Source organism: Paracoccus shandongensis, from assembly GCF_017315735.1.
Lineage (GTDB): Bacteria > Pseudomonadota > Alphaproteobacteria > Rhodobacterales > Rhodobacteraceae > Paracoccus > Paracoccus shandongensis.
The window spans coordinates 55,853-110,323 of sequence record NZ_JAFLRK010000002.1; the positions used below are offsets into that span (position 1 = coordinate 55,853).

Annotated in this window: 56 protein-coding genes (2 of these 56 only partly in view); 24 read left to right on the plus strand and 32 right to left on the minus strand. The window is 68.7% G+C overall.

The window, feature by feature from the left end; genetic code table 11:
* The 8 genes from mutL to JX613_RS02740 form a co-directional block, all read right to left on the minus strand.
* On the minus strand, positions 1 to 343 hold the start of the coding sequence (mutL, locus tag JX613_RS02705; RefSeq protein WP_207099922.1) for a DNA mismatch repair endonuclease MutL. It extends 1,451 nt beyond the left edge of the window; 343 of the gene's 1,794 nt are visible here — the first part of the coding sequence; its start codon is at positions 341 to 343; the stop codon falls past the left edge of the window.
* A 133-nt stretch (positions 344 to 476) separates the two neighbouring features.
* A complete protein-coding gene (locus JX613_RS02710) occupies positions 477 to 1,808 on the minus strand; it encodes a M16 family metallopeptidase (protein ID WP_207099923.1) in 1,332 nt (443 codons plus the stop codon).
* A complete protein-coding gene (locus JX613_RS02715; RefSeq protein WP_207099924.1) occupies positions 1,805 to 3,190 on the minus strand; it encodes a M16 family metallopeptidase in 1,386 nt (461 codons plus the stop codon). Before JX613_RS02715 ends, JX613_RS02710 begins: the two co-directional genes overlap by 4 nt.
* A gap of 67 nt (positions 3,191 to 3,257) precedes the next feature.
* Positions 3,258 to 4,472 (minus strand): cytochrome P450, encoded by a 1,215-nt coding sequence (locus JX613_RS02720; RefSeq protein ID WP_207099925.1) that lies wholly within the window; start codon positions 4,470 to 4,472, stop codon positions 3,258 to 3,260.
* Positions 4,469 to 4,915 carry a DUF3035 domain-containing protein gene (locus JX613_RS02725; protein ID WP_336512257.1) on the minus strand — a complete coding sequence of 149 codons (447 nt, stop codon included), beginning with the start codon at positions 4,913 to 4,915 and terminating at the stop codon, positions 4,469 to 4,471. Before JX613_RS02725 ends, JX613_RS02720 begins: the two co-directional genes overlap by 4 nt.
* Before the next feature lie 103 nt (positions 4,916 to 5,018).
* A complete protein-coding gene (lspA, locus tag JX613_RS02730) occupies positions 5,019 to 5,543 on the minus strand; it encodes a signal peptidase II (protein ID WP_207100101.1) in 525 nt (174 codons plus the stop codon).
* Between the two features lie 113 nt (positions 5,544 to 5,656).
* Positions 5,657 to 7,246, minus strand: a complete 1,590-nt coding sequence (gene purH / locus JX613_RS02735) for a bifunctional phosphoribosylaminoimidazolecarboxamide formyltransferase/IMP cyclohydrolase (protein WP_207099927.1) — start codon at positions 7,244 to 7,246, stop codon at positions 5,657 to 5,659.
* Positions 7,247 to 7,431: 185 nt separating this feature from the next.
* Positions 7,432 to 8,694, minus strand: coding sequence for an RsmB/NOP family class I SAM-dependent RNA methyltransferase (locus tag JX613_RS02740; RefSeq protein ID WP_336512258.1), 1,263 nt, complete (start codon positions 8,692 to 8,694; stop codon positions 7,432 to 7,434).
* 65 nt (positions 8,695 to 8,759) lie between these two features.
* Between JX613_RS02740 and JX613_RS02745 the strand changes: the two genes are divergently transcribed.
* From JX613_RS02745 to JX613_RS02760, 4 genes are all read left to right on the plus strand, one after another.
* Entirely contained in the window at positions 8,760 to 8,951 is a 192-nt protein-coding gene (locus JX613_RS02745) for a DUF1674 domain-containing protein (protein ID WP_207099928.1), read from the plus strand.
* Positions 8,952 to 8,953: 2 nt separating this feature from the next.
* Positions 8,954 to 10,288: an amidase gene (locus tag JX613_RS02750; RefSeq protein ID WP_207099929.1), complete on the plus strand. Its 1,335-nt coding sequence runs from the start codon at positions 8,954 to 8,956 to the stop codon at positions 10,286 to 10,288.
* A gap of 167 nt (positions 10,289 to 10,455) precedes the next feature.
* Positions 10,456 to 11,664, plus strand: a complete 1,209-nt coding sequence (locus JX613_RS02755; protein ID WP_207099930.1) for an aminotransferase class I/II-fold pyridoxal phosphate-dependent enzyme — start codon at positions 10,456 to 10,458, stop codon at positions 11,662 to 11,664.
* Positions 11,665 to 11,670: 6 nt separating this feature from the next.
* Positions 11,671 to 14,259 carry a DNA translocase FtsK gene (locus tag JX613_RS02760; RefSeq protein ID WP_207099931.1) on the plus strand — a complete coding sequence of 863 codons (2,589 nt, stop codon included), beginning with the start codon at positions 11,671 to 11,673 and terminating at the stop codon, positions 14,257 to 14,259.
* A 69-nt stretch (positions 14,260 to 14,328) separates the two neighbouring features.
* On the opposite strand, the gene JX613_RS02765 is transcribed toward JX613_RS02760, so the two are convergent.
* On the minus strand, positions 14,329 to 15,216 hold the full coding sequence (locus JX613_RS02765) for a DUF2189 domain-containing protein (RefSeq protein WP_207099932.1): 888 nt from the start codon (positions 15,214 to 15,216) through the stop codon (positions 14,329 to 14,331).
* Between the two features lie 218 nt (positions 15,217 to 15,434).
* On the opposite strand from JX613_RS02765, the gene JX613_RS02770 reads away from it, so the two are divergent.
* Positions 15,435 to 16,106 carry a DUF2268 domain-containing putative Zn-dependent protease gene (locus JX613_RS02770; protein ID WP_207099933.1) on the plus strand — a complete coding sequence of 224 codons (672 nt, stop codon included), beginning with the start codon at positions 15,435 to 15,437 and terminating at the stop codon, positions 16,104 to 16,106.
* Here the strand turns inward: JX613_RS02770 and JX613_RS02775 are convergent.
* The 4 genes from JX613_RS02775 to trxA are packed head-to-tail and all read right to left on the minus strand — an operon-like array spanning position 16,095 to position 18,492.
* Positions 16,095 to 16,763, minus strand: a complete 669-nt coding sequence (locus JX613_RS02775; protein WP_207099934.1) for a rhomboid family intramembrane serine protease — start codon at positions 16,761 to 16,763, stop codon at positions 16,095 to 16,097. The genes JX613_RS02770 and JX613_RS02775 overlap by 12 nt on opposite strands.
* A complete protein-coding gene (locus tag JX613_RS02780) occupies positions 16,763 to 16,957 on the minus strand; it encodes a Trm112 family protein (protein ID WP_207099935.1) in 195 nt (64 codons plus the stop codon). Before JX613_RS02780 ends, JX613_RS02775 begins: the two co-directional genes overlap by 1 nt.
* Positions 16,954 to 17,580 carry an LON peptidase substrate-binding domain-containing protein gene (locus JX613_RS02785; RefSeq protein WP_207099936.1) on the minus strand — a complete coding sequence of 209 codons (627 nt, stop codon included), beginning with the start codon at positions 17,578 to 17,580 and terminating at the stop codon, positions 16,954 to 16,956. The genes JX613_RS02780 and JX613_RS02785 overlap by 4 nt, the downstream gene beginning before the upstream one ends.
* A 3-nt stretch (positions 17,581 to 17,583) precedes the next feature.
* The gene (gene trxA / locus JX613_RS02790; RefSeq protein ID WP_207100103.1) at positions 17,584 to 18,492 is read right to left on the minus strand and encodes a thioredoxin; all 909 of its coding nucleotides are present in this window, start codon (positions 18,490 to 18,492) and stop codon (positions 17,584 to 17,586) included.
* 369 nt (positions 18,493 to 18,861) lie between these two features.
* Here trxA and JX613_RS02795 point away from each other — a divergent pair, with 369 nt between their 5' ends.
* The gene (locus tag JX613_RS02795; protein WP_237168312.1) at positions 18,862 to 19,467 is read left to right on the plus strand and encodes a VPLPA-CTERM sorting domain-containing protein; all 606 of its coding nucleotides are present in this window, start codon (positions 18,862 to 18,864) and stop codon (positions 19,465 to 19,467) included.
* Positions 19,468 to 19,522: 55 nt separating this feature from the next.
* Here JX613_RS02795 and JX613_RS02800 read toward each other — a convergent pair whose 3' ends face one another.
* Positions 19,523 to 20,308, minus strand: a complete 786-nt coding sequence (locus JX613_RS02800) for an exodeoxyribonuclease III (RefSeq protein WP_207099938.1) — start codon at positions 20,306 to 20,308, stop codon at positions 19,523 to 19,525.
* Between the two features lie 151 nt (positions 20,309 to 20,459).
* Here JX613_RS02800 and JX613_RS02805 point away from each other — a divergent pair, with 151 nt between their 5' ends.
* Together JX613_RS02805 and JX613_RS02810 are read left to right on the plus strand one after the other, a co-directional pair.
* Positions 20,460 to 21,776, plus strand: a complete 1,317-nt coding sequence (locus JX613_RS02805) for an MFS transporter (RefSeq protein WP_207099939.1) — start codon at positions 20,460 to 20,462, stop codon at positions 21,774 to 21,776.
* 52 nt (positions 21,777 to 21,828) lie between these two features.
* Positions 21,829 to 22,803, plus strand: a complete 975-nt coding sequence (locus JX613_RS02810; protein ID WP_207099940.1) for a glutathione S-transferase family protein — start codon at positions 21,829 to 21,831, stop codon at positions 22,801 to 22,803.
* A 157-nt stretch (positions 22,804 to 22,960) separates the two neighbouring features.
* On the opposite strand, the gene JX613_RS02815 is transcribed toward JX613_RS02810, so the two are convergent.
* The 3 genes from JX613_RS02815 to JX613_RS02825 all read right to left on the minus strand — a co-directional run bounded on the left by JX613_RS02815 (position 22,961) and on the right by JX613_RS02825 (position 24,295).
* Entirely contained in the window at positions 22,961 to 23,386 is a 426-nt protein-coding gene (locus JX613_RS02815; protein WP_336512259.1) for a type II toxin-antitoxin system PemK/MazF family toxin, read from the minus strand.
* The gene (locus tag JX613_RS02820) at positions 23,284 to 23,502 is read right to left on the minus strand and encodes an antitoxin MazE family protein (RefSeq protein ID WP_207099942.1); all 219 of its coding nucleotides are present in this window, start codon (positions 23,500 to 23,502) and stop codon (positions 23,284 to 23,286) included. The genes JX613_RS02815 and JX613_RS02820 overlap by 103 nt, the downstream gene beginning before the upstream one ends.
* A gap of 106 nt (positions 23,503 to 23,608) precedes the next feature.
* Entirely contained in the window at positions 23,609 to 24,295 is a 687-nt protein-coding gene (locus JX613_RS02825; RefSeq protein WP_207099943.1) for a response regulator transcription factor, read from the minus strand.
* 134 nt (positions 24,296 to 24,429) lie between these two features.
* On the opposite strand from JX613_RS02825, the gene ribA reads away from it, so the two are divergent.
* Positions 24,430 to 25,488: a GTP cyclohydrolase II gene (ribA, locus tag JX613_RS02830; RefSeq protein WP_207099944.1), complete on the plus strand. Its 1,059-nt coding sequence runs from the start codon at positions 24,430 to 24,432 to the stop codon at positions 25,486 to 25,488.
* Positions 25,485 to 25,979, plus strand: coding sequence for a L,D-transpeptidase family protein (locus JX613_RS02835; RefSeq protein WP_207099945.1), 495 nt, complete (start codon positions 25,485 to 25,487; stop codon positions 25,977 to 25,979). The genes ribA and JX613_RS02835 overlap by 4 nt, the downstream gene beginning before the upstream one ends.
* 226 nt (positions 25,980 to 26,205) lie before the next feature.
* Here JX613_RS02835 and JX613_RS02840 read toward each other — a convergent pair whose 3' ends face one another.
* Both JX613_RS02840 and JX613_RS02845 read right to left on the minus strand, forming a co-directional pair.
* Positions 26,206 to 27,285: an alkane 1-monooxygenase gene (locus JX613_RS02840; protein WP_419538804.1), complete on the minus strand. Its 1,080-nt coding sequence runs from the start codon at positions 27,283 to 27,285 to the stop codon at positions 26,206 to 26,208.
* Between the two features lie 70 nt (positions 27,286 to 27,355).
* A complete protein-coding gene (locus tag JX613_RS02845) occupies positions 27,356 to 28,381 on the minus strand; it encodes an A/G-specific adenine glycosylase (RefSeq protein WP_237168314.1) in 1,026 nt (341 codons plus the stop codon).
* A gap of 85 nt (positions 28,382 to 28,466) precedes the next feature.
* Between JX613_RS02845 and JX613_RS02850 the strand changes: the two genes are divergently transcribed.
* The 3 genes from JX613_RS02850 to mscL all read left to right on the plus strand — a co-directional run bounded on the left by JX613_RS02850 (position 28,467) and on the right by mscL (position 30,225).
* Positions 28,467 to 29,018 (plus strand): DUF721 domain-containing protein, encoded by a 552-nt coding sequence (locus tag JX613_RS02850; RefSeq protein WP_207099947.1) that lies wholly within the window; start codon positions 28,467 to 28,469, stop codon positions 29,016 to 29,018.
* Positions 29,012 to 29,635 carry a DsbA family protein gene (locus tag JX613_RS02855; RefSeq protein WP_207099948.1) on the plus strand — a complete coding sequence of 208 codons (624 nt, stop codon included), beginning with the start codon at positions 29,012 to 29,014 and terminating at the stop codon, positions 29,633 to 29,635. Before JX613_RS02850 ends, JX613_RS02855 begins: the two co-directional genes overlap by 7 nt.
* A 131-nt stretch (positions 29,636 to 29,766) precedes the next feature.
* Positions 29,767 to 30,225 (plus strand): large conductance mechanosensitive channel protein MscL, encoded by a 459-nt coding sequence (gene mscL / locus JX613_RS02860; RefSeq protein WP_207099949.1) that lies wholly within the window; start codon positions 29,767 to 29,769, stop codon positions 30,223 to 30,225.
* Between the two features lie 35 nt (positions 30,226 to 30,260).
* Here mscL and ald read toward each other — a convergent pair whose 3' ends face one another.
* Positions 30,261 to 31,379 carry an alanine dehydrogenase gene (gene ald, locus JX613_RS02865; RefSeq protein ID WP_207099950.1) on the minus strand — a complete coding sequence of 373 codons (1,119 nt, stop codon included), beginning with the start codon at positions 31,377 to 31,379 and terminating at the stop codon, positions 30,261 to 30,263.
* A 131-nt stretch (positions 31,380 to 31,510) separates the two neighbouring features.
* Here ald and JX613_RS02870 point away from each other — a divergent pair, with 131 nt between their 5' ends.
* Together JX613_RS02870 and JX613_RS02875 are read left to right on the plus strand one after the other, a co-directional pair.
* Positions 31,511 to 31,972, plus strand: coding sequence for an Lrp/AsnC family transcriptional regulator (locus tag JX613_RS02870; RefSeq protein ID WP_207099951.1), 462 nt, complete (start codon positions 31,511 to 31,513; stop codon positions 31,970 to 31,972).
* 1 nt (position 31,973) lies between these two features.
* Positions 31,974 to 32,825, plus strand: coding sequence for an alpha/beta hydrolase (locus JX613_RS02875; RefSeq protein WP_207099952.1), 852 nt, complete (start codon positions 31,974 to 31,976; stop codon positions 32,823 to 32,825).
* 3 nt (positions 32,826 to 32,828) lie between these two features.
* Here the strand turns inward: JX613_RS02875 and JX613_RS02880 are convergent, their stop codons facing one another.
* Positions 32,829 to 33,134, minus strand: a complete 306-nt coding sequence (locus JX613_RS02880) for a hypothetical protein (RefSeq protein WP_207099953.1) — start codon at positions 33,132 to 33,134, stop codon at positions 32,829 to 32,831.
* Positions 33,135 to 33,389: 255 nt separating this feature from the next.
* Entirely contained in the window at positions 33,390 to 33,596 is a 207-nt protein-coding gene (gene rpsU / locus JX613_RS02885) for a 30S ribosomal protein S21 (RefSeq protein ID WP_126153662.1), read from the minus strand.
* 94 nt (positions 33,597 to 33,690) lie between these two features.
* On the opposite strand from rpsU, the gene JX613_RS02890 reads away from it, so the two are divergent.
* Both JX613_RS02890 and JX613_RS02895 read left to right on the plus strand, forming a co-directional pair.
* Positions 33,691 to 34,347: a COQ9 family protein gene (locus JX613_RS02890; RefSeq protein WP_207099954.1), complete on the plus strand. Its 657-nt coding sequence runs from the start codon at positions 33,691 to 33,693 to the stop codon at positions 34,345 to 34,347.
* A gap of 12 nt (positions 34,348 to 34,359) precedes the next feature.
* Positions 34,360 to 35,355, plus strand: a complete 996-nt coding sequence (locus JX613_RS02895; protein WP_207099955.1) for an NAD(P)H-quinone oxidoreductase — start codon at positions 34,360 to 34,362, stop codon at positions 35,353 to 35,355.
* 2 nt (positions 35,356 to 35,357) lie between these two features.
* Here the strand turns inward: JX613_RS02895 and JX613_RS02900 are convergent, their stop codons facing one another.
* Complete coding sequence (locus JX613_RS02900; protein WP_207099956.1) at positions 35,358 to 36,806, minus strand: CYTH and CHAD domain-containing protein; 1,449 nt, start codon at positions 36,804 to 36,806, stop codon at positions 35,358 to 35,360.
* Between the two features lies 1 nt (position 36,807).
* Entirely contained in the window at positions 36,808 to 37,443 is a 636-nt protein-coding gene (locus tag JX613_RS02905; RefSeq protein ID WP_207099957.1) for a ribonuclease T2 family protein, read from the minus strand.
* A gap of 184 nt (positions 37,444 to 37,627) precedes the next feature.
* Between JX613_RS02905 and JX613_RS02910 the strand changes: the two genes are divergently transcribed.
* A complete protein-coding gene (locus tag JX613_RS02910; RefSeq protein ID WP_207099958.1) occupies positions 37,628 to 38,383 on the plus strand; it encodes a DUF1013 domain-containing protein in 756 nt (251 codons plus the stop codon).
* A 71-nt stretch (positions 38,384 to 38,454) separates the two neighbouring features.
* Here JX613_RS02910 and JX613_RS02915 read toward each other — a convergent pair whose 3' ends face one another.
* The 4 genes from JX613_RS02915 to JX613_RS02930 all read right to left on the minus strand — a co-directional run bounded on the left by JX613_RS02915 (position 38,455) and on the right by JX613_RS02930 (position 41,922).
* The gene (locus tag JX613_RS02915) at positions 38,455 to 38,712 is read right to left on the minus strand and encodes a GlsB/YeaQ/YmgE family stress response membrane protein (protein WP_207099959.1); all 258 of its coding nucleotides are present in this window, start codon (positions 38,710 to 38,712) and stop codon (positions 38,455 to 38,457) included.
* A 105-nt stretch (positions 38,713 to 38,817) separates the two neighbouring features.
* The gene (locus JX613_RS02920) at positions 38,818 to 40,290 is read right to left on the minus strand and encodes an NAD-dependent succinate-semialdehyde dehydrogenase (protein ID WP_207099960.1); all 1,473 of its coding nucleotides are present in this window, start codon (positions 40,288 to 40,290) and stop codon (positions 38,818 to 38,820) included.
* 201 nt (positions 40,291 to 40,491) lie between these two features.
* A complete protein-coding gene (locus JX613_RS02925) occupies positions 40,492 to 41,481 on the minus strand; it encodes a P1 family peptidase (protein ID WP_207099961.1) in 990 nt (329 codons plus the stop codon).
* Between the two features lie 3 nt (positions 41,482 to 41,484).
* A complete protein-coding gene (locus JX613_RS02930; protein WP_207099962.1) occupies positions 41,485 to 41,922 on the minus strand; it encodes a two pore domain potassium channel family protein in 438 nt (145 codons plus the stop codon).
* 94 nt (positions 41,923 to 42,016) lie between these two features.
* Between JX613_RS02930 and smpB the strand changes: the two genes are divergently transcribed.
* Genes smpB through JX613_RS02945 form a run of 3 tightly spaced genes read left to right on the plus strand, consistent with a single transcriptional unit; the run spans position 42,017 to position 44,584 of the window.
* Positions 42,017 to 42,487 (plus strand): SsrA-binding protein SmpB, encoded by a 471-nt coding sequence (gene smpB / locus JX613_RS02935; protein ID WP_207099963.1) that lies wholly within the window; start codon positions 42,017 to 42,019, stop codon positions 42,485 to 42,487.
* Positions 42,488 to 42,547: 60 nt separating this feature from the next.
* Positions 42,548 to 43,402 carry a 3-mercaptopyruvate sulfurtransferase gene (sseA, locus tag JX613_RS02940; RefSeq protein WP_207099964.1) on the plus strand — a complete coding sequence of 285 codons (855 nt, stop codon included), beginning with the start codon at positions 42,548 to 42,550 and terminating at the stop codon, positions 43,400 to 43,402.
* The gene (locus JX613_RS02945) at positions 43,403 to 44,584 is read left to right on the plus strand and encodes an amino acid aminotransferase (RefSeq protein WP_207099965.1); all 1,182 of its coding nucleotides are present in this window, start codon (positions 43,403 to 43,405) and stop codon (positions 44,582 to 44,584) included.
* Positions 44,585 to 44,588: 4 nt separating this feature from the next.
* Here the strand turns inward: JX613_RS02945 and JX613_RS02950 are convergent, their stop codons facing one another.
* Positions 44,589 to 46,754: a ComEC/Rec2 family competence protein gene (locus JX613_RS02950; RefSeq protein WP_237168315.1), complete on the minus strand. Its 2,166-nt coding sequence runs from the start codon at positions 46,752 to 46,754 to the stop codon at positions 44,589 to 44,591.
* Between the two features lie 94 nt (positions 46,755 to 46,848).
* Between JX613_RS02950 and gltX the strand changes: the two genes are divergently transcribed.
* The 3 genes from gltX to JX613_RS02965 all read left to right on the plus strand — a co-directional run bounded on the left by gltX (position 46,849) and on the right by JX613_RS02965 (position 50,364).
* Positions 46,849 to 48,255, plus strand: a complete 1,407-nt coding sequence (gene gltX, locus JX613_RS02955; RefSeq protein WP_207099966.1) for a glutamate--tRNA ligase — start codon at positions 46,849 to 46,851, stop codon at positions 48,253 to 48,255.
* A gap of 77 nt (positions 48,256 to 48,332) precedes the next feature.
* Positions 48,333 to 49,625, plus strand: a complete 1,293-nt coding sequence (gene gltA, locus JX613_RS02960; RefSeq protein ID WP_207099967.1) for a citrate synthase — start codon at positions 48,333 to 48,335, stop codon at positions 49,623 to 49,625.
* A gap of 88 nt (positions 49,626 to 49,713) precedes the next feature.
* The gene (locus JX613_RS02965; RefSeq protein WP_207099968.1) at positions 49,714 to 50,364 is read left to right on the plus strand and encodes an SDR family NAD(P)-dependent oxidoreductase; all 651 of its coding nucleotides are present in this window, start codon (positions 49,714 to 49,716) and stop codon (positions 50,362 to 50,364) included.
* Between the two features lie 246 nt (positions 50,365 to 50,610).
* Here JX613_RS02965 and JX613_RS02970 read toward each other — a convergent pair whose 3' ends face one another.
* The 3 genes from JX613_RS02970 to recJ all read right to left on the minus strand — a co-directional run.
* Positions 50,611 to 52,446 carry a M24 family metallopeptidase gene (locus tag JX613_RS02970; protein ID WP_207099969.1) on the minus strand — a complete coding sequence of 612 codons (1,836 nt, stop codon included), beginning with the start codon at positions 52,444 to 52,446 and terminating at the stop codon, positions 50,611 to 50,613.
* Entirely contained in the window at positions 52,443 to 53,135 is a 693-nt protein-coding gene (locus tag JX613_RS02975) for a metal-dependent hydrolase (RefSeq protein ID WP_207099970.1), read from the minus strand. The genes JX613_RS02970 and JX613_RS02975 overlap by 4 nt, the downstream gene beginning before the upstream one ends.
* Positions 53,136 to 53,199: 64 nt before the next feature.
* Positions 53,200 to 54,471, minus strand: the 3' portion of a protein-coding gene (gene recJ / locus JX613_RS02980; protein ID WP_207099971.1) for a single-stranded-DNA-specific exonuclease RecJ. The gene runs 465 nt beyond the window's last position; the window shows 1,272 of its 1,737 coding nt (coding positions 466-1,737); the start codon falls outside the window, past its right edge; it ends in the stop codon at positions 53,200 to 53,202.

Here is a 54,471-nt window from a genome sequence, read left to right on the forward strand (position 1 = left end):
GCCCGACCGCGCCCAGCGACGGCAGCGCCTCGCCCCGAAAGCCGAAGGAGCGGATGGCCAGCAGGTCGGTGCCGTCGATCTTGCTGGTGGCGTGGCGCGAGAGCGCCAGCGGCAGGTCGTCGGGCATCATCCCGCAGCCGTCGTCGCAGACCCGGATCAGCCGCTTGCCGCCGTCCTCGATGGCGATGTCGATGCGCCTGGCCCCGGCGTCCAGCGCGTTTTCCACCAGTTCCTTGACGGCGGATGCCGGACGCTCCACCACCTCGCCCGCCGCGATGCGGTTGGCGGTGGCCTCGTCAAGCTGGCGGATGACGGGGCGGATATGGGGGGCGTGGGTGTTCATGGACCCAAATCTAGCAGGGGCGGGATAGGGTGGGAAGCAATTCCCTGGTTTCACCTTGGTCCAAATATCCCACAGGGGGTCCGGGGGACGTGAAGTCCCCCGGCCGTCGCGGGACGCAATCAGACCTGCGGAATCAGTTCACCGCCTCAACCTCGGCCCCGTCCGTCGCCGCGATCCCCTCGGGCCGCCCCACCAGCACGAAGCGCAGCTTGTCCGCGTCCAGCAGCCGCGCGGCCACGCGCTTCACATCCTCGGCCGTCACCGCCTCGACCTTGGCGTTGCGGGTGTTCACATAGTCGATGGGAAAGCCGATCAGCTGCATCCCGGCCAGGATCCCCGCGATCTTGCCGTTGCCGTCGAAGCGCAGGGGGTATTCGCCGGTCAGATAGGTCTTGGCGTCGGCCAGTTCCTTGTCGGTCACGCCCTGCGCCATCCGGTCCCATTCGGCACGGATCAGATCGACTGCCTGTCCCGTGGTGGCGTTCGACCCCGCCATCCCGCCTTGCCAGGTCTGGCCATAGATCCCCGTCGCCAGGGATGTGCCCACGCCATAGGTCAGCCCGCGCTTTTCGCGGATCTCCTCCATCAGCCGCGAACTGAAGCCGCCGCCGCCCAGGATGTGGTTGGCGACATAGGCCGCGAAGTAATCGGGATCGTCGATGGGCAGCCCCGGCCCGGCAAAGCTGACGACCGTCTGCGGGCTGTCCCAGTCGATCACCGTGACGCCGCCGGTCAGTTGCAGCTGCGCCGGTTCCGGCAGCGGCGCGGTGCCCTGTTCCGGCAGGCCCCCCAGCACCTTGTCCAGCAGCAGGCCCAGATCCTCGGGCGAGATGTCGCCTGCCGCGCCCACCACCACGCGGTCGCGGGCCAGCACGCGGTTCTTGGCCGCGACCAGATCGGGGCGGGTCAGCGCCGCCACTGATTCCAGCGTGCCGTTGATGGAGGTCGCATAGGGATGATCGCCCCAGGCCTGGCGCGACATTTCCTTGGCGGCGATGGCCTGGGGATCGGTCGCCTCGGACCGGATGATGGATGCGACCTGGGCGCGGACACGCTCCACCGCCGCATCGTCGAAGCGGGGCTGCGTCAGCGCCTCGGCCAGAAGGGCGGCGGCCTCGTCGCGGTTCTCGCTGAGCGCCCTCATCCCGACCGAGAGCGAATCGTCGCCCACGTCAAAGGAAAACTGCGCGCCCAGATCCTCGACCGCCTGGGCGAAGGCCACGGAATCACGGTCGCCCGCACCTTCCTCCAGCAACCCGGTCATCAGGTTGATGGCGCCGCGCTTGCCGGGCGCGTCCAGGCTGGCGCCGCCCTTGAAGTCGAATTCCACCGCGACAAAGGGGATCGTGTCGTCCTGGACCAGCCAGGCCTTGATGCCCCCGGGCGAGGTGACTTCCTGGATGTCGATGGCATGAGCCGGGACGGCCAGGGTTGCAAAGAACAGGGCGATGGCGGCGCGGATCATCCTTGCACCTCGGGGCTGGTGGATTCGGTCGGGGCGGGGGCTTCCTCGGCAGGCGCGGGCAGCAGCCAGCCGGTCACGGTGGCCTCGCTGCCCAGAACCTGCCGGGCGGCGGCCATCACGTCATCGGCGGTGATCGAGGCCAGGATGTCGGGCCAGTCGTTCACGTCCTGGACTGACAGCCCCGTCGCCAGCCCCTGCCCATAGTCATAGGCCCGGCCATGCGCCGAATCGAGTTCGTAAACCCGCGCGGCCTCGATCCGGGTCTTCACGCGGTCCAGATCGGCAGGATCGGGGCCCTTTTCCAGAAAGCCCGCCAGGACGCGGTCCAGTTCGGCCTCGGCTTCCTCGGGCGCCATGCCGTCGGCGGGGACGAGGGAAATCCCGAAGCTGGTCGGATCGACGGAAAAGCCGTCATAGCCCGCGTTCACCCACAGGGCCTTGCCCTTCAGCGCCAGTTCCCGCCCCAGGACCGAGGTCTGCATGGACCCGCCCAGAAGTTCCGCCAGCACCGTCAGGGCGGCTGCGTCCTTCTGGTCGCCGGGGTTGCGTTCGGGCGCGAGATAGCTGCGCGTCATCACCGGCTGGGGCACGCGGGGATCGGTCATCTCCATCCGGCGCGGCGACCGCTGGGCGGGTTCCTGCGGGCGGATGCGCGGCTCGGCCTCGCCCTTGGCGGGGATCGGGCCGTAATACTGCTCGGCCAGTTCGCGGGCGCGGTCGGGGGTCACGTCGCCCGCCAGGATCAGGATCGCCTCGTTCGGGGAATAATGATCGCCATACCAGGCCAGCGCGTCGTCGCGGGTCAGCCCCTCCATCTCGGCCCGCCAGCCGATCACCGGGCGGCCGTAGGGGTGGTTATAGAACAGCGTCGCGTTGCGTTCCTCGGCAAACAGCGACGCGGGGTCGCTGTCCACGCGCTGCGCCCGTTCCTCCAGCACGACCTGGCGTTCGGCCTGCCAGTCATCCTCGCCGATGCGCAGGTTGGCCATGCGGTCGGCCTCCATCTCCATCACCAGGGGCAGGCGGTCGGAGGCGATGCGCTGGAAATAGGCGGTGTAGTCATAGGAGGTGAAGGCATTGTCCATGCCGCCATTGGCGGTCACGGTCTTGGACAATTCGCCCGGTTCCAGTTTCTCGGTGCCCTTGAACATCAGGTGTTCCAGGTAATGGGCGATCCCCGACTTGCCGGGCTGTTCGTCGGCGGAACCGATCCTGTACCAGACCATCTGCACGACCACGGGGGCGCGGTGATCCTCGATCACCACGGTTTCCAGGCCGTTGGGCAGGGTGAAATGGGTGACGCCATTGGTATCAGGGCCGGGCGTCTGGGCCAGGCCGGGCGTGGCGCAGAGGGTCAGGGCCAGCAGGGTCGGGCGATGCATGGGGGGCAACCTCCTTGGTCTTGGGCGAAAGTGACCAAAGGCGGAGCTGCGTGCAACCTGTCACACGCTAATGTGTCGTGACACGGATGGGCAGGGACAGCGGGCCATGCGCCTGAAGGCCGGCTTTCCAGGTGGCGGGGCCTGCGGCTTCGATGCTGCGGGTCCGGGCCAGAAGGCGCGAGAACAGGATGTCCATGTTCAGCCGCGCCAGGTTGTTGCCCAGGCAGACATGCGGCCCCGCGCCGAAGGACAGGTGCAGGTTCGGCCTGCGCGCAACATCGAAGCGGTCGGGGTCCGGGAAGGCCTCGGGGTCGCGGTTGGCGCTGGCGTAAAGCAGGCCGAATTTCGTGCCGCGGGGCCAGCCCTGCCCGGCGATCGTCAGATCTTCGCTGGCATAGCGGTGGAAGAAGACCAGCGGCGGGGCGAAGCGGAACATCTCCTGCACCGCCGTGGGCATCAGGGCGGGGTCGGCGCGCAGCCGCGCCATCTGGTCGGGGTGCGCCAGCAGCGCGTGCAGCCCGCTGCCCATCACGTCGATGGTCGAGCCATGCCCGGCGTGCAGGATCTGCATGACGGTGGCGATCAGTTCGTCATGGGTCAAGAGGCCCGCATCCTCGGCCCCGATCATCGCGGACATCAGGTCGCCCTGGGGCCGGGCCTTGCGGGCGGCATGAAGGTCTTGCAGCGCGTCGTGGAACAGGATCACTGCCCGTTCGGCCTGCGCCTTGCGGGCGGGGGTGCGGCGGCTCACGTCGAAATAGCGGACGGTTTCTTCCGACCATTGCGTCATTTGCGGGGCAAGCGCGGGATCGGTGCCGATCAGGTGGCCGATGACCTGGCCCGGCAGGTGGGCCGCCAGATCCGCGATGAAGTCGAAGCGGCCCCGGGGGACCAGCCGGTCCAGCGCGGCATCGGCCCATCCGGTGACAAAGGGGCGCAGGCTTTCCAGGCGGCTTTTGGTGAAGAAGGGAAACACCGCGCGGCGCAGCCGGTCATGGTCCGGCCCGTCCAGTTCCAGCATCGAGGTCTGCACGAAGCGTTCGTGGAACGGCATGTCGTGGAAGTTCTCGGCCCGCTGCATCCGGCGCTGTTCGTCGGGGCCGAAGATCGCGGTGCCCCGCACCATCCGCCGGTCGGACGCGATGGCCTGCACGTCGGCGAACCGCGAGGCCAGCCGGAAGCCCTGCCACAAGGGCAAGCCGGGCGCCGCCCGCAGCCGCGCATAGGCGGGCCAGGGGTTTTCGCCGAAACCGGGCTGCGCGGGATCGAAATCCGCCGTCATTCCTCGCGCGGGGCGGGCGAGGTCTGGGTGATCGCGCCCGCGCGCTGCCAGCGTTGCTGTTCGGTCTGCGAATCAAGCGCCATCGGGCGGTAGGCGCGCTGATAGACGGTGGTGCCGAACAGCGCCTCCAGCGGGCGGCGCTTGTTGCGGGACCGCCAGTCGGCATCCGACTGCGCCAGCTTTTCGCGGATCGCCCGGTCGCTGCCGCGGCGCGTCGCATGGGCGACCAGCGCCCCGTCGGCTGCGGCAATGCCTTGATCGGCCAGGCTCGCCGGATTGCCGCCCAGGGCTGCCACGGCATCGGCATTCGGGTTCGGGTCGGTGATGTTGGCCCCGCCCGGCGTGGGGGTGGGCAGCAGCGCCAGATCCGGCGGCATGGACAGGGGCCGGGTCGGCAGGATGGCGAATTCGTCCGGGCTGTTCTGGCCGGTCTCGATATTCATCAGCTGGTTGCTGCCGCAGGCCGAAAGCCCAACAATGGCCGCAACCGCGACTCCCCTGACGAATGCCTGCATGTCCCTGTCCCTTCGGTTCTTGCGGCCCGTTCTAGCCGGATTTGCCCGCCCCGTCACGGGTCTTGTCGCGCCCCTTGCGGGCAGGCGTCGCGGCCTCTCTCTTCTGCGGGACCAGCACCAGCCCGATGGCCCCCGCGAAGATGGCGATGTCGGCCACGTTGAAGCTGTAGGGGTTCTGCCATCCGGGCAGCGACATGTTCAGGAAATCCGCCACCGCCCCGTAAAGCAGCCGGTCGATCACGTTGCCAAGCGCACCGCCGATCAGCAGCCCCGCCGCGACGCGGGCGAAACGCCCCGCATCGGACCGCCAGATCCAGATCCAGACCCAGGCCACGATGACCACCGCCACGGCGATCAGGATCCATTTCGTGACATCGGTGTCGGACGCCATCAGCCCGAAGTTCACCCCCTGGTTCCAGGCCATGCGCAGGTTCAGCCAGGGCGGCAGAACGTCGATTTCGCGCACGCGGTCCAGTTGCAGGACATGGACCACCCAGTATTTCAGCGCCTGGTCCAGCAGGAAGACCAGCCCCGCCACCCAGGCCACCATCCGCATGTTCGTGCGGGGCGGGGGCGCGGGTTTCTTCGGCGCGCGCGGACGACGCGTCTTGGGCGCCGGGTGCTGGGCCGGTGCCGGGGGCGGCGGGTCCAGGGGCAGTTCGTGCTGCATCAGTGCCGGAAATGCCGCTGGCCGGTGAAGACCATCGCCAGGCCCAGGCGGTTGGCCGCCGCGATCACCTCGTCGTCGCGCATGGATCCGCCGGGCTGGATGACGGCGCGGGCGCCGGCTTCGGCCAGGGCCTCGATCCCGTCGGCGAAGGGGAAGAAGGCGTCCGAGGCCACGACCGCGCCGACCGTCAGGGGTTGGGCAAGGCCAAGCGCCTCGGCCATGTCCTCGGACTTGCGGCGGCCGATGCGGGTGCTGTCCACGCGGCTCATCTGGCCCGCGCCGATGCCGACGGTCGCCATGTCGCGCGCATAGACGATGGCGTTGGATTTCACGTGCTTGGCGACGGTCCAGGCGAACAGCATGTCGTTCAGTTCAGCCTCGGACGGCTGGCGGTCGCTGACGACCTTCAGGTCCGAAAGCCCCACATGGCCGTTGTCGCGGCCCTGCACCAGGAAGCCGCCCGCGACCTGGCGGAAGGCCAGCCCGGCGGCTTGCGGATCGGGCAGGCCGCCCGTGGTCAGCAGGCGCAGGTTCTTCTTGGCGGCGAAGATGCGTTTTGCGTCCTCGTCCGCGTCGGGGGCGATGACGACCTCGGTGAAGATCTTTGCGATTTCTTCCGCAGTCGCGCCGTCCAGCGTCCGGTTCAGCGCGATGATGCCGCCAAAGGCCGAGGTGCGGTCGCAGTCGAAGGCGCGCTTGTAGGCCTCCAGCGCGGTCGCGCCCCGCGCTACGCCGCAGGGGTTGGCGTGCTTGATGATCGCGCAGGCCGGGCCCTGGGCCGGATCGAATTCCGCCACCAGCTCGAATGCCGCGTCGGTGTCGTTGATGTTGTTGTAGGAGAGTTCCTTGCCCTGCCACTGACGCGCCGTGGCGACGCCCGGGCGGTTGTCCCCGGTGACATAGAAGGCCGCCTGCTGGTGCGGGTTCTCGCCATAGCGCAGGGGCTGCGCCAGCGTGCCCGCAAAGGCGCGGCGGCGGGGCGTGTCCTCTCCGATCGCGCCCGCCAGCCAGGTGCTGACGGCGGCGTCATAGGCGGCGGTGCGCGCATAGGCGATCTGCGCCTGCCGCTGGCGGAAACCCAGCGTGGTGCGGTCGTCGTTGGCGTCCAGTTCCGCCAGCAGGGCGTCGTAATCCCCCACGTCCACGATCACGGTGACAAAGCCGTGGTTCTTGGCCGCGGCCCGGATCATCGCCGGGCCGCCGATGTCGATGTTCTCGATGCAGTCGTCGTAGCCCGCGCCTTTGGCCACGGTTTCCTCGAAGGGGTAAAGGTTCACGACCAGCAGGTCGATGGGGCCGATGCCATGGGCCTGCATCGCGGCCAGGTGTTCGGGGTTGTCGCGCAGCGCCAGCAGGCCGCCATGGACGACAGGGTGCAGCGTCTTGACGCGGCCGTCCATCATCTCGGGGAAGCCCGTCACATCGGCCACGTCCACCACCGTCAGCCCGGACTCGCGCAGCGATTTCGCGCTGCCGCCGGTGGAGAGAATCTCGATGCCCCGGGCGTCCAGCTTGCGGGCGAAGTCGATCAGCCCGGTCTTGTCGGAAACGGAAATCAGCGCGCGTCGGATCGGCACGGGACGGGACATGGGGGCCTCGCATCTGGTTTGCGGTGGCTTAGCGGCATGCGGGCCGAAGGTCCAGTGGCGAAGCCGGGGGCGCTTCGCCCCCCGGTCCCCCAGAGGATATTTAAGTGAAGAAGAAACGCAGCAATTTCTTCTTCACCCAAATATCCCGGGGTGAATTGGCCGCAGGCCAAGAGGGGCAGCGCCCCTCAGCCGCCCCCGCCCCGCTTGCGCAGCCGCGCCATGAAGAAGCCGTCCATGCCGCCCCGGTCCGGCCAATAGTCGGGGCGGGTGCGAAGGCCGCCTTCTGGGGTGATCCAGGCGGGATCGGTGCCGGGCAGGGCGGGCGTTTCCACCGTCAGGCCGGGATGGCGGGACAGGGCTGCGGCGACCTGCGCCTCGCCCTCGTCGGGCAGCAGCGAGCAGACGGCATAGACCATGCGCCCGCCCGGCGGGATCAGGGACAGGGCGTGGTCGATCAGGCGGGCCTGCAGGTCCACCAGCGCCGGAATGCCCGATCCGTCGCGCAGGAAGGGCAGGTCGGGGTGGCGGCGGATCGTGCCGGTGGCCGAACAGGGCGCGTCCAGCAGGATCGCATCCAGGGGGGCGTCGGGCCGCCAGTCCAGCGCGTCCGCCGCGACCAGATCGGCACTTAGGCCGCAGCGGTTCAGGTTCTCGGCCACGCGTTTCAGGCGGGCGGGGCTGATGTCCACGGCCGTCACCTGTGCGCCTGCCGCCGCCAGTTGCAGCGTCTTGCCGCCCGGGGCCGCGCAAAGGTCCGCGATTCGTTCGCCGGGGCGCGGATCCAGCAGGCGGGCGGGCAGGGCGGCGGCGGCGTCCTGGACCCACCAGTCGCCCCCCGCGAAGCCGGGCAGGGCGGAAACTTGCGCAGGGCCGTGGATGCGCAGGGATCCGGTGGGCAGCAGGTCCGCGCCTTCGATCAGGACACCCGGCTTCGGTGTCAGATCCAGCGGGGCGCCGGCCTGATGCGCGGACTCGATGGCCAGGGCTGCGTCCTCGCCATAGGCAATCGCAACGGGCTCTCGCAGCCAGGCGGGCATCGGCTGCGGGGGCAGGGCGGACCATCCCCCGTGGCCTGCCGCCTTACGCAGCACGGCGTTCACCATGCCCGCCGCCGCCTCGCCCTTCTTGCCCAGGCTGCGGGTCAGGTTGACCGCCGCATCGACGACGCCATGCGCCGCGCCGCCCAGCTCCAGCATCTCGACCACCGCCAGCCGCAGTACGTCAGCGACCTGCGGCGTGGGCTTGCGGGTGACATAAGTCCCGATCACCGCGTCGGCGCGCGACTGGTGGCGCAGCACGGCGGCCGCAAGCCGTCCGGCGCGGGCCTGGTCGGCGGGCGCCAGGCCCTTCAGCGCGCCCGTCTGGTCCGACAGGGACAGCCCGTCCCGCACGCCCGCCAGCAGGCGCAAGACCCCCGACCGCGCCATATCCACGCCCTGCTTTGCCAAATCGCTTTCCTTTGCCTATGTCTTGTCGGAAGACTGACCCATACGCCCTGTTGAAGGATGTTTCCATGAGCGAGCTTTCGCACGAAGACCGGGCCCCCCTGCCGCCCGAGGCGATCCGCGCCCTGGCCGAGGCTGCCGAACGCCGCAGGCAGGCCGCTGCCGCGCAGCCCCTGCCCAAGGAATATGGCGGCCGCGACGGGCCCGAACCTGTCCGCTTCGGCGATTACGAAAAGAACGGCCTCGCGGTGGATTTCTGAGCATGGACTGGCTGCGCGCCTCGGCCGCCCAGCAGGGGCGCGCGATCATGGCGGGCCTTCTGGATCCCATCGACCAGACCGAGGCCTATCTGGCCGCGATCAAGGCCCATCCCGACGCCCGGCGCATCTATGCCCGCGTGACCGCCGCGCGCGCCCGGTCCGAGGCGGTGGCCGCCCATGACCGCGCCAAGCTGGAACAACGCCGCGGGCTGCTGGACGGCGTGCCGATCAGCTGGAAGGACAACATCGACAGCGGCGGCACCGTGACCGAGGCCGGGTCCAGGCTGCTGGAAGGCCGGGTGCCGCGCAAGGATGCCATCGTGCTGGCCCGCGCCGCGCGCCAGGGCACGATCTGCCTGGGCAAGACCCACATGACGGAACTGGCCTTTTCCGGCCTGGGGCTGAACCCCCGGACGGCCACGCCGCCGAACGCCCTGGACCCCGACCTTGCGCCGGGCGGGTCTTCCTCGGGGGCGGCGGTCTCGGTGGCTTTGGGCCTGGCTGCGGCGGCGGTCGGGACGGATACGGGCGGCTCGATCCGGGTGCCCGCGGCCTGGAACGGCCTGGTGGGCTTCATGCCCACGCGCGATTCGCTGCCCGAAAAGGGCGTGGTGCCCTTGTGCCGCAAGTTCGACGTGGTGGGCCCCATCGCCCGCACGGTCGAGGATTGCGCCGAACTGTTCGCGCTGATGGCGGGAACGCGGGCCGCCGACCTGGCCGGCGCGGATATCGCCGGGCGCCGCCTGATGGTGCTGGACGGCCTGCCCTTCGAGGGGGCCGAGGAGGGCCCGGTCGCGGCCTTCGAGGATGCGGTGGACCGGCTGGCCCGGGCGGGGGCGCAGGTCACGCGCATCTCGTCGGACTGGGTGGCGAAGGCCATGCCGCTGTCGGCCGCGCTGTTTGCGCCCGAGGCCTATGGCATCTGGCGCGCCCAGATCGAGGATGCGCCGGAACTGATGTGGCAGCCGATCCTGGACCGCTTCCGCAGCGGGGCCGGTGTCAGCGCCCCCGATTACGTCGCCGCCTGGGAAAGCCTGGTGCGGATCCGGCGCAAGTGGATCAAGGAGGTGGCGTCCGGTCACGACGCGATCCTGCTGCCCACCGTGCCGATCCTGCCGCCCAATGCCGCGCGGCTGATGGCGGACGGGGACGAGTTCGTGCGCGCGAACCTGCTGACCCTGCGCAACACCCGCATCGGCAACCTGCTGGGCCTGCCGGTCTGCACGCTGCCCACCGGGCACCCTGCCTGCGGGATCTCGATCATGGGGCATGCGGGGCGGGACGGGCACCTGCTGCATGTCGCGGCGGGGGCCGAGGCGGCTTTGGCCGTGGCCTGATGGGGCAGGCAGGGGGCGCTCGCGCCCCCTTTTGGCCTGCGGCCAATTCACCCCCCGAGGATATTTGTGTGAAGAAGAAGCCGCCCGGCTTTCGCTGGACGCAAGGGCGCGATCACGCTAGTGTTTCCAGTGATAAACGGGGCCGAAGACCCTGAAAGCGAGGCAGAATGGCGATCCCCGAGCGGTTCTCGAACCTGCCGGACTATGCGTTCCCGCGTCTGCGGGCGCTGTTGTCCGGCATCGAGCCGGGCTTGAAAGACGGCGAAACCCCGACGGTGCTGACCATCGGCGAGCCGCGCCATGCCATACCCGATTTCGTGGCCGCCGTGATGGCCGCGAATATCGCCGGATTCGCGAAATACCCGCCGAACGACGGCACGCCGGGGCTGCTGTCGGCCATCGGTGCCTGGCTGCGGACGCGCTATGGCTTGGACGTGGCGCCCGACCGGATCATGGCGCTGAACGGCACGCGCGAGGGGCTGTTCAACGCGGCGCTGGCGCTGTGCCCGGAACGGAAGAACGGCGCACGTCCCGCGATCCTGATCCCGAATCCCTTCTATCAGGTCTATGCGGTCGCCGCCGCCGCCGTGCAGGCCGAGCCCGTCTTCGTGCCCGCCACGCCGGACACCGGCAACCTGCCCGATTATGCATCCCTGCCGCCTGCCGTGCTGGACCGCACGGCCATCGCCTATCTGTGTTCGCCCGCCAACCCGCAGGGGGCGATCGCGGATCGGGATTACCTGGAACAGCTGATCGCCCTGGCGGACCGGCACGATTTCCTGGTCTTCGCCGACGAATGCTATTCCGAGATCTGGCGCGACGCCCCCCCGCCCGGCGCCCTGGCCGTGGCAACCGACATGGGGCTGGCCGACCGGGTGGTGATCTTCAATTCGCTGTCCAAGCGGTCGAACCTGCCCGGCCTGCGGTCGGGCTTCGTGGCGGGCGCTGCCCACCATGTCGCGCTGATTCGCCGCCTGCGCGCCTATGCCGGGGCGCCCTTGTCGCTGCCCGCCCAGGCCGTCAGCGAGGCCGCCTGGCGGGACGAGGCGCATGTGGCCGCCAGCCGCGCGCTGTACCAGCAGAAATACGCCATCGCCGACCGCGTGCTGGGCAATGTGCCGGGCTACCGCCCCATCCCCGGCGGGTTCTTCCTGTGGCTGCCCGTCGCGGATGGCGAGGAGGCGGCCCGGACGCTGTGGGCGCAGGCGGGCGTGCAGGTGCTGCCGGGGGCCTATCTCTCGCGCGAGGTGGACGGGCATAATCCGGGCAAGGGCTTCATCCGGGTCGCCCTGGTGGCGGATGCGGAACAAACGGAACCGGCGCTGCAACGGCTGCGCGCGGTGCTGTATGATGGAACGAACGGCGGGAAGGGCTAGGGGACGATGGCAAGCTGGCAGGCAAAACACCGCGATCCGCTGTTCGACCAATCGACCCAGGCGGCGCTGGAACGGCGCGGCAAGGAATTGCTGGGCGCGGGCCTGATCGTCATCGGCATCGTGGTCGCCACCATGCTGGGCAGCTGGTCGGCCGAGGATCCCTCGTTCCTGTCCGCCACCGACGAGCCCGCGCAGAACATGCTGGGCAGCTTCGGGGCCTATGTCGCCTCGCCCTTGATGATGATCGCGGGATACGGATCCTGGATGCTGGTCGTCGCGGCCGTTGTCTGGGGCCTGCGCTTCATGCTGCACCGGGGCGAGGACCGCGTGATGCGCGGGCTGTTCACGCCCATCGCGGTGGCGCTGGCTTCGGTTTATTGCAGCACGCTGGTGCCGGGGGCCGGGTGGGAACAGACCTATGGCCTGGGCGGGCATTTCGGCGACATGCTCATGGGCGCGCTGCTGAACCTGCTGCCGATGAAGGCGCAGATCGGCATCCGCCTGGCCGGGCTGGTCGTCGCCCTGGGGACGCTGGCCATGACCGCCTTTGTCCTGGGCTTCGAGAAGGCCGAGTTGCGCGTCTTCTGGAGGCGCTTCGTGACCGGGCTGCTGACCGCCTTTGATCTGGCCGCGGTCGCCGCCGGACGGGGGGCTGTTGCCTCGGTCGCGCTGAGGGACCGGCTCGCCGCCCGGCGCGCGGGCAAGGCCGCGCCAGACGGGGCGCCCCGCGCGCCCACCATCGCGCGCCGCAAGCCCGCCGTTCCCGCCTTCGAGCTGGAGGAAGACCTGCCCGAGCCCGAGCTGATCGAGCGCGACGCCGATTACGACGGCGACGCCCCCTCGGCCGAGGAGGTCAGCGGGCGCATCAGCGACGCGATCCGCACCCTGTCCCCGGCCAAGCCCTCGGTCCTGGCCGTGGTGGCCGCGCGCCTGACACGGGAGGGCAACCGCGAGGAGGCTGCCGATCCGGTCCCGGCCGATCCCGCCGCCGCGCCCCGCGCCGCCGTGCCGCCGATGAAGAAGCCCGCCCCGGCCCGTCCGGTGCGCGACGGGGCTGCCCCGGACCTGACCTTCGAGGACGTGCTGAACACCTATGAACGCCCGCCGCTGGACCTGCTGACCGCGCCCTCGGCCGGCGACCAGGCGACCGTTTCCGAAGACGTGCTGATGGACAACGCCCGGATGCTGGAAGCGGTGCTGGACGATTACGGCGTCAAGGGCCAGATCACCGAGGTCCGTCCCGGCCCGGTCGTGACGCTTTACGAACTGGAACCCGCGCCGGGGCTGAAGGCCAGCCGCGTGATCGGCTTGTCCGACGACATCGCGCGGTCCATGTCGGCCTTGTCGGCGCGGGTTTCCACCGTGCCGGGCCGCACCGTGATCGGGATCGAACTGCCCAATGCCCGGCGCGAAAAGGTGCTGCTGCGGGAAATCCTGGCCTCCCGCGCCTTTGGCGACGGCACGCAGCCCTTGCCGCTGGCGCTTGGCAAGGACATCGGCGGCGATCCGGTCGTGGCGAACCTGGCCAAGATGCCCCACCTGCTGATCGCGGGGACCACCGGGTCGGGGAAATCGGTGGCGATCAACACCATGATCCTGTCGCTGCTGTACAAGCTGACGCCCGACGAATGCCGGCTGATCATGATCGACCCCAAGATGCTGGAACTGTCGGTCTATGACGGCATCCCGCATCTGCTGTCCCCGGTCGTCACCGACCCGAAAAAGGCCGTGGTCGCCCTGAAATGGGTCGTGGGCGAGATGGAGGAGCGGTACCGCCGCATGTCCAAGATGGGCGTGCGCAACATCGAGGGCTACAACACCCGCGTCCGCGAGGCGCTGTCGCGGAACGAGATGTTCAAGCGCACCGTCCAGACCGGCTTTGACGAGGACACCGGCGAGCCGATCTTCGAGACCGAGGAGTTCAAGCCCGAGACCTTCCCCTATATCGTCGTGATCGTGGACGAGATGGCCGACCTGATGATGGTCGCGGGGAAAGAGATCGAGGCCTGCATCCAGCGCCTGGCGCAGATGGCCCGCGCGTCCGGCATCCACCTGATCATGGCGACGCAGCGGCCTTCGGTCGATGTGATCACCGGCACGATCAAGGCGAACTTCCCCACCCGGATCTCCTTCCAGGTCACGTCCAAGATCGACAGCCGCACCATCCTGGGCGAGCAGGGGGCCGAGCAGCTGCTGGGCCAGGGCGACATGCTGTATATGGGCAACGGCGCCCGCATCACCCGCATCCACGGGCCGTTTGTCAGCGACGAGGAGGTCGAGGAGGTCGTAACGCACCTGAAATCCTTCGGCCCGCCGTCCTACAAGTCGGGCGTTGTCGAGGGGCCGGAAGACGAGGTGGCCTCGGACATCGACGCCGTGCTGGGCTTGGGCGGCGAAGGCGGGGACGATGCGCTTTACGACCAGGCGGTGATGATCGTCGCCAAGGACCGCAAGTGTTCCACCAGCTATATCCAGAGGAAGCTCGCCATCGGCTATAACAAGGCCGCGCGGCTGGTCGAGCAGATGGAGGAGCAGGGGGTGGTTTCGGCGGCGAACCACGTGGGCAAGCGGGAGGTGCTGGTGCCGGAGGTGTAGGGCGCAGAACGCCCCGCCCGAGGCGCCGGCACAGGCACCGGGCGTTTGCCGCGTTTGCGCCGAAGGTGCCTAGACTTCCAACTCGGTCGCACGATCAGACCAGGACACGGCCCTGCGGTAAAGATGCCAGGTCGCGTGGCCCAGGATGGGCAGCACCACGATCAGCCCGGCAAAGAACGGAATCATCCCCAGCATCAGCGACACCGCGACGATCAGCCCCCAAAGCGCGGCCGCGCCGGGGTTGCGGCGCACCACGGCCAGCGAGGTCGCCAAGGCCACCGGCACGCCCACCGGACGGTCGATCAGCATCGGGAACGACACCAGGCTGATGCACAGCACCACGGCTGCGAAAACGAAGCCGACGCCCATCCCGACAAGGATCATCGCCCATCCCGCGCTTGTGGTCAGGGTATCGCCGATAAAGGCGCGGATGCTGTCGTAAGGTTCCGGCCCCAGGCTGGCGGCCCAGATCGTATGCGCGGCAAACAGCCAGACGACGAAGATCACCACCAGAAGAACGGCCAGCGAAATCACCGGCCCCAGCACCTGGCCCGTCAGTGCGGACAGCGCCGCGCGCCAGTCCGCTTCCTCGCCCGCCTCGCGCCGCCGGCTCATCTCGTAAAGGCCGACCGCCGCGACCGGGCCGACCAGGGGAAAGCCCGAGACCAATGGGAAAAGCAGGTGCGGCTGCCCCGCATTGAAGGCCCAGACGGCAAGGACGAAGCCGATTACCGGATACAGCGCGACCGCCATGATCACGTCCGAACGAAGCGCGGCGAAGTCTTCGACCCCCTTGCGGATCGCTGCGCGGATATCGCCCAGGCCGATGCGGTTGACCACGGGCCGGGTCAGTTCGTGGCTGCCGATCCCCTCGACCGCCTCGCCAAGGCCGTGGCCCATGCGGGCCAAGCGTTGCGCGCTCCAGCTTAGCGGGTTTCCGATCGTCTTGTCGGGCATGGATTCATCCTCCCTGTCTGGAGGGTCCAGGGCCGGTCAGGGCGTCCGCCGGAGAACCCGGCACCGCCCGCGAACATGCCGGGCCGAACCATCCTCTGGCACCAGTCTAGCAGATGCAAGGGCAGGTTGCACTGCCCAATCCCGCCGCGCCTCGGCGTAGCCCTGCAAGGCCGCCCCTGCCGCTGGCACCCTCGCCCTCAAGGCGGTATATCCAGCCTATGACCGTCTGGAACATCCATCTTCTGAACGCCCGCCACGCCCTGACGCCTGTCCTGTCCGAGATCCGGCAGGCCAGCCGGGATGCCGTGGCGCGGACGTCAAGCCATACTGACCTACCCGATTTCGACCTTGTGATCCGCGCGCAGTCCGACCGTTCCGCCGATGGCGCGGTCCAGGGCCAGGCCCTCGCGCCCGGCGTGGTCGAGGTCGCGTTGACGCCCGACCGCTTCGATCCCCAGCATTTCACCCGCGCCCTGGTCCGCCAGATGGCGCATCTGGTCCGCTGGGAGGGGCCGGGCTATGGCCGCTCGCTGGGCGAGGCGCTGGTCAGCGAGGGGCTGGCGGGGCATTTTGTCCTGCAGGTGATGGGCGGGCAGCCTGATCCCATCGACACCGTCAGGCCCGCGCAAGGCACCCTGCGGCAGGCGATGAACGAATGGGCGCGGCGGGATTACGACCATCCCCGTTGGTTCAACGGCAAGGGCGACCTGCGCAGGGGAACCGGCAACAGCCTGGGCCATCGCATCCTGGCCGAGCATCTGGCCGAAAGGCCCGGCGACACCGCCGCAACCCTGGCGACCGCCCCGGCCGAGCCGTTCCGCCAGATCCTGCGCCGCCTTGCCTCGGCGGAAGGGCAGGCCGATCCCGAAGCCGCGCCCTCAGAAGGCTGAGGATCGCGGGCTGCCGGTCAGGGCCATGGCCGCGCCCATCACAAGGCCCGCCACGATGCCGCCCAGATGCGCTTCCCACGCGATCGAGGGCATCAGCACGGTCAACGCGACATTCAGCACCACCATCATCGCCACGCCGCGCCACAATTGTCCCAGGGGACGGCGGCGGCGCCAGCCGGTCACGGCGGCAAAGCCGATCAGCGCGCCCGCCAGCCCGAAGATCGCGCCCGATGCGCCGATCATCGGCCCGCCGTCGGGGCTCATCGCCGCGAACAGCAGGGCGGCGGCGACCTGCGTGGCGGCATAGACCAGCGCCATGCGGCGGGGGCCGATCAGCCGGTTCAGTTCCCGCGCCAGGGCGACCAGCGACAGCATGTTCATCCCCAGGTGCAGCAGCCCCCCGTGCAGAAAGCCGTAGGTCGCGAAGATCGTCACGAGATGGCCCGGAAAGATCCCGTGGCCCGCCCAGACGACCGGCGACCAGAAGCCCCCGAAGATCAGGGCCGCCTGCCTGACGATGGGATAGCCCAGAAGGTCGGCGGCCATGATCGCCGCCTGGATCCCGCAGCAGAGGACGATCACGGCCCTGACCCACAAGGGCAGGCGCGGCTGCAAGCCGTCCTGCATGGCCGCCAGGGGGTCGGTGTGGGCCACCATCAATCCGCCTTGATCTGCCGGGCCTCGGCCACCAGCATGATCGGGATCCCGGCGCGGATCGGAAAGGCCAGCCCCGCGGCCTTGGACACCAGTTCCTGCCGCGCGGCGTCATAGGACAAGGTGGCGTGGGTCACGGGGCAGACCAGGGCTTCCAGCATGTGGCGGTCGAAGCCGGGGTGGTCAGGGTGGCTCATTGCAGTCGCTCCTCGTTGTCGCCGCCATGCAGGGCGAATTCGATCAGCCCTTGCAGCAGTTCGCGCCGGTCTGAGAGCGTCGGGCTTTCCAGCAGCGCCTGCCGGTCGCCGGGCGAAAAGGGCAGGACCATGGACAGCGAATTGATCAGCGCCTCGTCCTGCGCCTCGGCGGCCGCGTCCCAGTCGGTGGACAGCTCATGCGCCTCCATGTAGCGGCGCAACAGGGGGAACAGCGTGTCGCGGTTCATGGCCGGATCCTCCTCGGCGCCCTTCAGGTCGCGCCCGAACGAGGACCAGTCCACCTCGCCCACCAGATAGGGGGTGAAGCCCTCCTTCACCTCGACCAGCCGGAAGCGCGAGATGGCCCGCAGCGAGATCATCTGCCGCCCGTCGTCCGTTTCCGAAAACGCCACAACCCGGCCCGCGCAGCCGATGGCGGCCAGGCCGTCCCCCTCGGGCTGGATCAGGCCGATCAGGCGGTGGTCGGTCTTCAGCGCGTCGTCCAGCATCTGCAGGTAGCGCGGCTCGAACACATGAAGCGGGATCCGCGCGCGCGGCATCAGCACCGCCCCGGTCAGGGGGAACAGGGCGATGCGCGCGGGCAGATCGAAGCGGAACAGCATGGATCAGGCGAAGATCAGGGACGACAGGCGGCGGCGGCCCTTCTGGACCAGCGGGTCGTTGGGCTTGAGGCTGTCGAAGATCGTCAGAAGCTGCGCCTTGGCCGCGCCCTCGTTCCAGTCGCGGTCGCGGCGGAAGCTGTCCAGCAGGATGTCGATGGCGTCTTCCACCCGGCCTGCGGCGTGCAGCGCCTGCGCGTATTCCAGCCGCGCCTGCTGGTCGGCGGGATCGGCCTCGACCCGCGCCTGAAGGGTGTCCAGGGGACCGGCCTTCGCGGCCTGGCGGGCCAGGTGCAACTGGGCGCGCGCGGCCTCGACCGGGGCGCTTGTGGCGGCGGGGGCGGGGATGGTGTCCAGCGCGGCCTGGGCCGCGTCGGGATCGCCCGCCGCCAGATGGGCGCGCACCACGCCCGCCCAAGCCTCGGTGCTGGAGGGGTCTTCCCCGGCAATGGCGGCAAAGGTTTCGGCGGCATCCGCGAAGGCGCCTTCCTCCAGCATCTGTTCGGCGGCGGCCAGCGCCTCGGCCAGCCCGCCGTCATCGCCCGACAGCGCCGCCAGCTTGTCCACGAACTGCTTGACCTGGCTTTGCGGGACCGCGCCCTGGAAGGCATCGACCGGCTGGCCCTGGAAGAAGGCGTAAACGGTGGGGATCGACTGCACGCGCAGTTGCGCGGCGATCATCTGGTTTTCGTCCACGTTGACCTTGGCCATGCGGACGCGGCCCTTGTGGCGGGCGACCTCGGCTTCCAGCTGGGGCCCGAGGGTCTTGCAGGGGCCGCACCAGGGCGCCCAGAAATCGACGATCACCGGCACCTGCATGGAGGCCTGCACGACCTCGGCCATGAAGGTCGCCTCGGTCACGTCCTTGATGAAGTCGGCGGGCTTCGGCGCCTCCGTCGCGCCATCGAAAAGCATGGTCATGGGATTCCCGGATGGTTCGGACTGATCTGTTGGCGACAATATGGGGCGTCCCGACCCCAAGGGGAAGGGCGGAATCGGCGCAGGGCGAATCAGTCGCCCGCCCGTCCCGGGTCCGCCGGGGCCGGCGGCCAAGGGCCGGCACATATTGCGGTGGCATCGGTTTCCGGCGGCACAACCCCGGGTGGACGCCCGCAAAATTAAAATGGTTAAAATCGTCTATTAACCTGTTTATCCTTCAATTTTGCATCTCATTTTATTGTTTGGACCGTTCGGCGCGGCTATTGTGTGAATTGCGCATTCCCGGTTCCCCTTGGTGCTTGCCGGACCCGAACCAGAGGCGCAGTCATGTTTAGGGAGTTGAAGATGTTCAAGACATTTACCGTGATTGCCGCACTGCTGGCCGGAGCCGTTCCTGCGGCTGCGGCGACGTTCGATTTCACGGATGCGCCCAATGCCGGGGCCAATGCCTGGCTGGTGGACGGGATCACCGCGACGGCGACCGCCGGTCAGTATCGCGACAAGCCCAATCCCGACACGATCCTGTGCTATGATTGCAAGACCGTGACGCGCAACAATGGCGGCCTGGGGGTTTATTCGCATTGGCTGGATTCCGGCGAGGTTGACGGCTCGATTTCCAACGACCTGCTGACCCTGACCTTCGGCCAGGAGGTCAGCTTCACCTCGGTAAGCTTCTCGTCCTGGTCGAAGTCGGATTCCTTCGACCTGTTCGTGGACGGCGTCCTGGTGGAACCCGAGGAGCGCAAAGCCGACGGCACTGGCTTCTATTCGCTGGCGGGCCTGGTGGGCAGCAGCATCAGCTTTGGCGCCGATGCCGGGTTGCTGGGCAGTTTCGACAGCTACCGCATCGCCTCGATCGACGTGGCGCCGGTTCCGCTGCCTGCGGCCGGTTTCCTGCTGCTGGGCGGCCTGGGCGGGCTGGCAGCCTTGCGCCGCCGCCAGAAAGCCTGATCCGACCGGCGGTCTTTCCGAAAACGGCCCGCGGCTTCCGGTCGCGGGCCTTTTGTCACAGGTCGAAGCTGGCCAGCACCGGCACATGGTCGCTGGGCCCGTCCCATCCACGGCAGGGGCGCAGGACGCGGCTGGCGTGACCGGCATTGGCGATGTCAGAGGTGGCCCAGATATGGTCCAGGCGGCGGCCCTTGTCGGCGGCGTGCCAGTCCTTGGCGCGATAGCTCCACCAGGAATAAAGCAGCCCGCTGGGGATGTCCTGGCGCGTCACGTCCACCCATTTGCCCGCGTCCTGGGCGGACAGCAGGTGATCGACCTCGACGGGGGTGTGGCTGACGATCTTCAGCATCTGCTTGTGGGACCACACGTCGTCTTCGCGGGGCGCGATGTTCAGGTCGCCGACCAGGATGGACTTTTCGGGCCGGTCGGCGTGGAACACGTCGCGCATCTCGGCCACAAAATCCAGCTTTTGCCCGAACTTGACGTTCTGTTCGCGGTCGGGGATGTCGCCGCCCGCGGGCACATACATGTTGTGGATCGTCACGCCGTTTTCCAGCCGCGCTGCCACATGGCGGGCATGGCCGAGGCTTGCGTAATCGCGGTCGCCCGCATCCGTGATCGGCAGGCGCGACAGGATCGCCACGCCGTTATAGCCCTTTTGCCCGCGCGCCACGATATGGGCATAGCCAAGCGCCCGGAACTGGTCCAGGGGGATCTTGTCCACCGGCGACTTGCATTCCTGCAGGCACAGCACGTCCGGCGCTTCCTCGCGCAGGAAGCGGGCGACCAGGCCTTCGCGCAGGCGGACCGAGTTGATGTTCCAGGTGGCGATGGTGAACATGGGCAGGCTCCTTTGGGCGGGCGGACCCTAGCGGGTGGGGCCGCCAGAGTCGAGTTGACGCAGGGGCAGGAAAATGTCTTGCAACATCAATCGCGGCTTGGTGATCGGGGAAAGCGGCGCTAAGCAATGCCATCCGGCACAGGGGGGCACGATGCAATTGACGGTGGACGAAGCTTTGGCGCGCGGCGGGGCCGGGCGGTTCCAGTGGCGGCTTCTGGGGATCTTCGGGCTGGTCTGGGCGGCGGACGCGATGCAGGTGATCGCGGTGGGCTTTGCTGCCCCATCCGTCGCCGCCACCTTCGGGATTGAGCGGGTGACGGCCTTCCAGATCGGCACAGTGTTCTTCGCGGGCATGTTCCTGGGGGCATTCGCCTTTGGCCGGATCGCGGACCGCATCGGGCGGCGCAACATCCTGGTGCTGACCGTGGGGATGGACGCGATCTTCGGGCTGGCGTCCGTCTTTGCGCAGGACTTCACGCTGCTTTTGGTGCTGCGCTTCCTGACCGGCGTGGCCGTGGGCGGCACGCTGCCCGTGGATTACGCCATGATGGCCGAGTTCCTGCCGCCCCGGAACCGGGGCCGCTGGCTGGTCTGGCTGGAGGGCTTCTGGGCCGTGGGCACCATTGTCGTGGCGCTGACGGCCTGGCTTGCTGTCGCGCAGGGGGCGGTGGCGCCCTGGCGCTGGATCTTCGCGGTCGCAGCCGTTCCGGCGCTGATCGGCATTTTCCTGCGCCTCTGGGTGCCGGAATCGCCCATGTACCTGATCCGCAAGGGCGACAAGGCCGGGGCCAAGGCCGTGATCGACCGGGTGCTGGTCACGAACGGGATGCAGCCGCTGCCTGCCGATGCCGAACTGGTCCCGGCATCGGTGCCGACGGGGGCGGAGGGCTCGATCTTCTCGGACCTGCTGCGGGCGCGGACGGTCGGCGTGCTGGCGGTGTGGTTCCTGGTGTCGCTGTCCTATTACGGCGTCTTCGTCTGGGTGCCGGGGCAACTGGCGACCGAGGGCTTCGGCTTCGTGCGCGGCTATGAATTCCTGGTGGTGCTGGCCCTGGCGCAGGTGCCGGGATACGCCCTGGCCGCCTGGGGGGTCGAGGCGGTGGGCCGGCGCGCGACGCTGCTGGGCTTCCTTTTGCTCAGCGCCGCCGGTTGCGCGCTGTTCACCGTGGCCAGCGGCACCGCCATGGTCGCGGGCGCGCTGATCCTGATGAGCTTTGCGTTGCTGGGCACCTGGGGCGCGCTTTACGCCTTCACGCCCGAGCTTTACCCGACCCACCTGCGCGGCACCGGCATGGGCACGGCCAGCGCCATGGCGCGTCTTGGCGGCATCCTCGCGCCCAGCCTGCTGGCCTTTGTCTTCGCCAAGGGCTTCGGCTTTGCCATCGGCGTCTTTGCCGCGCTGCTGCTGCTGGGGGCCTTGGCGCTGCTGCTGGTGAAAACGGAAACCCGCGATCAGGCCATCGCCTGAAACCCCAGGCCGGGGCGGCCCGTTGCCTTGTCGATCACAGGAGGACAGGGCAATGGGCCAGCTGGTCGAAGGCGTCTGGAAGGACGAATGGTATGACACCGGATCAAGCGGCGGCGAATTCGTCCGCGACACGGCGAAACACCGCAACTGGGTGACGCCCGACGGCAGCCCTGGCCCCACGGGCGAGGGCGGCTTCAAGGCGGAAAGCGGGCGATACCACCTGTATGTCAGTTACGCCTGCCCCTGGGCGCATCGGACGCTGATCTTCCGGGCGCTGAAGGGCCTGGCGGATCACATCGACATCTCGGTCGTGCATCCCGACATGCTGTGGAACGGCTGGGAATTCCGCACCGACTTCGACGGCGCGACCGGCGACCGGCTGTTCGGAGAGCCTTACCTGTACAAGCTCTACCTGCGCGCCGATCCCAAGGCCTCGGGGCGGGTGACGGTTCCGGTCCTGTGGGACCGCGACGGAGACCGGATCGTGTCGAACGAAAGCGGCGACATCATCCGCATGTTTAACTCGGCCTTCGACGGGCTGACGGGCAACACCGACGACTACTGGCCCGAAGACCTGCGCGATGGGATCGGGCATCTGAACGACCGCATCTATGACACGGTGAACAACGGCGTTTACAAGGCGGGCTTCGCCACGTCGCAAGAGGCTTATGACAAGGCCGTCCACCCGCTGTTTGATTCCTTGGACTGGATCGAGGGGATCCTGGCCGCCAACCGCTACCTTGCGGGCGACCGCCTGACCGGGGCCGACTGGCGGCTGTTCACCACCATCGCCCGCTTCGACGCGGTCTATCACACCCATTTCAAATGCAACCGCCGCCGGGTCGTCGATTACCCGAACCTCTGGGCATGGGCGCGCGAACTCTATCAAATGCCAGGCGTGGCCGACACGGTGCGGCCCGACCATTTCGTGCGGCATTACTACTTCAGCCACGACACCGTGAACCCGCACCGCATCATCCCCATCGGCCCGGATCTGGACTGGACCGCGCCGCATGGCCGGGGCTGAAAGGAAGCCCCGGCGCGGGAAAGCGCCGGGGCATCAGAGGGAGAGAGGGAGGAGAGTGTGGCCGCATCCGCCGGCCACTGGGCTTCGGGGGATGAACGCGGGGGCAGGGGGATGGGTTCCGAAGGATCAAAAGCCCCACCGGGCCGCAGGGCCATGGCTATCCCGCCACGCCCAGGAACAGCGCAAGCGCCCGGTTGACTTCGACCATGGCCGTGTCCTCAAGCTGGCCAAAGGCGTTGCCCAGCTTGTCCGTCCGAACCGTCATGGCCTTGTCGATCATCACCTGGGATGTCACCCGCAATCCGTTCCTGGCCGAGGGTTTCACCGTCAGCCGGATCAGCGGGGCGTCGGCCAGCGTGGAGGTGACCAGAAGAACGGTGGTGGTGGCTGTATCCGGGAAAAGGTCGGATTGGATCACAAGGGCAGGACGCGGCTTTCCGTGGTCACCCTGAAGGGCAACCGTCACCAGATCGCCGCGCTTCAATCCCAACCGTCCACATCGCCCATTGCAGCATCGATGAAATCGCCCAGATCCGTGTCGGCGCGGTCCGACCGGGCCACGACTGCTGCCTGGCGGCGGCACTCTGTCGCAAAGCCGGGGCGGCGGGTGTCGGGAACCCAGATCTGGACGGGGCGAAGGCCTGCCGCCCGCAAGGCATCGCGTCGTTTCTGCACGCGTTGGGAAATGGGGCTTGGCATGGCGGACCTCCTGTCTTGTTACATGTAACAAGACAGGAGGGTGGTTCAAGCGCCTTGCGAGACATGCGCTGTGCAAAAGGCCCGGCGCATCCGCCGGGCCTTTCGGTCACGCCACCAGCCGATACCCCCCCGACTCCGTCACCAGAAGCCGCGCGTTGCCGGGATCCGGCTCGATCTTCTGGCGCAGGCGATAGATGTGGGTTTCCAGCGTATGCGTGGTCACGCCCGCGTTGTATCCCCAGACCTCGTGCAGCAGCACGTCGCGGGCCACCACTCCGTCCTGCGCGCGATACAGGAACTTGAGGATGTTGGTTTCCTTCTCGGTCAGGCGGATCTTGCGGTCCTTCCCGTCGATCAGCATCTTCATCGCGGGCTTGAAGGTATAGGGCCCCAACTGGAAGATCGCGTCCTCGGATTGTTCATGGGTGCGCAGTTGCGCGCGCAGGCGGGCTAGCAGGACCGGGAACTTGAAGGGCTTGGTGATGTAATCGTTCGCGCCCGCGTCCAGGCCCAGGATGGTGTCGGCGTCGGTGTCGTGGCCGGTCAGCATGACGATGGGGCACTTGACGTTCAGCTTGCGCAGCTTCTTGCACAGTTCCCGCCCGTCGGTGTCGGGCAGGCCCACGTCCAGGATCACCAGATCGAAGATCGCGTTCTTGGCCGCGTCCACGGCCCCCGCGCCCGTGCCCGCCTCGGTCACGTCGAATTCGTCGGTGGCGATCAGCTGTTCGGCCAGGGCCTCGCGCAGGTCTTCCTCGTCATCCACCAGCAGGATCTTTTTCAGTCCGGGCATGTTGCCTCCCTTCGCTTGTTGCGCAAGAGGTGGGCAAGGCGTGTCGTCCCGTCCAGCATCATGTCGGTAATCTCACATGGAGTTGTCGGGAAGGGCGCTTATGTTTCAGATTGTTTCAACCCGCCGGACGCGTCATGCCCCTGATCCCCACCCTGGCCGAGACCGTGTCGCGCGCGCGCAGCGACCTGCGCATGGGCCTGCCGGTGATGATCGGCGCCCATCTGGTCGCGGCGGTGGAAACCCTGGCCCCCGCCCGGCTGGAGGCGATCCGCGCCCTTGGCCGCCCGGTGCTGGCCCTGACCGAGCGGCGGGCCGAGACGCTGAAGGCGCGGGCCTATGACGACGGCTTGGCCCGGGTGATCGTGCCCGGGGATGCGGACCACGCCTGGCTGCGGGCGCTGGCGGATCCGTCGGGCGACCTGATGACGCCGATGAAGGGGCCGCTGTTCACGGAACGCGACGGCGACGCCACGCCGCATCTGGCCGGGCTGGCGCTGGCGAAATCGGCGCAACTGCTGCCCGCCGTGCTGGTGGTCGCCGCCGACCCCTTGCCCGGGCTGACGCAGGTCGCGCCCGGCCCGCTGCTGGCGCAACTGGCGCATGAGGCCGCGCTGGCCCCGGTCGCCGCCGCCAACCTGCCGCTGGTTGCGGCGGAACGATCGCGCCTGCACATCTTCCGCCCCGACGATGGCGGGGCCGAGCATTACGCCATCGAGATCGGCGATCCGCCTCGCGACGCGCCCGTTCTGGCGCGGCTGCATTCGGCCTGTTTCACGGGCGACGTGCTGGGCAGCCTGAAATGCGACTGCGGGCCCCAGTTGCACGCCGCGCTGTCGGCCATGGGGCAGGCGGGGCAGGGGGTGCTTTTGTATCTGAACCAGGAAGGGCGCGGCATCGGGCTTGCCAACAAGATGCGCGCCTATGCCTTGCAGAACCAGGGGTTCGACACCGTGCAGGCCAACCACCGCCTGGGCTTCGAGGATGACGAGCGCGATTTCCGCATCGGCGCGGCCCTGCTGCGGCGGATGGGGTTTTCGTCCGCGCGGCTGATGACCAACAACCCGCGCAAGGTGGCGATGATGGAAAGCCACGGGATCGCGGTCACGGAACGCGTGCCCTTGGTCGTGGGCCGCAACCGCTTCAACGAGGGCTATCTGGACACCAAGGCCGAAAAGTCGGGGCATCTGCTGTGAGGGCGGGTGATCTGGTCCTGACCCCGCAGGGGGTGCGATTTCGCGGGCGGCTGTTTCCGTGCAGCATCGGCAAGCGCGGGGTGACGCGCGACAAGCGCGAAGGGGACGGGGCCACGCCCGCCGGGGTGATGCGGATCACCGGGCTGTGGTATCGGCCCGACCGGCTGGCGCGGCCTGCGGCATGGGCGCGGCCCATCGGGCCGGGCGACCTGTGGTGCGACGCGCCGGATCATCCGGGCTATAACCACCACGCCCGCGCGCCCCTGGCTGTCAGCCATGAAAGGCTGCGGCGGGCGGATCCGCTTTATGACCTGATCCTGACGACGGACTGGAACTGGCCCGATGCGGTGCCGGGGCGGGGATCGGCGATCTTCCTGCATCAATGGCGCAGGCCGGGTTATGGGACCGAGGGCTGCATTGCCTTTGCAAGGCGCGATCTGATCTGGATCGCCAGGCGGGCAGGGCCGGGGACGCGGGTGATCGTTCCCTGACATTTGCCCGGGCGGGATCAGGAAACGCACTGCGTTTCCCCCGCCCGTTGCACGAGGGTTCCACCAGAGACGGAGACGTAGGAACGCGGGAGGCCAGCGCCCGACCCGAGGGGGCGTGTAAGCGCCCGCCTGGGGGCGGGGCGGGCGCTGGCCGGGCCTTTGAGGCCCGGCGGTGCGGGTGGATATGTCGAGACGTGGCGAAGGCGATGGCCTTCGCCAGACAGCCCTACAGCGCATTCCGCGGCATCGGCAGCTCGCCCCGGTTATACGGTCCCCAATCCGTCACCTCGGGGTAAAACTGCCGCCGCCAGGCCCGCACGCGCGGGTTCATCCGCCGCCGCCACCAGGGCGGAACCATCGCCACGAAGGTCATCGCCGGATAGCCCAGGGGCAATTGCGGGGCCTCGTCCTTGCCATAGGTTTGCAGCAGCGGAAAGCGCCGGTCGGGCTTGTAATGGTGGTCCGAATGGCGCTGCAGGTTGATCAGCAGCCAGTTCGAGGCCGTGTGGCTGGCGTTCCAGCTGTGGCGCGGCAGGATATGTTCATACCGCCCCTCGCCCAGGTGCTTCCGGGTCAGCCCGTAATGTTCGACATAGTTCACGACCTCCAGCTGCCAGACCGCCACGAAAGCCTGGAAGATGAACAGCCCCAACCCCTGCACACCGCCAAGCGCCAGGGCTAGCCCGATCATCCCCCCCTGCAAGGCGGCATAACGCCAGAACGGGTTGCGCCGGTCCCAGGGGCTGCGGCCCGCCCGCGCCAGCAGCCGCGTTTCCGCCCGCCAGGCGCTGCGGAGACCGTCGCGCAGCACGCGTGCGAAGAACCGATAGAACCCCTCGTTATAGCGCGCCGACACCGCGTCGCGGGGGGTCGAAACCCAGGCGTGATGGACCAGCAGATGCTCGGTCCGGAAATGCGAATACAGAACCGAGGCCAGCAGCAGATCGCCCATCCAGCGTTCCACGGCGGTCTTCTGGTGCAAAAGCTCGTGCGCATAGACCATGCCGATGCTGCCCGACAGCACGCCCACGCCGAAGAACAAGCCCAGCTTTTCTAAGCCGGAAAGATGGCCGGAATGCGTGGCATACCAGATCGCCCCGAAGATCGCGGCGAATTGCAGCGGGAACCAGACCACCGTCACCGCGCGGTGCCAGAACAGCCGCGCCGTCTCGGTCTGCGGGTCGGGGTTTTCCTCGTTCAGGCCCAGCACGCCGTCCAGGGCCGTGGTCAGGTACCAGGCATAGGCAGGCAGCAGCATCCACCACAATCCGCCCCAAGCCGCCGCCAGGGCGACCAGAGGCAGCATGACCACGGACATCCAGAAGGGCGCGGCGGGGGGCAATCTGCTTGGGGTTGAATCGCTCATGCGCGCGATCTTACGCGGCGATGGCGGCGCGCGCCATATCCCAGACCTTGCGCATCAGGCCGGGCAGGGCGTCCCGGTCGATCTGCCGCAGGGGAACCAGATGGCCGCGTGCCGGTGCCGTGTCCAGATCGCCGACCATGACCTGCAAGGACAGGTTGAAATGGGTGAAGACATGGCGGACATGGCCGATCTCTCGCCAATCCGCCACCCCCGGCGGCGGCAGGTCGCACCCGTCCCAATGGGCCGAGGGGAAGGCCAGCGTGCCCCCCAGAAGGCCCTTGGCCGGGCGTTCCTCGAACACCACCGCGTCGCCATGGCGGGCGACCCAGGCAATGCCGGTGCGGTCGGGTTTTGCCGCCTTGGGGGCCTTGCGCGGCAGGCTGGCGGCGATGCCCTGGGCGCGGGCATCGCAATCGTGGATCAGCGGGCAGATGCCGCAGGCCGGGCTGCGCGGCGTGCAGATCGTGGCGCCCAGATCCATCATCGCCTGGGCGTAATCGCCGGGACGGGCCTGCGGCGTCAGCGTTTCGGCAAGCGCAACCAGGTCGGGCTTGGCGCCGGGCAGGGGCGTTTCCACCGCGAACAGCCGCGCCACCACGCGTTCCACGTTCCCGTCCACCACCGTTTCCGGCGCGTCGTAAGCAATCGCCGCAATCGCGGCCGAGGTATAGGCCCCGATCCCCGGCAATTCCCGCAGGCCTTCCCGAGTCGTCGGAAAGCCCCCGGCTGCGGCCACCGCGCGGGCGCAGGCCAGCAGGTTGCGGGCGCGGGCGTAATAGCCAAGCCCCGCCCATTCGGCCATCACCTGCGCATCCGGGGCCGCCGCCAGCGCCTCGACCGTCGGCCACAGCATCGTGAACCGCTCGAAATAGGCCTTCACCGCCGCGACGGTGGTTTGTTGCAGCATCACCTCGGACAGCCAGACGCGATAAGGGTCGGCCCCGCCGCCCCCCGGCGGCACGCGCCAGGGCAGGACGCGCGCATGGCGGTCGTACCAGTCCAGAAGCTGCAGGGCGATCACCCGGGTGTCACGCAATATTCAGTCCCTTGTTCCGATCCCGCGCTTTCCTCGGACGGCGGGGCTGATTAAGGATATGGGGGTGATACCCGGACAGGCAATGATGGCACGACCGCCCGACCACCCCCGCACCCCCATGGCCCGCCGCAGGCGCGGCTTCCAGCAGGCGGCGACGCTTCTGGCCGACCGGGTGCAGAAGGCCGCCGAGGGCCGGGGCTTCGCCGTGGCCCGCCTGCTGACCCATTGGCCGGAAATCGCCGGTCCCCAGCTTGCCGCCATGACGCGGCCCGTGCGCATCAGCCACACGCGCGGCGGCTTCGGCGCCACGCTGACCCTGCTGACCACCGGCCCCGTCGCCCCCCTGGTCGAGATGCAGCTGCCGCAGCTGCGCGACCGGGTGAACGCCTGCTATGGCTACAACGCCGTGCAGCGGATCGTGCTGACCCAGACGGCCGCCAGCGGATTTGCCGAAGGGCAGGCGGTGTTTTCCGCCGCCCCCGCCCGGCCTGTCGCCCCCGATCCGCAGATCCGCGACAAGGCCGACCAGATCGCCCAGCAGTTCCAGGATCCCGCCCTGGCCGAGGCCATGGCCCGGCTGGCGCTGAACATCGCAACCAAACGACACCGGAACCACCGAAAGGATTTTCCATGCTGATCCGTGCCGCCGCCGCCGCCGTGGCCTTTGCCCTTGCCGTTCCCGCCGCGATGGCCCAGGAGGCCGCGCCCGCCGCGCAGGCGGAAACCCTGCCCGACATCGCCCTGGGGTCGGACGACGCGCCGCTGACGGTGATCGAATACGCCAGCTTCACCTGCGGCCATTGCGCCAATTTCCATGCCGAGAACTGGCCGAAGCTGAAGGCCGAATATGTCGATACCGGCAAGGTGAAATTCATCCAGCGCGATGTCTATTTCGACCAGCCGGGCCTTTGGGCGGGCGTCCTGGCGCGCTGCGGCGGGGACGAGAAATTCTATGCCGTGTCCGACATGCTGTTCGACGAACAGAAGGACTGGCTGGCCGGCGGCACGGGCGAGGAGATCGCCGCGAACCTGCGCAAGATCGGCCTCAAGGCCGGCATGACGGAAGACCAGATGACCGCCTGCTGGGAAGACACCGCCAAGGCCGAACAGCTGATCGCGACCTTCCAGAAGAACGCCACCACCGACGGGATCGAGGCCACCCCCACCTTCATCATCGGCGGCGAAAAGGTCCAGAACCAGCCGTGGGAGGACATGAAGCAGATCCTCGACGGCAAGCTGGCCGAGGCCGACTGACGCCCCCATGGCCCGCCTGCCCGGACAGGCGGGCCATGATTCCCTTGGCCTTTCAGGAACTTGCTTTTTCGCAAGCCGCGACGCATTCTTGGCCTGCGCCGACCGGGCGCGTGTCACAAGGGATGCTGCCCATGATCAGAGAGTTCCGCGAGTTCATCGCCCGCGGCAATGTCATCGACCTTGCCGTCGGCATCATCATCGGCGCGGCCTTCACGGCGATCGTGAATTCGCTGGTGGCCGACCTCATCAACCCGATCCTGGGATTGCTGACCGGCGGCGTCGATTTCACCAACAAGTATTTCGTCCTGTCCGGCAATGTCCCCGAAGGCGCCAGCCTGGCCGCCGCCCGCGATTCGGGTGCCGCCGTCTTCGCCTATGGCGCCTTCGCGATGGCGGTGCTGAACTTCCTGATCATCGCCTGGGCGGTGTTCCTGCTGGTCAAGGCGGTGAACCGCCTGCAGCGCATGGCAACCGCTCCGAAGGAGGAACCCGCCGCAGCCGCCCCCACGCAAGAGGAACTGCTGGCCCAGATCCGCGACCTGCTGGCCGACCGCACCATCTGGGACGACCGGCCCCTGCCGCGGACCTGAGCGGCCCGGCGCGGGATTGCCCGCGCCAATCCCCCTTACCCCGCCAGCAGCTGGTCGGGCGTGATCGCCTCCAGCCCCAGGGCCTCGCCCACGGGGGGCGAGGTCAGGCGGCCCCGGTGCGTGGACAGCCCGGCCCGCAGATGCGGATCCTCCAGCACCGCCTGCCGCCAGCCCTTGCCCGCCAGCGCCAGCACAAAGGGCAGCGTCGCGTTGCCAAGCGCCTGCGTGGATGTCCGCGCCACCGCGCCCGGCATGTTCGCCACGCAGTAATGCACCACCCCGTCCACCTCGTAGATCGGATCCTGGTGGGTGGTCGGGCGCGAGGTCTCGAAGCAGCCGCCCTGGTCTATGGCCACGTCCACCAGCACCGCGCCGGGCTGCATGGTGGCAAGCTGGTCGCGTGACACCAGCTTGGGCGCGGCGGCACCGGGGATCAGCACCGCGCCGATCACCATGTCCGCCGTGCGGATCAGTTCGGCCGTGGCCGCCCCGCTGGAATATTGCGTGGTCAGCCGCCCCATGAAAATGTCGTCCAGCCAGGACAGCCGCGCCACCGACCGATCCGTCACCGTGACATTGGCCCCCATGCCCACGGCCACCCGCGCCGCCGCCGTGCCCACCACGCCGCCGCCGATGATGACCACGTTGGCGGGCCGCACGCCCGGCACCCCGCCCATCAGCACGCCGCGCCCGCCATTAGCCTTTTGCAGGGCCCAGGATCCGACCTGCGGGGCCAGCCTGCCCGCCACCTCGGACATCGGCGCCAGCAGCGGCAGCCCGCCGCGCGCGTCCGTCACCGTTTCATAGGCGATGGCGGTGACGCCCGATCCCAGCAGATCGCGCGTCTGGTCGGGATCGGGCGCCAGGTGCAGATAGGTGAACAGCACCTGCCCGTCGCGCAGCATCCGGCGTTCGGCGGCCTGCGGCTCCTTGACCTTCACGATCATGTCCGCCGCGTCGAAGACGGATTTCGCGTCCGGCGCGATGCTGGCCCCCGCCTGGACATAATCCTGGTCGGAGAAGCCCGAACCCAGGCCTGCGCCGGTTTCCACCAGCACGCCGTGGCCGCGCGCGACGGCCTCGGCCACGGCGGCGGGCGTCAGGCCCACGCGGAATTCCTGCGGCTTGATTTCCCTTGGACAACCGATCTTCATGGAACCCTCCCTTGTGTTTGGATCAGTGTGGCACCGGCCAGCCACAATGTGCTGCGAAGATCTTGCCGCCTGGCCATCCGACCCGGCAGAAACCGCTGGCGCCGTGCAGGGTTGTCGAAGAATATCCCGCCATGTCCGATCTTGATGCAACAGACCGCCGGATCCTCGCCCTGCTTCAGAAAGAGGGGCGAATCAGCAATGCCGAACTGGCGCTGCGGGTCCACCTGTCGCCCTCTGCCTGCCACCGCCGCGTCCAGCGGCTGGAGGAGACGGGCGTGATCCATGGCTATGTCGCGCTGCTGGACGCGCGCAAGCTGCGCCGCCAGACCACCGTCTTTGTGGAAATCACCCTGTCCGGCCAGGCCGACGAGGTGCTGGAAGCCTTTGAAAAGGGCGTGCGCGCCATTCCCGACGTGCTGGAATGCCACCTGATGGCCGGGACCGCCGATTACCTGCTGAAGATCGTGGTGGAAGACACCGACGACTTCGCCCGCATCCACCGCCAGCACCTGGCCCGCCTGCCGGGCGTGGCGCAGATGCATTCCTCCTTCGCGTTGCGCACGGTGTTCCGCACCACGGCGATCCCGGTGTGACATGGACCGCCGCCACCTGCTGAGCCTGCTGGCCGCAGGCGCCGCCGCCCCCGCCCTGGCGCAACCCCGCCGCGCCCCGGCGCCCGAGATCGTCCATCCCCGCGCCAGCCATTTCGCCTTCGGCCCCCCGGGCGACCAGTGGCGCATCCATGTGGGCCTGCCGGACGTGCCGCCCCCGCCGCAGGGCTATTCCGCGATCCTGTCGCTGGACGGGGCGACGACCTTCCCCCATCTGTGGACCCACCGCGAGGCCCGCGCGCCGCGGATGCCGGTGATCCTGTTCGGGATCGGCTACGAGGGCGCGAACCGCCGCTGGCGCGACCTGACCTCGCGCGCGATGGCGCCGGTGGTGCCGATCCCCTTTTACCGCGCCGCCGCCGCCGACCGCGAAACCGGCGGGCGCGCGGCGTTCCTGGCGATGATCGCCGACGACCTGCTGCCCGAACTGGCGCGCCGCCATCCGCTGGACCCCCGCGACAGGACGATCTATGGCCATTCGCTGGGCGGGCTGTTCGTGCTGCACGCGCTGTTCACCCGCCCGCACCTGTTCGCGCGATATGTCGCGGCCGACCCTTCGGTCTGGTGGAACGCGGGCGAATCGCAGCGCGAGGCCATGGCCTTCGCGGGCGGCGTGGCGGCGGCGGGCGGGGCGGTCGATCCGGGGATCCAGGTGATGATCGCGCAGGCCGGGCAGGCGCGGCAGGGCCATCCCCATGATCCGACCGCCCTGGTGGAGATCCTGTCGCGGGTCGGGGGGGTGGAGGTTCTGTATCGCCCCCATCCCCGGGAAAACCACGGCTCGCTGATGGGGCCGTCAACGGCGGATGCGCTGGACCTGCACCTGTGGCGCTAGCCGTCAGCCAGGGGCCCTGCCGCGCAGGGCCAGGCTCGCCCCATAGGCGGCGGCCAGCGACAGGAAGACCATCTCTCCGCCGTCCTCAAGGATGCCAAGCAGGCCTGCGGTGATCGAGGAAGGCGCAGACCGGGTATGCAGGAAGTCGATCGCGGCGGCGCAGAAGGCGGCGGCCCCCAGCAACAGCAGCAAGGGCACGACCTGCCGCCGGACGGGGCGGGCCGCCTTGATCCAGCCGTAAACCAGGGTTCCGGCAACCGCAACGCCTTCCAGCGCCATGAAGATCAGCTCGCCCATCCCGCGCGGCATGGGCTGGCCCGGGGCGACCTGGGACGCGAATCGTTCGTGCAGTTGCAGGCTGTCGTCCAGCAGGACGACCAGGGGCAGGATGGCAAAGCCCGGGAAGATCGCCTGCCCCTGCTGGCGGAACAGCCAGGCCGAAAGCCCCGCAAGGCCAAGCCATTTGGTATGGTTCAGCCTCAGGCAAGCGGCTTGCGGCCCGCAAAAGCAAACCCCCGCGGCGTGGCGCTGCGGGGGTTTGCGGATAACGCGGATCGCGTCGTCTTACAGAGCGCCTTCGCGCTGTGCCTTTTTACGGGCCAGCTTGCGGGCGCGGCGCACGGCCTCGGCCTGTTCCCGGGCTTTCTTGACCGACGGTTTCTCGAAATGTTGCTTGAGCTTCATTTCGCGGAACACGCCCTCGCGCTGAAGTTTCTTCTTCAGGGCACGAAGCGCCTGTTCGACGTTGTTGTCGCGAACGTTGACCTGCATGTGGTTGTCACCACCTTCCTAGGTTAGAGTTGCAAGATTGCAGGATGCGCCCCCCTATCAAAGCGGGGCGCGCTTGTCCAGACGGAGGCTGTTTATGACCCGAACCGACCGCGACGCGCTTCTTGACGCCGCCCTGACCCATGTTCCGTTCGAGGGGATGAACGACCGCGCCCTTCTGTCCGGGGCGCGCGACCTGGCCATGTCGCCCGACCTGGCGCGGGTGCATTTCCCGCAGGGCGGCGCGGGGCTGGCCGCCGCCTATCACCGCCGCGCGGACGCGATGCTGCGCGACAGCCTGGCCCAGACCCCGCCCGGCGGGCGTTTCCGCGACCGCGTGGCCGAGGCGATCTGGCGGCGGCTGATGCTGGTCGATGCCGAACTGGTGCGCGCGGGCGCGGCCACGCTGTCCTTGCCGCAGAACGCGGCGCTGGCCGCGCGGCTGGTCTGGGAAACGGCGGACGTGATCTGGACCGGGCTTGGCGACAGCTCGCGCGACGTGAACTGGTATTCCAAGCGCGCGACGCTTTCGGCGGTGATCAGCGCCACGGTGCTGTTCTGGCTGGGCGACACATCCCCCGACCACACGGACACCCGCGCCTTCATCGACCGCCGCATCGACGGCGTGATGCGATTCGAGCAGGTCAAATCGGCCTTGCGCAAGCTGCCCGGTGCGGAAAGGCTGGCGGGCATGGCCTTGGGCTGGATCCGCGCGCCCCGGCCGCGCGACCTGCCCGGCCGCACAAGACCCTGACCAGGAGAGACGATGTTTCCCGATTCCATGAACGCGGTCGAGATCGCCGATCCGGGCGACGCCACGATGCTGCGCCCGGCCCTGCGCCCGGTCCCGGTGCCGCGCCACGACCAGATCCTGATCCGCGTGGCCTATGCCGGGGTGAACCGCCCCGACGTGCTGCAACGCCAGGGCCTTTACGCGCCGCCGCCCGACGCATCCGACCTGCCGGGGCTGGAAGTCTCGGGCGAGATCGTGGGCATGGGCGTAGGCGTCACCCGCTGGCGCAAGGGGGAACAGGTCTGCGCCCTGGTGCCCGGCGGCGGTTACGCCGAATACGTGGCCTGCCACGGCGACCACGCGCTGCGCATCCCCCATGGCCTGTCCCTGCGCGAGGGCGCCTGCCTGCCGGAAACCGCTTTCACCGTCTGGTCCAATGTCGTGATGCGCGGCGGGCTGGCGGGTGGCGAACGCTTCCTGGTCCATGGCGGCACCTCGGGCATCGGCACCATGGCGATCCAGGTGGCCCGGGCCCTGGGCGCGCGCGTCTTCGCCACCGCAGGCAGCGCCGAGAAATGCGCGGCCATCGCGGCCCTTGGCGCGACGCCCATCAACTATCGGACCGAGGACTTCACAAAGGCCATGGCGGCCGAAGGGGGCGCGGACCTGATCCTCGACATGGTGGGGGGCAGCTATATCGCCAGGAACATCAAGGCCCTGGCGCCCGACGGGCGGCTGGTGATGATCGCCTTCCTGGAGGGGGCGAAGGTCGAACTGAACTTCGCGCCCATCATGGCCAGGCGCCTGACCGTCACCGGATCGACCCTGCGCCCGCAATCGGACGCCGCCAAGGCCGAGATCGCCGAGGCGCTGCGCAAGCGGCTGTGGCCGCTGGTCTCGGCCGGGTCGGTCCGGGTGATCATCGACAGCGAGTTCGCCCTGGCGGACGCGGCCCTTGCGCATCGGCGCATGGAAAGCAGCCAGCATATCGGCAAGATCGTCCTGAAGGTGGCGGACGAGGCGGCCTGAGGTCAGCTCCAGTATCGTTCCGCCCGCACCAGGGCGCGATGGGCGTTTTCGGCCGCGTCCAGCAGGGGCGCGCGGTCCACGGCGTCGGCCAGGTCCGCCGCCCCGCGCGCATCCGCCAGGCCCAGGCGGTCCAGCACCCCCGGCGCCGCGGCCAGGTCGTTCAGCGCGCCCAGGTGGTCCTGGAAATCCGCAAGCGCTGCGCCGAATCGCCTGCGGCCCTTCCGCCGGTCGCCCGCAAACAGCGGCGCGAAGAATTCGGCCGCATAGCGCAGCTTCTTGGCGTCCTTGCGCAAGTCGTGCCGGGCCTCGTCTGCAAGATGCGACAGGTCGCGCCCGCCCTTTTTCACCTTGCGCCGGAACCGCGACAACGCCGTGGCCGCGAAATCCTGCGCGCCGCTGTCGCGCACCGCCTGCGTGTCAGGGTCGGACAGCCAGCCGCCCCCGCCGGCCCATGCCGCCAGATCCAGCATCAGCGCCCGCGCGCGGTCCGATGCCAGCGTTTCGGCCAGCGCGTCATAGGCGGCCTCGCGGCCCGCGCGGATGCGGTCCTGCAAGGGTCCGGCGGGCGCGCGGGGCAGCAGCACGTCCAGGTCGCGCGCGTCCCCCAGGCTGCCCGCGAGCCAGCGCAGATCCTCGCGCAGGGCGGTGCCTGATGCGCCCAGCATGGGCCGGAAGATGGTCAGGGCCGACCGCAACCGGCGCAGCGCGACGCGGGCCTGGTGCAGGGGCTCGGGCCTGCGCGTGGCCAGCAGCAGATCCTCGTTCAGGCGGAACTGGCGCAGGCAGGACAGCGCGATCCGCTGGAAGGCCTGCGCCGCCGTCATGCCCCGGTCCAGCGCCACATCCTCGGCCTTGATCGCCACGGGCAGGGGGCCGGTCAGGCGATAGCCGCGTTCGGACTTGGTCAGCACGCCCAGCCTGACCGGGGCCACCGCGCCCAGGCGGCGCGCGACGGTGAACAGCGCGCCGGGCGGGCCCGAGACCAGCTCAAGCTCGCATTCGCAAAAGGGGCCTTGCCGGTCGGCTGCCGTGACGGTGCCCCGGTCGATCATGGCCTCGATCCGCGCGCCGCCTTCCTCCAGCATCCAGATCCGGCGCGTCACGGACAGGGCGAAGACCGGCGCAAGCGCGCTGGCCTTGCCGCCCAGGACGCGGGCGACCGGCGTGGCGTCGTCCAGGACGGGGGTGTCGTCCGTGACCGGCATCTCGTATTCGGGGCGGGCAAAGACCCCCGCCGTGCCCCGGTCGGCCCCCTTGACGGTCTGGATGCGCTTGCCCCTGGCCTCGCGGATGCGCAGGGACAGCCCCGCACGCGCCAGCGCGTGATCGGGCGTGTCGAAATAGACGGACCGCTGGGCGAGGGTCCTGGGCTTGCCGGGCAGCACGCCCGCCGCCTCGATGGCCCGGGCGGCGGCTTCGGTCAGGTGCAGCTTCAACTCGATCTCGTCCATGTCAGCGGATCCGTTCCATCAGCACCTGCGGGCGGGAACAATCGCGCCGGGCGTCGGGGGCGCAGGCGCGCGGTTCCAGGTCGCGGGTCAGGCAGATGCGCACCTCGGCCAGGGCTTCGGCCTTGCAGGTGACGGTGATGCCGTCGCGGGTCAGGTCCGGGTTGGCCTCGATGAAGGCGTCCTCGACCAAGGCGGGGGGCAGGGCGATGTCGCGCCCCAGGTCGTTGAAGGGGGCGGGGATGCGGACCGCCTCGGCCGCCTCGCGCAGCGCCGCGTAATAGCCCGCCGCAGACAGGCCCGAGCAGCGGCCGTGCTTGCGCCATTGGTAAAGCGCAAGTCCCGGGGCCATCAGATCCGCCATGGCCTGCGTGTCGCGCCGCGACGGGTCGCGTTCGGCGGTCTTGCAGTAATCCGGCCAGCCCCGTTCGTATTGCGGCCAAAGCCCGTGGACCGCGAAGTCCCGCCCGCTGCCGGGATTGCAGTCCGGTGCATCCCGCTTGTCGCCCGTCGCCCGGCACCAGCCGGGCTGCCAGCCCAGCGACAGGACATAGTAATCGAAATCGCCCGCGATGTCGTCGGGCAGGGCGGGCACGGGCCACAGCGCGGCCATCAGCGGGATCAGGGACAGGGCTTTCATGGCCGCACCATGCCGGGGGTGCGCCGCCGCGTCCACGGGCAAGATGCGAATCCTCTTTTCCCCGCCGGGCAAAATCGCTATATCACCCGTCAATTCCCCCCGAAAACGAGGAATGGCACCCCGCCAAAGCCGTTTTTCCGGCCTGAAACCTGCTGTTCGGGGCAGACATGCGAAGGAGATTGACATGAGCAAGCCGCTGATGGCCAAGGCGACCGCCGTCTGGCTGGTGGACAATACCACGCTGAGCTTCAAGCAGATCGGCGATTTCTGCGGGTTGCACGAACTGGAAGTGCAGGGCATCGCCGATGGCGACGTGGCGGCAGGGGTCAAGGGCTATGACCCCGTCGCCTCGCACCAGCTCGACCCCGAGGAGATCAGGAAGGGCGAGGCCAGCCCCAGCTATCGCCTGAAGCTGAAGCACAACCCCGCCGCCGAGGGCGAGGAAAAGCGCCGTGGGCCGCGCTATACGCCGCTGTCCAAGCGCCAGGACCGTCCGAACGCGATCCTGTGGCTGGTCAAGTTCCACCCCGAACTGCAGGACGCGCAGATCGCCAAGCTGGTCGGCACCACCAAGCCCACCATCGCGTCCATCCGCGAACGCACGCACTGGAACATCCAGAACATGCAGCCCATCGACCCGGTGGCGCTTGGCCTGTGCCGCCAGACCGAATTGGACGCTGCCGTCCAGAAGGCCGCCAAGAAAAGCGGTTCGGGCGAGGTGATGAGCGATGACGAACGCCGCAAGCTGGTCAGCACCGAAACATCCCTGGCGATGAGCGACGAGCCGCGCCTGCCGTCCGGGATCGCGGGGCTGGAAGGCTTCTCGCTGACGCGGGACGAGGACAAGGCGCCCGAGCCCGACCTGGACGCGGAAAGCTTCTTCAACCTGCCCGGCCGGGACGAGGACGAGGACGAGGACGGGGAAGACCGGGGCCGCTGATCCCGCCCGTCCCGAAATGAAAAAGGCCGGTGCGGATCGCCGCACCGGCCTTTTCGCTGTCTGGCAGGCCGTCAGGCGCGGCCACGTATCATGCGCACGATCCAGATCAGGATGCAGGCGCCGATCACGGCCACGATCAACTGGCCGATGATGCTGCCTTCCCCACTGGTGCCGATCAGCGCGTCGAAGATGAAGTTGCCGATCAGCGCGCCGACGATGCCCAGGATGATGTTCATCAACAGGCCCGTGTCGGTCTTCATGATCTTTTCCGCGATCCACCCCGCGATTGCCCCCAGGATGATCGACGCAATCCAGCCAAAACCTTCCATGCACTTCCCCTTTTTTCCAGATGGACCCGATTGCGGGGCCTTCGCCTGTCAATGCGCGGCGGCCCCGTTGCGTTCCCCCCAAGCGCCGGAAATTGCTGCGCTCTGTCAGATCGACAGGCAGATGTATTTCAGCTCAAGATAGTCCTCGATCCCGTGGCGGCTGCCCTCGCGGCCAAGGCCCGACTGCTTGACGCCGCCGAAGGGCGCCACCTCGGTGGAAATCAGGCCGGTGTTCACGCCGACGATGCCGTATTCCAGCGCCTCCTGCACGCGGGTTATGCGGCCGATGTCGCGGGCATAGAAATAGGATGCCAGCCCGAAGATCGTGTCATTGGCCTTTTGCACGACCTCCTCCTCGGTCTCGAAGCGGAACAGCGGGGCCAGGGGGCCGAAGGTTTCCTCGGTCGCGACCTTCATGCGGTCGGTGACGCCGGTGACGACCGTGGGCTTGAAGAACAGCCCCTCCATCCGCGTGCCGCCGGTGACGACCTGGCCGCCGCCGTCCAGAACGTCGCGGATATGTTCCTCGACCTTTTCCACGGCGTCCTGGTTGATCAGCGGGCCGGTGGTCACGCCGTCCTCCAGCCCGTCGCCCACGCGCAAGCCGTCCACGGCAGTTGCCAGCTTCTGCGCAAAGGCGTCATAAACCCCGGCCTGCACATAGATGCGGTTCGCGCAGACGCAGGTCTGGCCGTTGTTGCGGAACTTGGACGCCATCGCCCCTTCCACCGCCGCGTCCAGGTCGGCGTCGTCGAAGACGATGAAGGGCGCGTTGCCGCCAAGCTCCATCGAGCATTTCAGCACCTGGTCGGCGGCCTGGCGCAGCAGGATCCGGCCCACCTCGGTGCTGCCGGTGAAGGTCAGCTTGCGGACCAGGGGGTTTTCGCAGAATTCCTTGCCGATGTCGCTGGACCGCGACGAGGTGACGACCGACAGGATTCCCTTGGGCAGGCCCGCGCGTTCGCCCAGCACCGCCATGGCCAGCGCCGACAGCGGGGTTTCCGCCGCAGGCCGGGCAACGAAGCCGCAGCCCACGGCCAGCGCGGGCGCGGCCTTGCGGGCGATCATCGCGTTGGGAAAATTCCAGGGCGTGATGCTGCCCACCACGCCGATGGGCTGGCGGATCACGGTCAGGCGCTTGTCGGGAAGATGGCCGGGGATCGTCTCGCCATAGACGCGCTTGGCTTCCTCGCCGAACCATTCGATGAAGCTGGCGCCATAGGCGATCTCGCCCTTGGCCTCGGGGAAGGGCTTGCCCATTTCCGCGGTCAGGATGCGGGCGAGGTCGTCCTGGTTCGCCATCATCAGGTCGAACCAGCGGCGCATCACCCCCGCGCGGTCCTTGGCGGTGCGGGCGGCCCAGGCCTTCATCGCCCCGTGCGCCGCCTGAATGGCGCGGGCGGCGTCCGCGCGGCCCAGGTCGGCCACCTTGGCGATCACGTCGCCGCGCGCGGGGTTGATCACGTCGAAGGTCGCGCCGTCGCCTGTATCGACCCATTCGCCCGCCACGAAGGCGCGGGTTTCCAGAAGCGAAGGGTCGCGCAGCAGCGTCTTGAGGTCGGTGGAATGCTTGGTCATGGCTGGCTCCAATGGCGGTCGGGCCATGATCGCCCCCTGCGCCGCGCTTGTCAAAGCGCAGGCCATCGCGGCGGTCGGCGCAAAAAGTCGCGTGACCCATGCAACCGACGGCGCCCGGCTGCGTTGGACATGCATCGCTAAGCCTTCCCTCTTGGCGACCCTCTCTGATGGGGCGGTGTGCCGGTCGCGCACCGCCCTTTTTCATGGCAGCAGGTCGCGCCAGCAGGGCTGCCGGTCGCCCGGCGCGGGGGTCGCGGCATGGACGCCCCGGGCAATCGCCCGCGCCAGGGTCGCGGCTGCGGCATGTCCCAGCAGAAAGGGATCGGCCACCGGATCGGCCAGGGGCCTTGCGCCGGTCGAGACCGCAAAGACCAGGTCGCCATCCAGGGGCGTATGGCTGGGCACCAGCGCGCGGGCCATGCCGTCATGGGCGGCGATGGCCAGTCTTTGCAGCGCCGGTTTGTCCAGAACGGCGTCGGTGGCGACGATGGCGATGGTCGTGGCCTCTCCCATCCGCTTGGCGGGGGCCGGTTCATGGGCGGCCGGAAAGGTCGCGGGCAGGCCAAGCCCGCCGAACTCGGCCTCCAGTTCCCAGGGCGCGGCCCAGAACTGCCGCGTGCCGCCCACGGTCGCCTGCCCAAGCGCATTGACCACGACCAGGGCGCCCACGGTCAGCCCGTTTTCCAACCGGGCCGAGGCTGACCCAAGCCCGCCCTTGAGGTTTCCCGTCGTGGCCCCACACCCCGCGCCCGCCGTGCCCAGGGTGAAATCGGGGCTTGCCGCCTCAAGCGCCGCCCGCCCAAGCGCCGGATAAGGGTTGTCGCACCATGCCTTGTCCCCGCCGTTCAGCAGGTCGAAGACGATCGCCCCCGGCACGATCGGCACCCGCGCCGGACCCACCGCAAAGCCCCGCCCCGCGGCCCGCAGCCCCGCCATCACCCCGTCGCAGGCCGCAAGCCCGAAGGCCGATCCCCCCGACAGCACCAGCGCATCGACCGCGCCCACCAGTCTGTCGGGGGCCAGCAGGTCGGTTTCCCGCGTCCCCGGCGCGCCGCCCATGACATGAACCGCCGCCACGAAGGGCGCATCCGCCGTCAGCACCGTGACGCCGGATTTCAGGCGCGCGTCCGCGGCATTGCCCACGCGCAGCCCCGCGACATCGGTGATCCGGTTCAGCGGTCCCGGTTTCATGCGCTATCCCTTCGTGAACTCGATCTGGCGCACGCGGACATGGCGCAGCGATTCGACCATCAGCGCGGTCATCAGGCCGAAGCTCAGCAGCCCGTTGGCGGCGGCAAGACCCCCCAGGATGCGCCATTCCTCGGGCATCAGCACGTCGCCATAGCCCAGCGTGGTAAAGGTCACGAGGGTGAAATACATCGCCTCCTCGAAATCGGCGAAGATGCGCAGCAGGTGAAAGGCCCCGGCCCACAGCCAGACCGACATCGTCACCATCGCCAGCACCGCCAGGCTGGAGGCCAGCACGATCAGGATCAGCTTGGGCCTGTGGGGCGCCTGCACAAGCCACCCCTCCCACCGGGCAAAGGCCGTTTCCAAGAGCCAGATCCACAGGCCTGCGATGGCGATGCTGCCCAGCATCAAGGCGGATCCGAACGCGATCTGTCCCAGCATGGCGGCCTCCCTTGCTGCAAGGGCTAATCGTGCGCAGGTCCGCGCGCAACGCGCATCTTTACAGACCGCCGCGGCAGCCCTATCTGACAGGGCCATGGCCCAGGATCCCGACAAGAACTACAAGATCATCGCCGAGAACCGGCGGGCGCGCTTCGATTACTTCATCGAAAGCGACCTGGAGGTCGGCATCGTCCTGACCGGGTCCGAGGTGAAGTCGCTGCGCACGGGCCAGTCGAACATCGCCGAAAGCTATGCCTCGGTCGAGGATGGCGAATTGTGGCTGATCAACGGCTATATCGCCGCCTACAAGCAGGCCGGCGTCTTCGGGCACGAGGAGCGCCGCCGCCGCAAGCTCCTGGTTTCCCGCAAGGAACTGGCGCGGCTGTGGCAGGCCGTGGGGCGCGAGGGGATGACGCTGGTCCCGCTGGTGATGTATTTCAACCACCGCGGCATCGTGAAGCTGAAGCTGGGCGTGGCCAAGGGCAAGAAGAACCACGACAAGCGCGAAACCGACGCCAAGCGCGACTGGAACCGCCAGAAACAGCGGCTGCTGAAGCAGGGCTAAGCCATTGCAAGGGGGACCGGCCCCCTGTAGATCAGGCCCGCACCGGGACAGGAGGGGGCCATGCAGGACGATCCGAAAACGCTGGTCTCGACCGAATGGCTGGCCGCCCACCTGAACGATCCCGACCTGCGCATCCTGGATGCAAGCTGGCACATGCCCGCGTCGGGCCGCGACGCGCGGGCCGAATATGACGCCGCACACATTCCGGGCGCGCGGTTCTTCGACATCGACGCGATCAGCGACAAGCGATCCGCCCTGCCGCACATGGCCCCCCCGGTCGAGATGTTCATTTCCCGGATGCGCGCCATGGGCGTGGGCGACGGGCATCAGGTCGTGGTCTATGACAATTCCGACGTGCGCAGCGCCGCGCGGGTCTGGTGGACCTTCCGCCTGATGGGCAAGACCGACGTGGCCGTGCTGGACGGCGGCTTCGCCAAGTGGCAGGCCGAGGGCCGCCCCACCGAGGACATGCCCCCGATCCTGCGCGACCGCCACATCACCGTGCAGCGCCAGGCGGGCCTTGTGCGCGACGTGACGCAGGTGGCCTCGGCGAGCAAGCTGGGCGATTACCAGATCATCGACGCCCGCGCCCCCGAACGCTTTCGCGGCGAGGTGCCCGAGCCGCGTCCCGGCCTGCGGTCAGGCCACATTCCCGGCGCACGGAATGTCCCCTTTGGCCGGTTGCTGAACGCGGACGGCACGATGAAATCGCCCGACGCCCTGCGCGCGGAATTCGAATCCGCCGGGGTCGATCTGAAAAAGCCCGTGATCACAAGCTGCGGCAGCGGCATCACCGCCGCCGTGCTGTCGCTGGCGCTGGAACGGATCGGGCACCGCAACCACGCGCTTTACGACGGAAGCTGGACCGAATGGGGCAGCTTCCCGGACCTGCCCATCGCAACCGGAGACGCCTGAATGCTGTCGAACCTGAAACCCCAAGCCCCCGATTCGATCCTGAAGCTGATCGAGGAATTCAAGGCCGACACCCGCCAGGGCAAGATCGACCTGGGGGTCGGCGTCTACAAGGATCCGCAGGGGGTGACGCCGGTCATGCGGGCGGTCAAGGCGGCGGAACAGCGGATCTGGGAAACCCAGACGACCAAGGCCTATACGGGCCTTGCGGGCGAGCCCGAGTACCGCAACGCCATGGCGCGGATGGTTTTGCGCGATGTGCCCGCTGATCGGCTGGCCTCGCTGGCCACCGTTGGCGGCACCGGCGCGATCCGGCAGGCGCTGGAACTGGCGCGTTTGGCCAATCCGGGGGTGACGGTCTATGTGTCCAACCCGACCTGGCCCAACCACCTGTCGATCATGAAGTTCATGGGTGTGCCCTTTGTCGAATACCGTTACTTCGACGCGGCGACGCGCGGCGTCGATTTCGACGGGCTCAAGGCCGACATTGCCCGCGCGGGCAAGGGCGACATCGTGCTGCTGCATGGCTGCTGCCACAATCCGACCGGCGCGAACCTGACCATGGACCAGTGGGAGGAGGTCGCGGCGATCCTGGGGAAATCCGGCGCGATCCCGCTGATCGACCTGGCCTATCAGGGCTTCGGCGACGGGCTGGAGGAAGACGCGGCCGCCACCCGCATGATCGCGCAGCGCCTGCCCGAGGTGCTGATCGCGGCGTCGTGTTCGAAGAACTTCGGCATCTATCGCGAACGCACCGGCATCCTGTTCGCCTTGGCGGACAGCACCGCCGCACGCGATCTGGCGCAGGGGTCGATGGCCTTCCTGAACCGGCAGACCTATTCCTTCCCGCCCGATCACGGTGCGCGCATCGTCAGCACCATCCTGACCGACGACGCCCTGCGCGCCGACTGGGCGGCAGAGCTTGAGGAGGTTCGGGGCACCATGCTGGGCCTGCGGTCGCAACTGGCGTCCGAACTGCGCGATCTGTCGGGCAGCGACCGCTTCGACTTCATCGGCCAGCATCGCGGCATGTTCTCTCGGCTGGGGGCCACGCCGGAACAGGTCGCGACGCTGAAATCCGACGCGGCCATCTACATGGTGGGCGATTCGCGGCTGAACATCGCCGGGCTGAACCAGCACACCGTGCCGGTCTTGGCCCGCGCGATCATCGACGCCGGGATCTGACCCGTCAGCCCGGATTGCGGCGCAACGCGTTGACGCCGCGCAGCACGGGGCCGTTGTCGTCGAAATCGACGGCGATGGCCCCGGTCCGCCGCAACCGCCCCAGGTCCAGCATCACGCAGGGCCAGTCGCGTTTTTCGACCTTAGCCGCGACCACCACGATGCGCTGCGGCTGGCAGGCGGCGGGGGCGCGCGTCTCGGCCCCCTTGCCGGTGAAATGCCAGACCTGCCAGCCCCCCGGCAGCGCGGCCATCCGGTCGCGCTTGTCGCCCTGCCAAGCCGGGCGGGTGGCCGAATCTTCCTGCGTGGCCGTGTCGCCATCCTCTTGCAGCCATGTGCTGACGACAAAGGCCCCGCCGGACGGCTTGGACACGGCACGGCCCGCCATGGTCATCAGCCCCACCGCCTCGCCTTCGGGGGCCACCAGCAGCAGCGGGCGGCTGGCGGTCAGCCAGATCGCCCCGGATGCCCCCAGCATCGCCATGCCCGCCAGGAAACCCGCGCCCGGCAGGCTGACCCGCCGCGCGCCCACGCCCCCGCGCCAGCACAGCACCGCCAGCGTCGCGCCGAAGCACATCAGCGGAATCACCGGCCCCGGCGGCAGGGGCAGGGCCACCACCGCGCCGCCCAAGGTCGCGACATACTCCGCGACCCGCAGCATCCACCGGGTTCCCAAGCCCATCAACCACAGCGCCGGACCGGCCAAGCCCACAGGCGCCAGCAGCGCGCCGATCACGCCCGCGGGCATCACCAGGGCACCCATCACCGGCACGACCAGCAGGTTCGCGATCAGTCCGTATTGCGCCATCCTGTTGAAATGCGCGGCCGCCAGGGGCGAGGTCGCGATGGACGCCACCAGCGACGACACGATCAGCATCGCCACCGGCCGCAGCCAGAAGGGCAGGCGGGGCGAGACGCGCGACCAGGGACCGGCCGACAGGATCAGCGCGACGGTGGCGGCAAAGCTCATCTGGAAGCCGGGATGGGTCACGGCCTCGGGGGAATAGATCAGGATGATCGTCGCAGCCAGGGCGATGGTGCGCAGGGATATGGCGCGGCGATCGGCCATGATCGCCAGCAGCATCACGGCGACCATGACGAAGGCGCGTTCGGTCGCCACGCCGCCGCCCGACAGCCACAGATAGGCCGCCGACGCCAGCAGCGCGCCAAGGGCGGCGATCTTGTGGACAGCCTGCGGCAGCGGCGCGCCCAATCCTTGCGCCAGAACCAGCGCCATGCGCAAAGCGGTATAGACGAAGCCCGCCAGCATCGACATGTGCAGGCCGGAAATCGAGATGATGTGATACAGGTTCGAGGCCCGCATGACCTCGTTCGTGGCCTCCTCGATCCCGGATCGGTCGCCGGTCATCAGGGCCGATGCCACCGCGCCTTCCTGCCCGCCGATGCCGTCCTGGATCGCGCGGCTGATCGCCATGCGCGCGCGGTGCATGGCCCACAGCCCGCCCTCGGCCGGTTCCACGGTCAGGACCGGCGTGCGGGTGTAACCCACGGCGCCCAACCCCTCGAACCAGGCGAGCCAGCGGAAATCGAAGCTGCCGGGGGATGCCGGGGCAGGGGGCGGGCCAAGATGGCCGGTCAGCATCACCCGCTGGCCCAGGGGCGGCAGCGGGTCAGACTGGTCGATCAGCGACAGCCGGACCTTGGCGGGCGTGCGGTCGGGCGCGGTGTCGCGCAGGACCACGCGGTCCAGCGTCAGCCGGATCCGGTCGCGGGCAGAACGGTCGATCTCGACCAGACGCCCCTCGATGGGGCCATAGTATCGCCATTCCATCACCGGGGCGGCGACCATGGCCGACCGCAGCCCGATCAGGCCGAAGCCCGCGATGACCAGCAGGGCCGCCGTGGAACCGATCCGCAGCCCGTCGGCCAGGGGCCAGCCGATGCGGCCCCGTTCCGCCCAGGGCAGGGCCAGCCGCCCCGTGCCAAGCGCAAAAGCCGCCAGCAGCCCAAGCGCCCCCCAATGCCACCGGGCGGGGGCGAAAGGCAGCGCGAACCACAGCGCGATCCCGGCGGCCAGGCAGACCGGCACCCAGGGAAACAGCCCGGCGCGCAGCGTGGCGGCCATCCGGGCGGGCCGCGCCTCGGCATGGCGCGACGGCGCGCGCGTCCCGGAAAAGCCCGGCAATGCCGTGATGTCGCCTTGGGCGGCCATTCTTGTCCTTTCGCGCCGGCTTCTCTATTCCTGCGCCCGAACGATGGCATGGACAGCTTACCAAAGCGTTAATGCCCGACCCCGAGGAAACGCCATGTCCGACACGCCGCCCGCAGCCCAGGTTGTCACCCGCTTCGCCCCCTCGCCCACGGGATACCTGCATATCGGCGGGGCGCGCACGGCGCTGTTCAACTGGCTTTACGCGCGGGGCCGGGGCGGCAAATTCCTGCTGCGGATCGAGGACACCGACCGCGCCCGGTCCACCCCCGAGGCGACCGCCGCCATCCTGAAGGGCCTGACCTGGCTGGGCCTCGAATGGGACGGCGAGCCGATCAGCCAGTTCGCCCGCAAGGATCGCCATGCCGAGGTGGCGCGGCAGATGCTGGACAGCGGCGCGGCCTACAAGTGCTTTTCCACCCCCGAGGAAATCGCCGCATGGCGCGAGGCGAACCCGCGCCAGCCGTTCCAGAGCCCCTGGCGCGACGCGACGGACGGGCCCGATGCCCCCTATGCGATCCGCCTGCGCGCCCCGCGCGAGGGCGAGACGGTGATCGAGGATGCCGTGCAGGGCACGGTGCGGGTGGGCAACGACCAGCTGGACGACATGATCATCCTGCGCTCGGACGGGACGCCCACCTATATGCTGGCGGTGGTGGTGGACGACCGCGACATGGCCGTGACCCATGTGATCCGGGGCGACGACCACCTGACCAACACCTTCCGGCAGGTGCAGATCTTCGACGCGATGGGCTGGCCGCGCCCGGTCTTTGCCCATATCCCGCTGATCCATGGAGAGGATGGCAAGAAGCTGTCCAAGCGCCACGGCGCGGTGGGCCTGCACGAATTCGCGGCCATGGGCTATCCCCCGGCGGCGATGCGCAATTACTTGGCCCGCCTGGGCTGGAGCCATGGCGACGACGAGCTGTTCGACGACGCGCAGGCGCGGGACTGGTTCGACCTGAGCGGCATCAACCGCGCCCCCGCGCGGCTGGATTTCAAGAAGCTGGAGCATGTCAGCGGGCACCATATCGGCACCATGACGGATGCCGACCTGCTGGCCGCCCTGGACGATTTCCTGACGGAAACCGGCGCCGCCGCCCTGACGCAGCGTCAGAGGGACCGGCTGGCGCCGGTGCTGCCTGCCCTGAAGGAAAAGGCGAAAACCCTGCCGCAACTGCTGGACCAGGCGCGCTTCGCGCTGATCGAACGGCCAGTGGAATTGGACGAAAAAGCATCAAAGTCTCTGGACTTGGTATCCCGTGGTATGCTGTCCGCGTTGACTGCCGCAGTGCAGCATGTTAGCTGGACCCGAGACGAGCTGGAGCAGGCGGCCAAGCAGGTCGCCGAGGAGAACGGCGTGGGCTTGGGCAAACTGGCGGCGCCTTTGCGCGCGGCCCTGGCCGGCCGGACGGCGACCCCCAGCGTGTTCGACATGATGACGGCACTAGGCCGCGAGGAATCGCTGGCCCGGTTGCAAGACCAGACGGATTTGGCAGGCTGACCGCCTGCCGTTACATGCTAGGGTCGTCCCCCGTTCAATCGAAGGTCGGCCCGGCCCAGCCGGAAAGGACGCTTTGGATGGCCGACGCAACGACCGCCACACTCAAGATCAACGATGCCGAATACGAGCTGCCGATCCTTCGCCCCACCCAGGGGCCGGATGTGCTGGATATCCGCAAGCTCTATGGGCAGGCGGACGTGTTCACCTATGATCCCGGCTTCACCTCGACCGCAAGCTGCGATTCCACCATCACCTTCATCGACGGCGACAAGGGTGAATTGTGGTATCGCGGCTATCCCATCGAGCAGCTGGCCGCGCAGTCCCATTACCTGGAAGTCTGCTATCTGCTGCTGTACGGCGACCTGCCCACCGCCGCGCAGATGGAGGATTTCGAGCGTCGCGTGACCCGTCACACGATGGTGCATGAACAGATGCACAACTTCTTCCGGGGCTTCCGCCGCGACGCGCATCCCATGGCGACCATGGTGGGCGTGGTCGGCGCGATGTCGGCATTCTATCACGATTCGACCGACGTGAACGATCCCTGGCAGCGCGAGGTGGCGTCCATCCGGCTGATCGCCAAGCTGCCGACCATCGCGGCCATGGCCTATAAATATTCGATCGGCCAGCCCTTCGTTTATCCGCAGAACGAACTGGATTACGCCAGCAACTTCCTGCACATGTGCTTCTCGGTCCCGGCCGAGAAATACCATGTCGATCCGGCCCTGGCCCGCGCCATGGACCGCATCTTCACGCTGCACGCGGATCACGAGCAGAACGCCTCGACCTCGACCGTGCGCCTGGCGGGGTCGTCGGGGGCCAATCCCTTCGCCTGCATCGCGGCGGGGATCGCCTGCCTGTGGGGACCGGCCCATGGCGGCGCGAACCAGGCCTGCCTGGAGATGCTGCGCGAGATCGGCACCGTGGACCGCATCCCCGAATACATCGCGCGCGCCAAGGACAAGGACGATCCGTTCCGCCTGATGGGCTTTGGCCACCGGGTTTACAAGAACTTCGACCCGCGCGCGAAGATCATGAAGGAATCCGCCGACGAGGTTCTGGATCTGCTGGGGGTCGAGAACAACCCTACGTTGCAGGTCGCCAAGGAGCTGGAGAGGATCGCGCTGGAGGACGAGTATTTCGTTTCCAAGAAGCTGTATCCCAACGTCGATTTCTATTCGGGCATCATCCTGGAAGCGATGGGCTTCCCCACCTCGATGTTCACGCCGATCTTCGCGCTGTCGCGCACGGTGGGCTGGATCGCGCAGTGGAAGGAAATGATCGCCGATCCCCAGGCCAAGATCGGCCGCCCGCGCCAACTGTATGTGGGCGAGGCCAAGCGCGACTACCTCGCCGTCGCCGCGCGCTGATCGGTCGCAGCTTGCCAGAGGCCCCTTCGGGGGCCTCTTTGCATGGCGGGCCTTGCGAAGGCGCGGGTGGAGTGGCAAGGGGACGGCCATGACAGAGACACCGAAAATCGCGCTTGTGACCGGCGCATCCCGCGGCCTTGGCGCCGCCCTTGCCGAGGATCTGGCGGCGCGCGGCTATCACGTCCTGGCGGTGGCCCGGACGGTTGGCGGCCTTGAGGAACTGGACGACCGCATCCGCCGCGCCGGCGGCAGCGCGACGCTTGCGCCCATGGACGTGGCCGAGGCGCCCGCGATGCAGCAACTGGCCCAGGCCGTCCTGGCCCGCTGGGGCGGGCTGGATCTGTGGGCGCATCCGGCGATCCATGTCGCCCCCCTGGCGCCTGCGCCGCATGTCGATGGCAAGGACTGGGCGAAATCGGTGCTGGTCAACATGGACGTGACGCGCGGGCTGATCGCGCTGCTGGAACCGCTGCTGCGCGCGCGGTCCGGCACGGCGCTGTTCTTCGACGATCCCCGCGCGGGGCACAAGTTCTTCGGCGCCTATGGGGCCACCAAGGCAGGCCAGATCGCGCTTGCCCGCAGCTGGCAGGCCGAGGCTGCATCGGTCGGCCCGCGCGTGGTCATCGCCGAGCCTGCGCCGATGCCCACCGCCGTGCGCGCCCGGTTCTTCCCGGGCGAGGATCGGGCGGCGCTGACGCCCTGCAAGCTTGAGGCGGCGCGGATCCTGGACGCGCTGTGATTTGCGTCCCGCGAAGGCCGGGGGCGCTTCGCCCCCCGGACCCCCCGAGGCTATTTTCATGAAGAAGAATTGATGATGCGGTGAAGTGATCCCGGCGCGCCCTGGCCAACCCGATCATTGATCCTGTTTGACCTGTCTCATTCCCTGAACATCAATCCATAAAAGAACAAGGCCCATAGGGCCGCAACAAATGCTGCTATCAGACCCCGTAACCATGGGCGGCCAGCGGCCTTGTTTTCCAGGTATTCAATCAGCAGGCTCAGCATTTTTCCTATTGTGGGAAACATCCAGCGGCCTGGTCGCCTGATCCAGCCAGTTGCGTGTGTCTTCATCCAGATGCGGCGACAGGGCCTCGCGGACCCGGGCGTGATAGGCGTCCAGCCAGTCGACCTCGTCCCGCGACAGGGCCGCGATGTCGATCAGGCGGCGGTCGATGGGGCAGAGGGTCAGTGTCTCGAAGCCCAGCATGGTGCGGCCCGGTTCGGCGGGGGCCTCGGTGATCGCGACCAGGTTCTCGATGCGGATGCCGAAAGCGTTCTCGCGGTAATAGCCGGGTTCGTTCGACAGGATCATCCCGGCCTCCAGGGCCAGGGTGCTGGCGCGGCTGATGCGCGCGGGGCCTTCGTGCACGCAAAGCGCCGCGCCGACGCCGTGGCCGGTGCCGTGGTCGTAATCCAGGCCCTGCGTCCACAGGTATTGCCGCGCCAGCGCGTCCAGATGCGCGCCCGCGACCCCTTTTGGAAAGCGCGCCCGGCTGATGGCGATCATGCCGCGCAAGACCGCCGTATAGGGGCCCACGGCCTCGGGCAGAGGATCGCCCAGGGGCAGGGTGCGGGTGATATCGGTGGTTCCGTCGGGATATTGGCCGCCCGAATCGATCAGCAGCACCTCGCCCCGCGCCAGGCGGCGGTTGGTGGCGCGGGTGACGCGGTAATGGACGATGGCGCCGTTCGGCCCCGCCCCGCAGATCGTGTCGAAGCTGATGTCGGTGATGCCTGCGTCCCGCCGCAGGGATTCGAGTTTCTCGACCACGTCGATCTCGGTCAGGGTCGCCGGATCCTGGGCGTCCAGCCAGGCCAGCAGCCGCACCATGGCCACGCCGTCGCGCCCATGGGCCGCGCGCATTCCGTCCAGTTCGGCGGCGTTCTTGCGCGCCTTGGGAAGGATCGCGGGATCGGTCGCCCGCGCGATCTGGGTACCCGCGCTTTCCAGCAGGCGGAACGCGGCCTCGGGGGCCGAGGCGGGGTCGATGCGGACGGGGCCTTCCAGGTCCAGCAGGGCGGGGGCCAGCCCGTCGGGGTGCAGGATCGCGACCTCGTTCCCCAGGCGGGCACGCAGGGAGTCGTCGAACTTGGCAGGATCCGCGAACAGGGCCAGATGGCCGTCATCCGACAGCACCGCGAAGGACTGCACGATGGGGTTCTTGGGCACGTCGCTGCCCCGGATGTTCAGCAGCCACGAGATCGAATCGGGCAGCGTCAGCAGCGCCGCCGCCTGGCCTTCCTCGCGCAGAAGCGCCGCCAGCCGGGCGCGCTTGGCGGCCGAGGTCTCGCCCGCCACCGCATCGTCATGGGCACGCGCGCGGCCCACCGGCGGGGCGGGGCGGTCGGGCCAGACCAGGTCCAGCGGGTTGGGGTCCACGGCGATCAGCCCGATGCCGCTGTCGGCAAGCGCCTTTTCCAGCGTCTCAATTTCCTGGCGGGTGTGCAGCCAGGGATCGAAGCCCAGCCGTCCGCCCGCGGGCAAGGCATCCCGCAGCCAGTCCGAGGGCCTGGTGTCCGGCCAGGGCACCGGCGTGAAATGGTCCAGGTCCACCTGCGCCTTGACCTGCACCCGGTAACGGCCGTCGATGAACACCCCGGCCCGGTCGGGCGTCACGATGGCAAAGCCCGCGCTGCCGGTGAAGCCCGTCAGCCAGGCCAGCCGCGCATCGGCATCGGCCACGTATTCGCCCTGATGGGCGTCGGCGCGGGGCACGATGAAGCCGTCCAGCCCATCCGCCGCAAGCCGTGCGCGCAACTGCGCCAGCCGGGCAGGGTGGTCGGCGCCGCCAGCGGGATCGTCGAAGGACTGGAAGCTCACAGCGTAATCGCCTTCATGACCTGGGGTTCGATCACCTGCACGCCGGGCAACCCGTCGATCAGCACCTGCGCGGATTGTTCCAGCAGCGGGAAGGTCTTGTAATGACAAGGGATTACCGTCTTGAAGTCGAAATACGTCCTGGCCGCCCAGGCCGCGCGCTTCATATCCATGGTGAAATGCCCGCCCGCACACAGGATGCCGATGTCGGGCCGGTGGTATTCCCCCATCCAGCCCATGTCGGCCATGATGTCGGTATCGCCCGAGACATAGATCACATGCCCCTCGCCCGCGATCATGTAGCCCGATTCGTGGCCCGCATAGATCGGCCCGTCCGCCCCGGTCAGCGAGCTGGAATGGGACGCGTTCACCATCGTCACCTTCGCCCCGCCCAGATCGACGGTGCCGCCCTTGTTGAAACCGATCCCCTCGATATCGTGATGCGTGACCCAGCTGCTGACCAAGTCATAGATGCCCGCGACGGGGATCTTCAGCTCCTTGGCGATGGCCAGCGTGTCGCCGGAATGATCGCCATGGCCGTGGGTCAGCAGGACATGGGTCGCACCCCCGATGGCCTGGGCCCGGGCGTCCTCGGGGAAGACCGGGTTGCCGGAAATCCAGGGGTCGATCAGGATCACCGCATCCTCGATCTCCAGGCGAAAGCCGGAATGTCCAAGCCAGGTCAGTTTCATCGCGGTCCCCTTGTCCCTTGTGGCGCGCAGGTTAGCGGCGGGCCTTGGCGGTGACCAGAGGGGGTCAAACGGGGGCCGCGTCCTCCAGCCGCAGGCGCAGGCGTTCGCGCCCGCCCCAGGTGGACAGATCCAGCTTGCCCGCCAGATGGAAGCGCCGCCCCCGCGCGCCCAGCAGGGCAGGGCCAAGCGGGCCGGTCATTGCGCCCCAGGCCACGGCCTCCAGGGCCGGGCCACCCGCGCTGCGGAAGGACAGGCGCAGGTGGCTGTCGCCCATGGTGCTGGCGCTGTCGATCAGCTGGTCGGCAAAGGCGAAACGCGGCGCGGGGGCGGCCTGGCCGAAGGGGCCGGCGTCCTCCAGCTGGCGATAGATCTGCGGGGTGGCGCCCGCGCATTCCATCAGGCCGGAAATGCGCAGGTCTCGCGCCCCTGTCCGCTGCGCCAGATCGGCGGCCATCAGATCGGACAGGCGGGCCATGGCGGCGGGAATCATCGCTTCGGCCACGGTCAGCCCCGCGGCCATGGTGTGCCCGCCGCCCTTGATCAGCAGGCCTTCTTGGGCCAGGCGATGAATGGCGCGGCCCAGATCGACCCCGGGGACCGAGCGGGCGCTGCCCTTGCCGATCCCGCCCTCGACCCCGATCACGACCGAGGGAAGGTCGGTCGCCTCCTTCACCCGCGCGGCGACGATGCCCACGACGCCCGGATGCCAACCCTGGCCCGCCGCCCAGGACAGGCGGGCATCGCCCCGCGCCTCAACCTGGGCAATCGCCTCGTCACGAACGGCGGCCTCGATGGCGCGGCGGTCGCGGTTGAGCCCGTCCAGTTCCGCCGCCAGCCGCCCGGCCTCGCGCGGATCGCGGCAGGACAGGCACAACGCGCCCAGATCGGCGCGGCCCACGCGGCCGCCCGCGTTGATGCGCGGGCCCAGCAGGAAGCCCAGGTGAAAGGCGCCGGGCGGGCCGTCAAGGCGCGCCACGTCCGACAGCGCCACCAGGCCCGGGCGCTGCCTGCGCGCCATGACCGCCAGGCCCTGCCGCACGAAGGCGCGGTTGACGCCGACCAAGGGGGCCACGTCGGCCACGGTCGCCAGCGCCACCAGATCCAGCATCGCCATCAGGTCCGGTTCCGGCCGCCCCATGCCGCGCAACACGCGCCCCGCCTGCACCAGCGTCAGGAACACCACGCCAGCGGCACACAGGTGGCCCAGGGATCCATCCTCGTCCGCGCGGTTCGGGTTCACGACGGCCAGCGCAGGCGGCAGGGTTTCGCCGCCCAGGTGGTGATCCAGCACGATGATGTCGGTGCCCGCAGCGGCGGCCAGGGCGTCATGGCTCAG

Excerpts from the sequence above, each read along its gene's own strand:
- JX613_RS02710 (WP_207099923.1), bottom strand. The coding sequence starts at position 1,808 with ATGATCCGCGCCGCCATCGCCCTGTTCTTTGCAACCCTGGCCGTCCCG.
- JX613_RS02715 (WP_207099924.1), bottom strand. The coding sequence starts at position 3,190 with ATGCATCGCCCGACCCTGCTGGCCCTGACCCTCTGCGCCACGCCCGGC.
- JX613_RS02720 (WP_207099925.1), bottom strand. The coding sequence starts at position 4,472 with ATGACGGCGGATTTCGATCCCGCGCAGCCCGGTTTCGGCGAAAACCCC.
- JX613_RS02725 (WP_336512257.1), bottom strand. The coding sequence starts at position 4,915 with ATGAATATCGAGACCGGCCAGAACAGCCCGGACGAATTCGCCATCCTG.
- lspA (WP_207100101.1), bottom strand. The coding sequence starts at position 5,543 with ATGCGGATGGTGGCCTGGGTGGCGGGGCTGGTCTTCCTGCTGGACCAG.
- purH (WP_207099927.1), bottom strand. The coding sequence starts at position 7,246 with ATGTCCCGTCCCGTGCCGATCCGACGCGCGCTGATTTCCGTTTCCGAC.
- JX613_RS02745 (WP_207099928.1), top strand. The coding sequence starts at position 8,760 with ATGAGCGAGCTTTCGCACGAAGACCGGGCCCCCCTGCCGCCCGAGGCG.
- JX613_RS02750 (WP_207099929.1), top strand. The coding sequence starts at position 8,954 with ATGGACTGGCTGCGCGCCTCGGCCGCCCAGCAGGGGCGCGCGATCATG.
- JX613_RS02755 (WP_207099930.1), top strand. The coding sequence starts at position 10,456 with ATGGCGATCCCCGAGCGGTTCTCGAACCTGCCGGACTATGCGTTCCCG.
- JX613_RS02760 (WP_207099931.1), top strand. The coding sequence starts at position 11,671 with ATGGCAAGCTGGCAGGCAAAACACCGCGATCCGCTGTTCGACCAATCG.
- JX613_RS02765 (WP_207099932.1), bottom strand. The coding sequence starts at position 15,216 with ATGCCCGACAAGACGATCGGAAACCCGCTAAGCTGGAGCGCGCAACGC.
- JX613_RS02770 (WP_207099933.1), top strand. The coding sequence starts at position 15,435 with ATGACCGTCTGGAACATCCATCTTCTGAACGCCCGCCACGCCCTGACG.
- JX613_RS02775 (WP_207099934.1), bottom strand. The coding sequence starts at position 16,763 with ATGGTGGCCCACACCGACCCCCTGGCGGCCATGCAGGACGGCTTGCAG.
- JX613_RS02780 (WP_207099935.1), bottom strand. The coding sequence starts at position 16,957 with ATGAGCCACCCTGACCACCCCGGCTTCGACCGCCACATGCTGGAAGCC.
- JX613_RS02785 (WP_207099936.1), bottom strand. The coding sequence starts at position 17,580 with ATGCTGTTCCGCTTCGATCTGCCCGCGCGCATCGCCCTGTTCCCCCTG.
- trxA (WP_207100103.1), bottom strand. The coding sequence starts at position 18,492 with ATGCTTTTCGATGGCGCGACGGAGGCGCCGAAGCCCGCCGACTTCATC.
- JX613_RS02795 (WP_237168312.1), top strand. The coding sequence starts at position 18,862 with ATGTTCAAGACATTTACCGTGATTGCCGCACTGCTGGCCGGAGCCGTT.
- JX613_RS02800 (WP_207099938.1), bottom strand. The coding sequence starts at position 20,308 with ATGTTCACCATCGCCACCTGGAACATCAACTCGGTCCGCCTGCGCGAA.
- JX613_RS02805 (WP_207099939.1), top strand. The coding sequence starts at position 20,460 with ATGCAATTGACGGTGGACGAAGCTTTGGCGCGCGGCGGGGCCGGGCGG.
- JX613_RS02810 (WP_207099940.1), top strand. The coding sequence starts at position 21,829 with ATGGGCCAGCTGGTCGAAGGCGTCTGGAAGGACGAATGGTATGACACC.
- JX613_RS02820 (WP_207099942.1), bottom strand. The coding sequence starts at position 23,502 with ATGCCAAGCCCCATTTCCCAACGCGTGCAGAAACGACGCGATGCCTTG.
- JX613_RS02825 (WP_207099943.1), bottom strand. The coding sequence starts at position 24,295 with ATGCCCGGACTGAAAAAGATCCTGCTGGTGGATGACGAGGAAGACCTG.
- ribA (WP_207099944.1), top strand. The coding sequence starts at position 24,430 with ATGCCCCTGATCCCCACCCTGGCCGAGACCGTGTCGCGCGCGCGCAGC.
- JX613_RS02840 (WP_419538804.1), bottom strand. The coding sequence starts at position 27,285 with ATGCTGCCTCTGGTCGCCCTGGCGGCGGCTTGGGGCGGATTGTGGTGG.
- JX613_RS02850 (WP_207099947.1), top strand. The coding sequence starts at position 28,467 with ATGGCACGACCGCCCGACCACCCCCGCACCCCCATGGCCCGCCGCAGG.
- JX613_RS02855 (WP_207099948.1), top strand. The coding sequence starts at position 29,012 with ATGCTGATCCGTGCCGCCGCCGCCGCCGTGGCCTTTGCCCTTGCCGTT.
- mscL (WP_207099949.1), top strand. The coding sequence starts at position 29,767 with ATGATCAGAGAGTTCCGCGAGTTCATCGCCCGCGGCAATGTCATCGAC.
- ald (WP_207099950.1), bottom strand. The coding sequence starts at position 31,379 with ATGAAGATCGGTTGTCCAAGGGAAATCAAGCCGCAGGAATTCCGCGTG.
- JX613_RS02870 (WP_207099951.1), top strand. The coding sequence starts at position 31,511 with ATGTCCGATCTTGATGCAACAGACCGCCGGATCCTCGCCCTGCTTCAG.
- JX613_RS02875 (WP_207099952.1), top strand. The coding sequence starts at position 31,974 with ATGGACCGCCGCCACCTGCTGAGCCTGCTGGCCGCAGGCGCCGCCGCC.
- JX613_RS02880 (WP_207099953.1), bottom strand. The coding sequence starts at position 33,134 with ATGCCGCGCGGGATGGGCGAGCTGATCTTCATGGCGCTGGAAGGCGTT.
- rpsU (WP_126153662.1), bottom strand. The coding sequence starts at position 33,596 with ATGCAGGTCAACGTTCGCGACAACAACGTCGAACAGGCGCTTCGTGCC.
- JX613_RS02890 (WP_207099954.1), top strand. The coding sequence starts at position 33,691 with ATGACCCGAACCGACCGCGACGCGCTTCTTGACGCCGCCCTGACCCAT.
- JX613_RS02895 (WP_207099955.1), top strand. The coding sequence starts at position 34,360 with ATGTTTCCCGATTCCATGAACGCGGTCGAGATCGCCGATCCGGGCGAC.
- JX613_RS02900 (WP_207099956.1), bottom strand. The coding sequence starts at position 36,806 with ATGGACGAGATCGAGTTGAAGCTGCACCTGACCGAAGCCGCCGCCCGG.
- JX613_RS02905 (WP_207099957.1), bottom strand. The coding sequence starts at position 37,443 with ATGAAAGCCCTGTCCCTGATCCCGCTGATGGCCGCGCTGTGGCCCGTG.
- JX613_RS02910 (WP_207099958.1), top strand. The coding sequence starts at position 37,628 with ATGAGCAAGCCGCTGATGGCCAAGGCGACCGCCGTCTGGCTGGTGGAC.
- JX613_RS02915 (WP_207099959.1), bottom strand. The coding sequence starts at position 38,712 with ATGGAAGGTTTTGGCTGGATTGCGTCGATCATCCTGGGGGCAATCGCG.
- JX613_RS02920 (WP_207099960.1), bottom strand. The coding sequence starts at position 40,290 with ATGACCAAGCATTCCACCGACCTCAAGACGCTGCTGCGCGACCCTTCG.
- JX613_RS02925 (WP_207099961.1), bottom strand. The coding sequence starts at position 41,481 with ATGAAACCGGGACCGCTGAACCGGATCACCGATGTCGCGGGGCTGCGC.
- JX613_RS02930 (WP_207099962.1), bottom strand. The coding sequence starts at position 41,922 with ATGCTGGGACAGATCGCGTTCGGATCCGCCTTGATGCTGGGCAGCATC.
- smpB (WP_207099963.1), top strand. The coding sequence starts at position 42,017 with ATGGCCCAGGATCCCGACAAGAACTACAAGATCATCGCCGAGAACCGG.
- sseA (WP_207099964.1), top strand. The coding sequence starts at position 42,548 with ATGCAGGACGATCCGAAAACGCTGGTCTCGACCGAATGGCTGGCCGCC.
- JX613_RS02945 (WP_207099965.1), top strand. The coding sequence starts at position 43,403 with ATGCTGTCGAACCTGAAACCCCAAGCCCCCGATTCGATCCTGAAGCTG.
- JX613_RS02950 (WP_237168315.1), bottom strand. The coding sequence starts at position 46,754 with ATGGCCGCCCAAGGCGACATCACGGCATTGCCGGGCTTTTCCGGGACG.
- gltX (WP_207099966.1), top strand. The coding sequence starts at position 46,849 with ATGTCCGACACGCCGCCCGCAGCCCAGGTTGTCACCCGCTTCGCCCCC.
- gltA (WP_207099967.1), top strand. The coding sequence starts at position 48,333 with ATGGCCGACGCAACGACCGCCACACTCAAGATCAACGATGCCGAATAC.
- JX613_RS02965 (WP_207099968.1), top strand. The coding sequence starts at position 49,714 with ATGACAGAGACACCGAAAATCGCGCTTGTGACCGGCGCATCCCGCGGC.
- JX613_RS02975 (WP_207099970.1), bottom strand. The coding sequence starts at position 53,135 with ATGAAACTGACCTGGCTTGGACATTCCGGCTTTCGCCTGGAGATCGAG.